The following is a 57,671-nucleotide window of genomic DNA, read 5'->3' as shown; positions in this document are numbered from 1 at the left end:
TCTGCTAAGTTCAGTACGATGACCACTGTATTTTCGTTATAAGTCACGTTTTCTTGCGAAAATTTAATCCGTAAGTCGATGATAGGAACGATGACGCCGCGTAAGTTGGTGACCCCTTTAATAAACCTCGGTGTATTAGCGATTCGGGTAACTTGGTCATAGCCTCTGATTTCTTGAACCTTTAATATATCAATCCCGTACTCCTCTTTTCCTAAGGTAAAAATAAGGTACTCTTGACTCTTATTTTCTTCATTAATACTTTCCATAACAGTCCCTGTCGATTAACTTTCGCTCTTAGAAGAAATCTTTTCGCGATGGATGGCTTGTAACACTGGAATATCAACAATAAAAGCAACGCTACCATCACCCATAATTGTTGCGGCAGAAATACCCGGTACACGGCGGTAATTACTCTCAAGATTTTTCACTACCACTTGATGTTGCCCCATTAAGTAATCGACCAATAATGCAAAGCGTTTACCGGCATTTTGTAAAATAATTACAATACCTGCGGTAGGATTTTCACGAGCATCATTAATATCAAATATCTTAGCTAACGAAATCAGTGGAAGATATTCTCCTCTCACCTCTAATACCCGTTCGCCTCCCGCTAAATATTTTAATTCTGCCGATCGAGGTTGTAGTGATTCCATTACCGCATTGACGGGTACGATAAAGACTTCGTTCCCGCTTTTCACTGACATCCCGTCCAATATCGCGAGGGTGAGCGGGAGTAAAATACGAATGGTCGTACCTTTTCCAGGCTGGGTAGCAATTTCAACATGTCCACCCATATCCTGAATATTCCGTTTCACCACATCCATACCGACGCCTCGTCCCGACACATCGGTGACTTGCTCGGCAGTCGAAAAACCGGGGGCAAAAATAAGCTGGGCGATCTCCTCGTGGCTCATTGATTCCTGCACGGGAATACCTGAACTTAACGCCTTCTGGTAGATCTTATCAAGGTTCAACCCTGCACCATCATCGGTCACGTCGATACAGATACTGCCACCACGATGCTCTGCACAGAGGACTAAATTCCCCTCTAGTGATTTGCCCGCACTGCGTCGCTGTTCGGTAGATTCGATCCCATGATCCAGGCTATTACGGACTAAATGTGTAAGGGGATCGATAATTCTCTCGATCAAACTTTTGTCTAACTCCGTCGATCCTCCCTGCAACGTTAATTCGACTTTTTTATCCAGTTTTGCTGCCAAGTCGCGTACTAAACGCGGAAAGCGACTAAAGACGTATTCCATCGGCATCATACGTATCGACATGACCGATTCTTGCAAATCGCGCGCATTACGCTCGAGCTGGTTCACGGTATTAAATAGCGCGCCATGTACCGTCGGTTCTAATTCCGAGACATGCTGTAACAACATGGATTGGGTGATGACTAATTCACCCACCAAGTTAATCAATTGATCCACCTTCTCGACGGCCACACGAATACTGCCACTATCAGGAGCCTTGGGGGTTGTGCTGGGGGGAGCCGCGGGACTTGGTCTGTGCGGTGTTAACGCTAGCCCGTTCTCGAGTTGACTTTCCTGAGTCGGCGCTGCAGCGTCCGGTTCTAGAAACGTAATCTGATCTTCATTAATGATAAAACAGAGTACCGCAACCAACGCCTCACGACTGACTCCCTCAATTATCGCCTCGATACAATCTTTGTCCTGCCTAAGTAGCGTAACCTTCCCGAGATGGTGGATTTCTTGCAGCAATAACTTGACCTCCTCCCCTTTTAACCGCGACAGCCTGATACGCGTAGTCATTTCCATTGTCGTGGCTGGGGCGGTCTCTTTTTTCTCACTGGTAGCCGTGGACGGCTCGAGCGCTATATTACGTAGCATCTCGCAGATAGAGTTGAAGGTTTCTTCATCAGGCAGTGAGGCGTTCTTATAGGCATTCAGTTGATCTTGCATGATGTCTTTAGTTTCCAGAAAAAGATCGATAATTTGCCGAGTTAATCGCAATTCACCCCGGCGCGCATTATCGAGAATATTTTCCAAAATATGCGTGGTTTCTTGAAGAAGGGTGAAACCGAAGGTCCCGGCTCCCCCCTTAATCGAGTGTGCCGCCCGGAAGATAGCGTTCAGCTGTTCTGCATCGGGATCCGCGGGATCGAGCGCCAAGAGGTGCTGCTCCATATCGGCCAATAATTCATCCGCCTCATCAAAAAACGTCTGGTAAAAATCCGAGATATCCATTATCTATTCCTTACCCTCGGTCGGTTTATGATGTGCTTTATCTGGCGCTAACGTTGGCGCGACGATCACCTTCTCAAGTTCACCGGCGGCCGTAATGGTGACCGCTTGCGCCTCATTATTTTCCTTTTCGATATCACTTTGCGCTTCATGTGTAAGAATTAATAAACTAATGCGTCGATTCTCCGGTGCATCCGCCGGCGCGTCTTTTATATTCATCGTGTCTGACATCCCGATAATGCGTACTATTTTACCTTCCGCTAACCCTGCTTGAACGAGCTCGCGTCGCGACGAATTCGCACGTTGGGTAGAGAGTTCCCAATTACTAAATCCTCGGTCGCCTAGCAGGTAAGGTGAATCGTCGGTATGGCCTGCAATACTCATTTTATTAGGCACATCATTAAGGATCGGCGCCAAGGCCTGTAAAATTTCCGCCATATAGGGCTCAATCTTCGCACTACCTCTAAGAAACATCGGACGCTGCCGGCTATCGACAATTTGTATGCGTAATCCGCGGGGGATCATGGTAATAAACAGGTGGAGACGTAATGCCTGTAGCCGAGGATCGGAGATCAGCAGCTGATCTATTTTTGTTTTAAGCCGCTGCAACGTCCGGCGGTCACGATCTTTTTCCTTGTCATATATCGCCGACTTCCCTATGCGCTGCGCAGAGGAAACAGTGTGCCCAGCTTCACCACCGGGGATCACCGTCGTCGCATCACTCTGATGTTTACCCGGCGAAAGCGCCTCGCGCAATGGCATCCGAAAGTAGTCGGCTAAAGACTCTAATTGCTGCGGATCGGCAATCGAGATCAGCCACATCACCATAAAAAAGGCCATCATTGCGGTCATAAAATCGGCATATGCAATCTTCCAGGCACCGTGATTCCCATGCCGTACATGCTTTCTCTTCTTTTTGATCACGATGATGGGTGGCTTAGAGTCCTTCATTCTTCATTTGTCTCCGCTGCACGCGTCCCGGGCTTATTATTGCGGACAAAATCCTCCAGCTCGGCGAACGCTGGCCGTTCTGTGGTGTAAAGCACCTTACGTCCAAATTCGACGGCGACTTGTGGCGCATAACCGTGCATATTTGCAAGCAGCGTGACCTTGATACACTGGAGCATTTTGATTCTTTCGGCTGATTTCTGGCGCATGACCGTGGCGAGGGGCGATACAAACCCATAAGACAGCAATATTCCCAAGAAGGTACCCACCATCGCCTGTGCAATGAGTTCACCCAGTTCTGCAGGCGGTCTATCCGCGGAGGCTAGCGCATGCACAACGCCCATCACGGCGGCAACAATCCCAAAGGCAGGTAAAGCATCGCCCACTGCGGCAATACTTTGCGCGGGAACGTCGCTTTCATCCTCGCAGGTCTCAATCTCCTCATCCATTAAAGACTCTATCTCTAGAGCGCTCATATTCCCGCCAATCATTAGCCGTAGGTAATCGGTGAGAAAATGCAACAGAAGTGGGTCTGTAGTCAGCTTCGGGTATTGGCTGAACAACTCACTTTCGGTAGGGTCTTCAATATCTTTCTCTATCGATAACAGCCCCTGCTGTCTCGATTTAGACATAATATTGAATAATAAACTCATTAAGGAAAGGTAATGCTGTTTGGTGTAATGAGAACCACGAAATAACGTGGGCAAGGAGGAAAATGTCTTTTTTAAGGCCTTAGCATTATTTCCAACGAATAAAGACCCTATCCCTGCACCAGCAATAATAATTAATTCCGACGGCTGATATAATGCTCCCATATGGCCACCCACCATGGCGTAGCCACCGAGAATCGATGCGGTTACTATAATATAGCCAATAATTATAAACACAGTCACTCCTAACAAGGTGCATCCCTGACATACCGAACAAAGGAGTTACTGGGAATTATATTATGTAAATATAAAATTAATTATTCATAATATTCCATAGCGCAATCCTTCACTCTCTTCTCCTTCTTTATCGGCATTTAAATAAAAAGGTTTACGTTTTTTTATCGCCCGGGAAGGAGGCTGGCATAAGCTACACACAAAGCTACCTTTTGGCTGATGCGCATGATTAATAAATTTAGCCTGACAAAGTCGGCAGGGAGATAATTCGATCATTCCACTCTCAGCAAAGCGAATTAGCGTCCAGGCACGGGTAAGTCCCAATAAAGGTTCATTGGCCCCTTCCGCTACCGGACATTGCTCTAAATACAAGCGATAAGCGAGAATAAGACAATCGACATCTGTTTTATCGGTCGTTTTCCTCAGGAACTGCCAGGCGTGATAGAAGACTGTCGCATGGATATTATGTTCCCAAGTCATAAACCAATCTGTTGAAAATGGCAGCATTCCTTTCGGTGGAGGGCATCCTTTTATCTCCTTATACAAGCGGATTAATCGCCCTCTACTTAAAACCGTTTCGTTTTCCAGTAGTTGTAAGCGAGCACCTAGCCGGATAAGATCCATCGCGACACGGATATCATAGCCTTCTCTTAACACACTTTTTTCTTTCATTGTACCCCCCCCCTATTGTCTTAGGCGTTTACCACTGGTACGAACATTAAGTAAGTCACTGGCGAGTATTATTCCTGTGTGGATTTGCTGCAGATCATCCACCCTTGATTCTTGTGTCAATTTTTCAATGATATCGGTGTGTTTAAAACGTAACTTACAGATAAACTGGTTGGTTTCGGCGAGCTTAACCAGTTCATGTAAACTGAGTTCCATTATTTTTTCAGCTAGAGACTCTTCGATTCCCAAGCGATAAAATGCAGAGTATTTATCCTCTTTTAGCATCCTTTGAGCTAACAAAAGATACGATAAATTAATTCCATAGATTTGCTTTACAATGTCTGAATTATCCATATAGCCCTCAACTTATTTATAATATAAAAATTAAGAATAGTGCAGCGTCTACCTTATTATTTCTCATGGCATTAATAGAAGTTACCTTTTTATTGAAAGATTCACAACACACATTATTAAACATTTAAGTTTCATATTGATTTAGATCATATAGATAATATATGCCGTTAAAGATTTAAAGGTTTGAGGTTTATATAAAAACAACCAAAAAATAAAAACTTAAGTCAAAGATAACTGATCATTTTTTTTAAATAAGATTAAAATAGCTTCAATAAATTAAAATATAGACTTAGAAATTTGAAATTAAAAGAAAGCATATAGTCAAATATAAAGCATTCGATTACCTAAATTAGCCTATTTTTATATTTGTAATTTATCTTTTGCCACAAAGAGATGAATCGCCATCGTCCAATGTCGTAAAGCACAACAATGATCACCTTAAAAACTATACAATAAAAATTATAGTGATTATGAGTTTAATTAAGATTTTTTCATGTGGTAGTCCCCCACCTATCGTTAATCGCAGACAGATAAGGGACTGGGAGATAGCTATTTTATACAGAGATTTTATGGAGATCGTCGAGGAAAGTTTCGCGCCAGCGGGTGATGGTCTGATAATTTAAGATCGCCATCATCTTAGCGTGCCGTTCGACCCGTTCTTCACGTGGCATTATCGTCGCTTTATAAATAGCGCTAGCTACCTCGTCGCGATCATAAGGATTGACTAATAAGGCTTGAGTGAGCTCGCACGCTGCCCCGGCAAATTTGGAAAGTATCAATACCCCCGGGTTAGCCGGGTCTTGCGCGGCAAGATACTCTTTTGCCACCAAGTTCATACCGTCGCGCAAAGGAGTAATCAACGCGATATCGGTGAGTCTGAAGATCTTCATCAGTAAGCGGCGATCGAAGTGCTGATTCAAATAATAGAGTGGCGTCCAGCTCATCGTGCCATATTTACCATTAATGCGCCCGGTTTCTGTCTCCAGCTGGTGACGAATAGCTTGATAAGCTTGTACCTCACCCCGTGAAGTCGGTGCAATTTGCGTATAACGAATATTGCCGCGCTGTTCAGGATATTTTTCTAGAAAACTTTCGTAAGCCAGAAAACGCTCGGGAATACCTTTCGAATAGTCGAGGCGCTCGCACGCGATAATATTTTTTGCATCACCGAGCCCTTGACGGATGGCCTGCATCTTAGGAGGCAGCGGGCCTTCTGCTAATTTACGAATACTTTCTGGATCGATACCAATCGGGTAGTCATGGACGTGGAAGGTGTTGCCGTAAGCTTGATAAGTGCCTTTCTCCACGGTAACGAGTTCTGTTTCGTAGGCGATCGCGGCAAGGAATGCTTTCGCATCTTGTTCAGTCTGAAAGCCTAATAGATCGTAGGCCGTCATCAGACGCAATATTTCTTGGTAATCCGGTAAGGCCATTAATACTTCGGGTGCAGGGAAAGGGATATGCAAGAAGAAGCCTATCGGTTGTTTCACTTGCTGCTCACGTAGCGCCGCCGCAAAAGGGAGCAGATGGTAGTCATGGACCCAGATAACATCGTCATTGTTGAGTAATGGGGTCAACTTTTCGGCTAATAGCTGGTTAACATGTAGATATCCTTCCCACGCTTCGCGTTGGTACTCGACCAGATCGAGACGATAATGGAAGGCGGGCCAAATAACCGTATTGGAGAATTGGCTATAGTAGAGATCATAATCGTTTTGCGTTAATGAGCAGGCTGCATAGGTAATATTTTTCTCCTGCTCGATCTGCAAGGGTTCTTCTTCCCCAGTAATTTTGCTGATCTCGCCATTCCAACCAAACCACAGACCGCCTTGCTCTTGCAGCGCATCCAATAAGCCTACTGCTAACCCACCTGCCCCATTTTTACTCTGGTCAGGGAGTGCAATACGGTTGGAAACCACGACTAATCTTCCCATGCTAAACACTCCTCAAGCTATCTATGTTTATCTTATAATTGATGAGATCGTCGAGCCACTCATAGACCTGTGTAACACCTGCTATACGATGTGTGGCCTCGCTCTCACCTGCACCGATTTTTATCGATACGCCCTGCTGCTGGTTGACATAGCGAAAGCCCGCCTCATCGGTGATATCATCACCAAGAAAGACCGGGATGCGCCCAAAAAAAGGAGCTGACGCCATTAAAAAACGAATGGCTTTTCCTTTATCGCAAGACCGCGGTTTGATTTCCCAGACACATTTTCCGGCCTGTACTTTGAAATCGGGATAGCGATCTACAACTGTGTTCGCGAGCGCCTGTAAGGGCTGTTGGGCATCAGGCGCTTGTCGGTAATGTAAAGCAAAGGCCATACTCTTCTTCTCGATCAGAACTCCCTTGAGAGCTCGCGTCTGCTCAGCGAGCATCTGCTCAATCTGGCTAAGCTGCTGGGTATCGATCGAAGCACGAGTCACCTTTCCATCCAACGTGCGGATTTCAGCACCATGAATGCCCGCAGCTCCCGCCTGTAGCGGACGGGTTAGCGTATCAATTTGCTCAAGAGGCCGCCCAGAAACGAAGGCTAATGCGCCACCGAGACGATCGCGTAATATTCCTAATTGTCCAATAACATGGGAGGGTATCGAAACATCCTGTGGCACCGTCTGGAAAGGGGCTAGCGTCCCATCAATATCAAAGAAGAATGCGTAGTCTGTTAGTTGGCGGGTTTGCCGCGGTTCGTTCATAAAAACTCACTATTATGGGTTACGCATCATGGTAAAAAGCGAACTTATCAGCGAGTGACCACTGTCGTTCGTATCGTTCACGGTTATGTAAATGTAAAGATTAAGAATATTCCATGATTCGTTAATGTTACTAAGTATAGACCTAATCTTTGACATTGCGCCGCGAATCAGAAAGTTACCCCATTCTGTCCCGTACCGATCGTCGAGTGCACGATCTGTACATGGTCACCGTCGAGACATTCCGCTACTCTAGTAGAGAGAAAAAACACAGTTAATGACGAGGTCAACATGGCAACTGAATACGCAATCATTGCGGGCGGCTGCTTCTGGTGTACAGAAGCCGTCTTTCAAAGCTTAATCGGCGTTTCATCGGTCGAAAGCGGTTATCTAGGAGGCAATACGGCACATCCGACTTACGAACAGGTCTGTACGGGAACGACAGGCCATGCGGAAGCCATCCGTATCGGTTTTGACCCACAGTTAATCGGCTATGCTGATCTGTTGGACGTTAGTTTCGCTACCCACGATCCGACGCAACTCAACCGCCAAGGTAATGATATCGGTACCCAATACCGTTCAGCGATCTTTCCGTTAGACGCGTCACAAAAGCTGGCTGCCGAGCAAGCGATTCAACGCGCACAGCAAGACTTTGCTCAGCCGATCGTGACCACTATCGAACCGTTCACTGAGTGGTATCCCGCAGAAGATTATCACCAGAACTATTGGGATCGCGTCGGCGAAAATAATGGATTCTGTATGGCGGTCATCCCACCTAAACTGCAAAAATTACGCAAGAAATTTGCTGAACGGGTTAAGGATTGAGCTGAAAAAGTGCGACATTCGGTCAAGTCGCTCAGGTCTTGAGCGGATAAGTAAAAAGCGCGAAATAGTGCTTGACCGACACGGGGTGACTCCCTATAGTAGCGCCCCGTTAGCGCTGTAAAGCGTAACAAACAATTTGGTGAGGTGTCCGAGTGGCTGAAGGAGCACGCCTGGAAAGTGTGTATACGGCAACGTATCGAGGGTTCGAATCCCTCCCTCACCGCCATATTCTATAGATGAGTAGTTATTCACTTATCTTGCTTAGTACGAGCACTAAGCCATAAACCCAGTGTAAAGCACTGGGTTTTTTTTCGTCTTCATTTCCAGATTTTTTAAGATAACAGATAAATATTCCGATAAAACAGCATATTAAAATAATTTTCCACTTTGCCGCTTGCGCCACTCAGGAAAATACAGATACTGTATATATTTACAGTATTAGTCTGAGGGACTAGTTATGCTCTATTATCAGCCCGTACTTGCTCGTACGATCCTTGAACTCCCCCTATTTATTAGTCGCATTCCTTGTGGCTTCCCGTCCCCTGCCCTCGACTACGTCGAACAGCGCATCGACCTGAATCAACTGCTTATTCGCCATCCGAGTGCCACCTATTTTATCAAAGTCAGTGGCGACTCCATGATCGAGGGCGGTATTGCTGAAGGCGATATGCTGGTCGTAGACAGCTCATTAACGGCTAAACAGGGCGACATCGTCGTGGCGGCCTTGGACGGAGAATTTACGGTGAAACAACTGATGTTACGCCCGACGCTCCAGCTACTCCCGTTAAATGCTGCCTATAGCGCCATTCCTATCGCTGATGCCGATAACTTCGAGATTTTTGGCGTCGTTAAACACGTGGTTAAGACATTCGGTGCCTAATGTTTGCCTTAGTCGATGTCAACGCGTTCTACGCCTCCTGTGAGACTATTTTCCGCCCTGACCTACGCGGTAAACCGGTCGTCGTGCTCAGTAATAACGACGGGTGTGTGATTGCACGGTCGGCAGAAGCCAAGGCCCTCAACGTGCGGATGGGTGAACCTTATTTTAAGTTAAGTCAGCAGTCTTTTGCACAACGCATAAACGTCTTTAGCTCTAACTACACGCTTTACGCCGATATGAGTCATCGTGTGATGACGCTCTTGGAAGAGATGGCTCCGCATGTCGAAATCTACTCGATCGATGAAGCCTTCTTAAACCTGAGTGGTATGGCCGCCTATTGCTCGCTCGAGGACTACGGTCAACGGATCCGCCAGAGAATTAAGCAGGAAGCTCATTTGTTAGTAGGAGTAGGCATTGCCCCGACCAAGACCTTGGCAAAACTGGCTAACTATGCCGCTAAAAAATGGATAAAAACAGCGGGTGTCGTCGATCTCTCTTCACCACTACGCCAACAGAAATTACTCCCCCTGGTCCCGGTTGATGAAGTATGGGGAATTGGGCGACGACTGAGCAAAAAGATGCAACAGCTCGGTATTGATACCGCCGCCGACCTCGCGAAACAGGATACTCGTTTCATCCGTAAGACCTTCTCGGTGATCGTCGAACGTACCGTGCGCGAATTACGCGGCGAACCTTGTCTTGCCTTAGAGGAGTTTGCCCCTATCAAGCAACAGATCCTCTGTTCCCGATCGTTTTCGCAGCGAATCACCGACTACGCACATATGCGCGAAGCCGTCTGTAGTTATGCGGTACGTGCTGCGGAAAAATTGCGGCTCGAGAAACAGTTTTGTCGCCAAGTCGGGGTCTTTATCCGCACCAGCCCTCATGCTGTCGGAGAGATCTTTTACGCCAATCAGCTGACAGGACAGCTATTAACCCCTTCGCAAGATACTCGCGATATCGTCCGGCTCGCCCTTTATTTACTTGAGCAGATCTGGCGCGATGGGCCACGTTATATGAAAGCCGGTATTATCCTTGGCGATTTCTTTCAACAGGGCGTTGCGCAGCTTAATCTCTTCGATCCCCTCGCTCCTCACGCCAATAGCGAGGCACTGATGCATGTCGTCGACGGGATTAACCAAAGTGGTAAGGGCGCGATTTGGTTTGCCGGACAAGGGATCCAAAAGCCTTGGGCGATGAAGCGGGAAAAATTATCACCCGCTTACACCACGCGTTACAGCGATCTGCCTCGGGTTAATTAGCCGATGCGGTTAGCTCGGCGATTAGCTGCGTCATTAACGGTCCCGCATCGAGATGGCGGAGATGTGCAACCCCGCTACCTGCCCAGCACACCTCATACTCAACGTTTCCGTATTGGCTCGCCAACTTCGCCAATTGCTTAGCCAAGGCGTAGCTATAGGGATAGCCTGCATGCTCGGGGCGACGCGGATGGTCGACGTCTTGCTGCCACGGCCCAACGATCCCCCGGGCGGGACGCCCAGAAATAACATCAGTGATCTGCGTTTCCTTCGCAACGCGCAATCGTTGCCTTACCGCTTCGCTCGCCGCGGACTCTCGACAAGGAATAAACGCGGTACCGAGCTGTGCCGCACTTGCGCCTTGTGTCAAACAAGCCTCGATCTGCTGACCATTAACGATCCCCCCTGCACTAATGATCGGTATTTTTAAGTGAGGGATGAGGTGGCCTAATAATTCAGTCGTTCCTAGCCCAGCCTCGCAGAGGGGATCGAAGGTTGCACGATGGCCACCTGCTTCAATACCTTGTGCAATCACCGCCGAACATCCTTGCTCCTCGGCGTAGCGTGCCTCACTCAGTCGTGTCACGCTCACCCAATAAGGAATTTTCGCCTGTCGTAATGCCCGTAGGGTGGCTGTCGAAGGTAGGCCAAAATGAAAACTGACTACCGCAGGGCGCGTCGCGAGGATCACCTCAAGTAAAGCGGGGTCCTCATCAAAAGCGCGATAAGGTGCGGATAGCGTAGTGGGAGTCGGTTGCTGAAAGCGGGCAAAGAAGGGAGCGAGGTACTCTCGCCACGCCTGACCCTTTTGGGGGTCCAACGGTGCCACACGATGGCAGAAGAAGTTGACCTGAAAAGGCTTACTCGTCAGGCGTTGAGTCGCGTTAATCGCGGCCTCAGCGTGACAAGCATCACTAGCTCCCAAGCCTAATGCACCCAGCCCTCCCGCCTCGCAGACAAGGCTCGCCAGTTCAGGTGTTGTGATACCCGCCATCGGTGCGAGAAAAATCGGATAGCGAATACCCAGCTGTGTGAGGAGTGGCGTGCTCATTGTTCAGTCTCCAGGTAACGTCAGCGGGCAATACATCTCGACACAATCGAGATAACAGCCCGCGGTAGCTGAGAAATGACAATCGTGACGTAGAGGGATGAAGCCCTGCTTGAGGTAAAAAGGTTGTGCGTTTAACGTCGAGGATAACGAGATAGCGGATAAGCCTTGCTGTAAGGCTTCTTCTTTCAGCTTTTCCACAATGTGCGACGCGCACCCCTGCCCCATTGCTGAAGGACGCGTAAAAATAGCCTCAAGTCGCTGTGTCTGGCGGTCCAAATAGCCAGTGGCGAGTAACTCACCTTGTACGTCTTCTATCACATAAAAACAGTGTTCGATAATGGCTTGAGGATAGCTTTCTGGCATGACCTGCGGTGTCCAAGCTTCGACGGCGGCTAGAGGGTAGCACGCCGCACACTGTTCTCGAATGGCGCTATTTCTGATATGCCAGCAGACTGGTGCATCTGCGACGCTGGCCCGGCGTAAACGTCCAATCATTACTCTTATGCTCTCCCTAAGGCTCAACCATCACTCTATAAAATAAAAAAACCGCCCTGACGGGCGGTCTACAGACAGTGTTATTGATAGGCGCGGAGTGTGCGCTGACAGAGCTCGGAACGCACGCAGTCTTCGGCACCAAAACGGATTACACTTACGACATCGTCATCGGAGAAACGCTGCATCGCATCGGCCAGCCCGGATTTCACCCCTGAAGGCAGATCACATTGCGTAATATCACCGTTCACGATTACCGTGACGTTTTCACCTAGTCGCGTCAGGAACATCTTCATCTGCGACGCGGTGACGTTCTGCGCTTCATCGAGGATCACAAAGGCATTCTCGAAGGTTCTGCCCCGCATATAAGCAAAGGGTGCAATTTCGACTTTGGCAATTTCCGGACGTAGACAATAATGCATAAAGGAAGAGCCCAACCGTTTGACGAGTACGTCATAGACGGGGCGGAAGTAAGGGGCAAATTTTTCAGAAATGTCGCCAGGGAGGAATCCTAAATCTTCGTCGGCTTGTAATACTGGGCGGGTCACAATAATTCGCTCAATATCTTTATTGATTAAGGCTTCTGCGGCTTTTGCCGCGCTGATCCAGGTTTTTCCGCAACCGGCTTCACCTGTAGCAAAGATTAATGATTTGGCGGTGATCGCCTGTAGATAATCAGCCTGCGATTCATTACGTGCAACGATCGGTTGGCGATCACGAACATCCCGCGCCATGCCTATCGCATCAAGGCCACTCATATGAACCAGAGAAGAGACCGATTCTTCCTCACGTGAGCGATGGCTACGCGCATCACTACGGAGAACCCGTTTTGCTTCACGACGTGCTTTGACCACTGCTTTTTGTCTTCCCATGATGGCACCTTACTGTTGGTTTCAGTTACCGTCTGCCCGTTGGCGACGTATAGTTGAACGCTTTAGAGGTTAGCTTCCTTATAAGCCTTACTGCCTGAGATTAGAAGTCGTTGCTGTACACAGCGCCAGTTGGCTCGCCCGTACAGGGGTATCGTGAAAAAAGTGAGTGATATAAGAGGTCGGCACCTGTGACGCGCTAGCTATCCAGAAGACAGTAAAGTCTCTATCCACTGATTGAGCAAGTCTCATTGTCGAACTCCCACGAGTTGGAACAGTACATCACGATGTTGCCAAGACATAATGTCTAATAACTATAGAACAAATCAACAGTTATTACATTTATCACTCAATAATGACATTTTTGTGACAAAGGACTGACTATTCGTAACTCTTCGCAGGATCGTCACAGAGAAGAGTCACGCGCAAATCCGATCAAAGCGTTGACGAATTCATTAAATAGTGGAATGAAATACATAGTTCTATCGCATTGAGACACCCTGGGCTGCGCAGTGTGCTCCATCCCATTGATCGAGAAAAGTATCCTGAATCTCCCATCGATGGTTTTTCAGAGCTAGGGGTTGATTCTATAGACGATGCTGAAAAAGCCTTATCTTCGCCAGTTGGGCAAGAGACTTACGATGATGTCGCTAATTTTGTAGAGCACGCAGCAGTAACTGACATCACTGAGATTAAGAAACGATAGTCCACCCATCAGGCGAGCAAGGACGCTCGGCCAATACCCTTGATGCTAGTACCCATTGAGCAGATAAAGGTAGCCCTCCTTCGTCGTAAACCTCAACGCCTTATTATAGCTTTAAAATGGGGGAGACCCTTTCTATAGCTCTTAAGTCCTCAACGCTATCTACATCCCATAAACAGCCAGGATCATCAAGTTCAAGAATATGCGGTGAACTGTTATCGAAAAGGGAACGGGCGCCCGTATCGCCTTGTAGTGTAATAAGTGGCTCATAACAGCACTGTTGAAACCCTACGGGATGACCAAAAACACCCTCTACTCGGGTGCGAACAATCGGTGAGTGCTTCAGCTGCTCGGCGACCGCTCGATAACTCTCCGTCGTGAGCAGGGGCATATCGCCAAGCGCAATAAGCCATCCATCATAGTGTGCGGTCGAACGCACGGCGTGTGCAATAGAATCGCCCACCCCCGCGCTTGAGACTGTGGTTAAACGGGCGGGGTCAACTAACGCATGAATAGCATAAGCATCCGGTTGGCAAATAACATAGGTATCTAAACCTGTCGCTATTGCCTGCGATAATGTGTGGGAAAGTAGCGGTGCGTACCGTAGCAAAGTAATATCCAGATACGAAAAATCACTTCGAAGATGCTGTAATACTTTTACAGCCGTGAATAGAAATGATATTACTAACCATTCCTATTTACGTTAATTTACTTAGAGATAGTGACCGTGCTAGCCACCTTGGTCATCGCGTTACGCGAAGGTTTAGAAGCCGTTTTAATCGTCAGTATTATTGCGGCCTTTCTACGAAAAAATAAGCAGCCGTTAGCCCCCATGTGGTGGGGAGTCACGGCCGCCGTGATACTCTCTCTCCTCGTCGGTATCCTCTTGAGTCTCACTGAACGCGCCCTGCCACAAGCACAGCAAGAGGCAATGGAAGCGGTAATCGGTGCCATCGCCGTCGTTTTCGTCAGTACGATGATTATTTGGATGCAACAGCATGCGCCGCAATTACGCCATCAGCTCGAAAATGAGGCATCGCTCGCGCTGAGCCGCTCAAGTCGTTGGGCCTTGCCGATGATGGCCTTTTTAGCGGTGTTGAAAGAGGGGTTTGAAACCAGCGTATTTATGCTAGCCACCTTCTCCGCAGCCCAATCCGCTATCGGCGCAACCGCGGGTGCGGTAATCGGCCTATTGCTAGCCTTATTTATCGGCTGGGGAATCTATCGTGGCGGAGTTCGACTCAATCTCGGCCGTTTCTTCAAGATAACGGGCCTGTTCCTTGTGTTTGTCGCAGCAGGCTTAGTCGTCTCGGCGCTACGCAGCGCTCACGAGGCAGGATGGCTATTAATCGGCCAGCAGCGACTGCTCGATCTGCACGGGCTACTTCCGGCGGGATCCGTACGTGCCGCCTTAATCAGCGGCGTACTCGGCATTCCATCCGACCCACGTTGGGCAGAAGTTATTGGCTGGGTAGGCTATCTCGGGATATTTGCGTTATTATTAGCGTGGCCCGAGCGTTATAAACCGACCCCTCAACTGCAATACCGCTTCTATCAAGCGATCAGCCTCCTCCTACTCGTCGGTGCCATAATCTGTGCTAAGAGCTTAACGCCGCCAAGTTTTACCTTATCCCAGCAGTTACCCTTAGTGACCCAGCAAGACGCGAAACAGCAGGCAGTCGGTGAATTAGTACGTAGCGCTGACGGCCTCGAATTAACGCTCACGGGAAAACCGACACAGTTTATTCCCCTTCCCCCTACTGAAGATTCTGCTCTGGCGGAGGAAACAAGCGTACCGCTTAAGAGCCAATGGCAAGACGCACCGGCAACATTGACGCTTGATCACGTCATGGCGCTCTATCATGGCCGAGTCCCACCGGGGTTACATCCCCAGCAGCATCCTGGGCCGTATCAGAGCCACTGGCAACTGAGCTGTCAACTCGTGGTAACGATGCAGCACGGACAACTCATCGCCGCCCAAGCCATCGCTCACAGTCTAGTGACCTTGAGTGGAAGTGGGCTGCAATCGCCTCGTTTGCTCAGCGTTTCGCTTCCCTCCGCTGCCACCGGCTGTCCATGGCAAACCAACCCCGCGTGGCAGCAGCAGACGGCCCAAGCCCTTGCGGGCTATCAGGATACGCTCACGCTGTATGACTTCTTGCAACATAGATTACCGATTGTATTAATTGTGATAAGCCTTGGCGCTCTGGTGCTAAGCGTTAGAAATAAAAAAAAATGTAGCTCGCTCCCTCAAAAATAATGAGATAACGACCATGATGAAAAAGCACACATTACGCCATCCGGCTCTGAAAATAAGTGCGTTAACAGCGCTTCTGTTATCAGTTAGCGCAGCCCATGCTGCGCCTGCGTCGAACGTTACTCAGGTCACTGTTACGTTGACCGGCGACCAAGGTGGTCAATGCCGCCTCGACACGGATCACGTTAACGCTGGCCCAGTAACCTTTACTATCGTGAATAAGACGGCGACCGCGATTACTGAAGTCGAATTACTTAATAACAACCGCATCCTCGGCGAAAAAGAGAATCTCGCACCGGGACTCCCTGCGGTAAAATTTACGGTTAATCTTGATGGCGGTCAGTACCAACTCTATTGCCCCGGCGCAGCACAGGAGCTGGTGAACTTTACGGTGAGCGGTAAGCAAAACGCGCAGTCTTCCGACACCATTAGCGACCTGCTTAAACAAGGCACAGATGGCTACGGTCGCTATGTCGAGAGTACCGTCGGCGGGATGGTCACCGCAGTAGCAAAACTACAAGCTGCCATTGCTGCTGGGCAATTACAGCAGGCTAAGGTCGCTTACGCGCAAGCTCGCCCGTACTACGAACGTATCGAATCTGATGTCGATGGCTTCCTACTCCCGGGCTTTAAAGCCACCGACAATGCAGGTAATTTGGATTATCTCATCGATATGCGTGCCTCAAACCTCGATCCGGCGGTAGGCTGGCATGGCTTCCATGCTATCGAGCGTGACCTGTTTGAAAAAGGAAAGATCGATAAGCAGACCCAACAACTGGCTAAGGGACTCGTCACCCATGTTGGGGAACTGAATAAACAGGTCAAGGGCTTAACCTATAAGCCGGAAGATTTGGCTAACGGTGCCGCCGATCTACTCGAAGAAGTACAAAACACGAAAATCAACGGCGAGGAGGAAGCTTACAGCCATATTGACTTGGTCGATTTCGCCGGGAATGTCGAGGGAGCGATGCAAGCCTTTGCCTACCTTCAACCGGGACTAGAGAAGATCGATCCTGCCTTGACGCAACAGGTTAGCCAACAGTTTGCGGCAGTGCGCAAATTATTAGATCAGTATCGTGATAGTCAGAGTCTAGGGGGCTATCGTGCCTATACCCCTGCGTTAAAAGCTGAAAATGCGGCGAAACTAAGCCGTGCGATCCAAGCCCTACAAGAGCCACTTTCCCATATTGCTGAGAAAGTGGCGACCCACGGCGGAGCGTAAGTCATGAGCCGTCACGATAAGCCATTACTTTCCCATGGCCGTGTTTCACGTCGTACGATGTTAAAAGGATCGTTAGCCAGCGCGCTAACGCTCCCTGCCCTGGCCCCTACGCTAGCCGGGGCCGCGCAGACCGAGGATAAGGATAATATCGATCTCGCCCGCCAATGGCCTTTTTATGGCGAGCAAGGGCAGGCAGGGATTACGACGCCTCCCCAACGACATATTATGTTTATGACCTTCGATATGACGACGCCCACAGCATCTGCTCTGCAAGTCCTGCTCGCCCGCTGGTCTGCTGCCATTGCTCAGCTGGTGCAAGGTGCCGCGGTCGGCACGGTCGAGCCGTTGAGGACGGGGAGCGTCGGTAGCGATACGGGCGAAGCCGTTGGGCTAGATCCAGCCGCCCTGACGGTCACCATTGGCCTGGGTCCAACTATCTTTACCGATAATTATGGCCTCGCCGAGAAGCGCCCTCCCCACCTACGCCCTCTGGCTACACTACCTAGCGACAATTTACAACCAGAGCTAACCGGGGGAGATTTGTCCCTGCAGGCCTGTGCGGATGATCCGCAAGTTGCCTACCATGCGATCCGTGTATTGGCGCGTATTGCCAAGAGTATTGGCGCAGCGCAGACTCGCTGGACGGTAATGGGCTTTGGGCGAGCATCGGCAGGTAAAGGACAAGAAACCCCGCGTAATTTATTCGGCTTCAAGGACGGTACCCGTAATTTAGTCGATGCCGCCGAGTTCGATAAACACGTCTGGGTCAAGCAAGGCCCCGCATGGCAGCACGATGGCAGCTATCAAGTCGTGCGTAAAATTAAGATGAACATTGAAAATTGGGACACAGACCGCGTGAGCGACCAAAATAATGTCTTTGGTCGACACAAGCTATCTGGCGCGCCGCTTTCGGGAACGCATGAGTTCGATACCCCCGATTTTCATAAAAAAAATGCAGACGGCGAGCTGACCATCCCTGCCACTGCTCATATTCGTCTTGCCGCCCATGAAAATAATCAAGGTGTGAGAATTTTACGGCGCTCGTACAACTATACCGACGGGTTGAACCAGTATGGACAGCTAGATGCAGGATTACTGTTTATTAGCTATCAGAACGATCCAGCCCACTTCGAGCAATTACAACGTAAATTAGGGGCTACTGATGCCCTTAACGAATATATCTCGCACATCGGTAGCGCGCTGTTCTTTGTTCCGCCTGCGGCGAAGGAAGGCAGTTACATCGGGGCTGAGCTGTTTAGCTAGAGGATGAGAAGGAGCGCCAGATTAGCGCTCCTTTTCTGCGGGTTATTCTAAATAGGCTTGATGCGCGCGTGCAAATCGTTCACGCACCTGTTGTGAGGGCCCCTTACCCATGAGGCTTACCGCAACGATCGCCATGGTCGCGAAGACGAAGCCGGGAATGATTTCATAGAGCCCGAGCCATGCAAATTGTTTCCATACAATGACGGTTAATGTCCCCACCACCATACCTGCCAATGCACCGTTGCGGCTCATTCCTGACCAGCACACGCTAAGCAGGATCACCGGTCCAAACGCTGCACCGAAGCCTGCCCACGCATAACTGACGAGTCCAAGGACTCGGTTATCAGGATTGCTGGCCAGTGCGATGGCAACTAACGCAACCACTAATACCATCAGTCGACCAACCCACACCTTTTCGCGTTGACCGGCATCTTTACGAATGAACCCCTTATAGAAGTCTTCGGTCAAGGCACTCGAACAGACTAATAGCTGACAACTTAACGTCGACATGACTGCAGCTAAGATCGCAGAGAGTAAGATACCTGCTATCCAAGGGTTGAAGAGGAGTTGCGTCAGTTCAATAAAGATCCGTTCGCTGTTCGCATTCACGCCCGCCGCCTGCGTGGGGTTATCCGCGAAATAGGCGATACCAAAGAACCCGACTGCGACCGCACCCGCTAGGCAGAGGATCATCCAAGTCATGCCGATACGCCGTGCGCTGCGCATGGAATGGTGGGAGTCTGCCGCCATAAAACGAGCCAAAATATGCGGCTGCCCAAAGTACCCCAAACCCCATCCTAATAATGAGATGATCGCGACGACACCCATATTATTAAAGATATTCAGTCGCTGCGGATCGACATGGCGGATGACCTCTACAGAGTTACCCACTCCCCCCACGGCCATAATCACCATTACTGGCGTTAAGATCAGCGCGAATATCATCAAACTGGCTTGTACGGTATCCGTCCAGCTTACCGCGAGAAAACCGCCCAAGAAAGTATACGCAATAGTTGCTGCGGCTCCGGCCCATAATGCGGTGGTGTAATCCATGCCAAATGTACTTTCGAACAGACGTGCACCCGCGACAGTCCCTGATGCACAGTAGATAGTAAAGAAGACTAAAATGATGAGTGCTGAGATGACGCGTAAGATTTTACTGCGATCATCGAAACGGTGCGTAAAATAATCGGGGAGCGTTAAAGCATTGCCATGAAATTCGGTCTGTACGCGCAGTCTCCCGGCAATAATCTTCCAGTTAACCCATGCGCCCAGAATTAAACCAATCGCAATCCAACTTTCGGAGATCCCGGAAAGAAAGATCGCACCGGGTAGGCCCATGAGTAGCCAACCACTCATATCAGAGGCGCCAGCGGAAAGTGCCGTCACGACACTCCCTAAGCTGCGCCCGCCTAAAATAAAATCATCAAAATTCTTCGTTGAGCGCCATGCCATAAAACCGATTAGTAACATTCCTGCAATATAGACACAGAAGGTCACTAATAAGGGAGTACTTACCATAATTAATCCTCGCTTTTATTAGTATTATCAATGTGTTTTACTAATTTATAAATCCTTTTTTTGTTCGGTACTCAGTGACCGATGAGGCCGGAAAGTTGCACCGCCGGTTGCAACGGATACAAACTTTTAACATAAATAAATTTCTTCCCAGCGAAGACATAGAGAAATGGAGATCTCGATCAAACTTTTTTCGTCTAAATACGGGCTTTTTTGAACTAAATCTCACTTTGAAACGCTTTTGTTTTGAATATATCCACTAATAATTATCATTTATTTAAATTTGTTCACTTTTTTTATACAAACGGGTTGCACTAAAGGTGCAACTCAAGCGATAGTCAGGGTGCAACCTTTTATCACTTTTTATGACGAGGAATTGGCATGGCACACACCACGATGGGCGTGAAACTCGACGAAGAAACCCGCGAACGACTCAAGCGTGCGGCGGTAAAAATAGACCGCACCCCCCACTGGCTGATCAAGCAAGCTATTTTTAACTTGTTAACACAGGTCGAAGCGGGTGAGACGATTACGCCGACAGCCCCTCATGTCTTGATTGAGTCTGCAACGGCGGAAACCTCCGACGTTGCCACACCCTATCAACCTTTCTTAGAGTTTGCAGAGCATGTTCACCCACAAAGTATCAAGCGCTCGGCGGTGACGGCTGCATGGCGTCGCCCTGAAGTGGACATGGTGCCAATGATCCTCGAACAAGCAAAAGTGACGCCAGAAGTTGCCGAGAAGGTACATGCCCTTGCCCTGCATCTCAGCGAAAAACTGCGTAACCAAAAAAACCAAGGTGGGCGTTCTGGCCTAGTACAGAGCCTATTACAAGAGTTCTCTCTCTCCTCACAGGAAGGTGTGGCACTCATGTGCCTAGCCGAGGCGCTGCTGCGGATCCCCGATAAACCGACGCGTGATGCGCTGATCCGCGACAAGATCAGTCATGGCGACTGGTATTCTCATGTCGGGCAAAGTAACTCTGTATTCGTCAATGCCGCCACCTGGGGCCTGCTGGTCACGGGTAAACTGGTTTCGACGCATAATGCGGTGAATATGTCGCGCTCCCTTAACCGTATTATCGGTAAGAGTGGCGAGCCGTTAATCCGTAAAGGCATCGATATGGCGATGCGTTTGATGGGCGAGCAATTTGTGACCGGTGAATCCATCGCCGAAGCCCTCGCCAACGCACGCAAACTCGAAGATAAGGGCTTTCGCTACTCCTATGATATGTTAGGCGAAGCCGCACTCACGGCCGAAGATGCCAAGGCCTATTTACATTCCTATCAACAGGCGATCCATGCCATTGGTAAGGCGTCCAACGGTCGAGGCATCTATGAAGGGCCTGGGATCTCCATTAAGCTCTCCGCCTTACATCCCCGCTATCAGCGCGCGCAATACGATAGGGTGATGGAAGAACTCTACCCTATTCTCAAATCGCTCACCTTACTGGCGCGAGAATACGATATCGGTATCAATATTGATGCCGAAGAGGCCGACCGCTTAGAGTTATCGCTCGACCTATTAGAAAAGCTCTGTTTTGAACCCGCACTTGCAGGGTGGAATGGCATTGGATTCGTCATCCAAGCCTACCAGAAACGCTGTCCTTTTGTGATCGATGAGTTGATAGACCTTGCCTCACGTAGTCAGCGCCGCCTGATGATCCGCTTAGTGAAAGGCGCATACTGGGACAGCGAGATCAAACGTGCGCAAGTTGAAGGTTTGGAAGATTATCCGGTTTACACCCGCAAGGTGTATACCGACGCGGCCTATATCGCCTGTGCAAGAAAATTACTGGCCGCACCCAATCTGATCTATCCGCAATTTGCGACACATAACGCCCATAGTTTAGCGACGATTTATCAGCTGGCGGGTAATAACTATTATCCGGGTCAATACGAGTTCCAATGTTTACATGGGATGGGTGAGCCGCTTTATGATCAGGTTGTCGGTAAGACGGCAGACGGTAAACTCAATCGTCCTTGCCGTATCTATGCTCCGGTTGGCACCCATGAAACCCTACTCGCTTACCTCGTCCGTCGTCTTTTAGAAAATGGGGCGAACACCTCCTTTGTCAATCGCGTCGCCGACAAGACATTAAGTGTTGAGGATCTGATCGTCGATCCTGTCGCGACTATCAATAGTTTTACACGAGAAGAAGGACAGGTTGGCCTTCCTCATCCGCGCATCCCTCTTCCTCGTGATATTTATGGCGATCGCGCTAATTCATCCGGCTTAGATATGGCGAATGAGCATCGTTTAGCCTCACTCTCCAGTGCCTTATTAACCAGCGCCTCTCAAGATTGGATAGCGAAACCGCTGCTTGGCGTCGAGAGCGAAAACGAAGCCGGACAACCCGTTCGTAACCCCGCCTATCTGCAAGATATCGTCGGCGAAGTGGTAAACGCCAGTGAAGCACAAGTTGATCTGGCATTAGATGCCAGCCACGAGGCGAGTGCGATCTGGTTTGCGACGCCGCCGAAAGAGCGTGCGGCGATTTTACAGCGTGCCGCCATGTTAATGGAGGGGCAATTACAGACCCTAATGGGGCTGCTGGTGAGAGAAGCTGGCAAGACCTATGCGAATGCCATCGCAGAAGTGCGTGAAGCCGTCGACTTCCTTACCTACTATGCCGATCAAGTCGCGCAAGACTTCGATAACGAAACACACCGTCCACTCGGCCCAATTGTCTGTATTAGCCCATGGAACTTCCCTCTCGCCATCTTTACTGGTCAAGTTGCGGCTGCACTCGCAGCAGGTAATACTGTTCTCGCGAAGCCTGCAGAGCAGACTCCACTCATCGCTTACCAAGCGGTTTCCCTTCTCCTTGAGGCGGGGATCCCTAAAGGTGTCCTGCAATTCTTACCGGGAGATGGTGAGCGCGTCGGGGCTCGTTTGGTCGCAGATAAGCGGACTCGTGGTGTGATGTTTACCGGCTCGACGGCGGTCGCGACGCTTCTGCAACGTCAGCTCGCTAAACGCCTCGACCCACAAGGACGCCCTATCCCGCTGATCGCCGAAACGGGCGGAATCAATGCGATGGTGGTCGACTCTTCAGCGTTGACCGAGCAAGTCGTCGTCGATGTCGTCGCCTCCGCGTTCGATAGCGCAGGACAACGCTGTTCGGCATTACGTCTGCTCTGCTTACAAGAGGATATCGCCGACCATACGCTAAAAATGTTACGCGGTGCCATGGCAGAATATCGTGTCGGTAACCCAGAGCTACTAACGACAGATATTGGTCCGGTCATTGACGAAGAAGCTCGAGATAATATTCTTAACCATATCAATGATATGAAACAACGTGGCTTTAAGGTTACGCAATTTAGCTGGCATGGCGAAAGGGATACGCAACGCCTTGAGCAAGGGACATTCGTTCGTCCAACATTAATTGAACTCGACACTGCCGCTGATCTGACACGTGAAATCTTCGGTCCCGTCCTACACGTGGTGCGTTACAGCAGTAAAAATCTAGGTAAATTACTCAGTGAGATTAAGGGATCGGGTTATGGATTAACCTTCGGGGTACATAGTCGTATCGATGAGACCATCACTCTTGCTACAGAACAGATGCATGCGGGTAATCTCTATGTTAACCGTAACATGGTGGGCGCAGTGGTTGGCGTACAACCGTTCGGTGGTGAAGGCTTGTCCGGTACAGGTCCGAAAGCCGGTGGGCCCCTGTACCTTACTCGTTTGTTATCCAGCGTCCCGGGTAACGCTTCGAAAGTGACACTGTCACGGTTACCCCTGCATTCTACCGCAGACCAGCCGTCAGATGTGGCTCCTGTTAGCGCACTACAGTTATGGGCAGAGCAAGATCAGAATCATGAACTTGCCCAAGCCTGCAAAACCTATCGCGATACTACGGTGTCAAACCGTATCGCCCTATTACCTGGGCCGACCGGCGAGCGTAACACCTATCAACTATTCCCTCGCTCCCGGGTATTATGTATCGCCGAACGGCCAAGCGATCGCCTACTGCAATTAGCTGCGGTGACCGCCTGTGGCAGTCGGGCGTTATGGCCTGAGGATGATGAGCATCGTCAGCTATTAGCCTCTTTACCCGATGCGGTACGCAACTGTATCGACCTCTCGATGCAAGCGCTGGCTGAACGCTATGATGCCGTCATTTATCACGGGGATACAGATAGACTCTCTGCGCTATGTCAGCAGGTCGCCGAACGACAAGGCCCTATCGCGATTGTTCAAGGTTATGACCCCGGTGACACGAATATCGCATTAGAACGCTTCTTGTTTGAGCGTTCAGTGAGCGTGAATACGGCCGCTGCCGGAGGGAACGCCAGTCTAATGACTATCGGTTAATCGTTAAGACGCAGCAAGGCATGGAAACATGCCTTGCTTATTCACGTAAACGACTACTCAATCGCTTGATGGCTTGGCTATGAATCTGACTCACTCTCGACTCTCCCACCCCTAATACCGCACCTATCTCTTTCAGGTTCAATTCCTCCTGATAGTACAGACTCAATACTTGTTGCTCTCTCTCCGGTAGGTGGGCGATCGCACTAACGATTTGTTGTCGTAAATTCTGTTCGATCAGCGTATCAAGCGGACCGTCTAACGCCGTGCCAGCGAATAATTGCTCAGTAGCATCGTTATGCTCATCGTAGAGGCTATCCAAAGAGAATAATTGAGTGTTATTGGTTTCCATAAGAATCGTACGATACTCTTCGCGACTTATGTCTAGTCTCGCGACGATCTGTTCTTCAGTGGCGGTGCATCCGGTATGCTGCTCGATATGCGCGATCGCCGCCGCGACATTTCGCGCCTCGCGCCTCACACGTCGAGGTGCCCAATCGCGATGACGTAATTCATCTAACATCGCACCACGAATACGCTGCGCCGCATAGGTCGTAAAAGCCGTTCCTTGCTGTGCATCGAATCGTGATAACGCGTCCATCAGGCCAATCGCCCCCGCTTGAATGAGGTCATCGAGCTCGACGCTTGCGGGCAAACGGACTTGTAAACGTAATGCCTCCTGTCTGACTAACTTTAAATATCGCGGCCAATCGATTTCATCATGCGCTAGCCCTTCATGGTTATAGAGACATTGCACTGTATGTTTCCTATCTATCAGTAATCCATGCAGACGATTATCTAACCGACACACCTATTCCTATCGGAGGAAAAAAACATGCTTTAACGGTGATATTGCCGCGAAGATTCTGTGCACCCGCCTAACAAAAAACGACCCGCATCCATTTAGGGATGAGGGTCGTGAGACGCTAAGGGGTTAACGTGATAAGGAGTCGGTTAGCCTTGGAGTAGAGACAACACCGTTTGTGGAACTTGGTTAGCTTTCGCTAGTACTGAGGTACCTGCTTGTTGCAGGATTTGTGCACGCGACATACTTGACACTTCTGTCGCATAGTCTGCATCTTGAATCCGTGATTGCGAGGCACTTAGGTTATTAACTGTGGTGTTGAGGTTATTAATCGTCGATTCAAAACGGTTCTGGATAGCACCTAAGCTACTACGTGCGGAGTCGACAGCCGCAATACGCTTATCGATTTCGGCTAATGAGGCATCAGTGCCGCCGGAACCATCGGGATCGTTCCCTCCTGCCACGCTAAAGGCTGCTCCCAGACTTTTAGACTTGAAACCATCATCAGTCAGAGAAATAGTAATCACGTTAGCTGATGCATCATCGTTTGCGCCAACTTGGATATTAATACTCTGTGCACTATCAAATAATTTAATATTGTTAAATGTGGTGGCGGTCCCAATACGCGTAATTTCCGCTAATCGCGCATCGACTTCTGATTGAATCGATTTTACATCCTCATCACTGTTAGTACCGTTTTTCGCTTGTACAGTCAGCTCACGAATACGTTGTAAGTTGGAGTTCATTTCGTTGAGGGCGCCCTCAGCAGTCTGTGCTAGAGAGATACCATCTGTCGCATTACGCGACGCTTGAGTAAGCCCGCGAATATTTGAAGACATACGGTTGGCAATCGCCGAACCTGCCGCATCATCTTTCGCGCTGTTGATACGCAGTCCAGATGACAGACGTTCGATTGCGGTCCCTAACGCCGATTGAGATTTATTAAGATTATTTTGGGTAGTTAGAGACATGATGTTGGTGTTAATAACAGCCATATTCAATTCCTTTGCGCTAAGTTAATGGTACGTACTGCCCTTCAGTACGCGGTCAAAGGAATTATCGGCGGGGGGTGAATGAACTTTATCGACTCAGCCAATTAATTTATTGCGTCTAACTGTTTTCTCTTTTCTGCCGATAAAGACCTAACACTCTGCAGGAGATAAGGGAAATTATGACGGCGATCAGTAACTTAAATATTGGCAGTAGCACTTACGATCTCGACTCGCTCTACAACAAACTTGAGGCGGTCGAAAACCAAAGCTTAACGCCTATTACACAACAAGCGACCACGGTAAAAAGCCAAATATCTGCCTTTGGCCAACTACGCAGTGCGTTAGAGTCCTTACAACAAGCTACGACAAAACTGAGTTCGGTATCATCATTGAATGCCACAAGTATTGTCAGCCACAACACCTCGTTCACCGCAAAAAGTAGCAGTGACGCGAGTGTCGGCTCTTATCAAATTGAGGTTAAGCAACTCGCGATGGCACAAAGCTTACTCTCCGACAAGATAAGCAGTAACCAGCAGCCGTTGGGAACGAGCGGTAGCCAAGACAGAACAATGACGATCTCTACAGGTAGTGGCGAGCCGATCACCTTTTCGCTGGCAGATAGTGATACCAGCTTGAATGGATTGGTTAACGCGATTAACCGTAGTGGCGCGGATGTCGTTGCGACGAGTATCAAGTCCAACGACGGTGAATATTATCTATCACTATCTGCAAAAAATACCGGTGCAAATAATACCATCACGCTCTCCGTCGCGGGCGACGACAAGCTACAAGCATTGGTGGGCTACGATGGGTCTTCTTCCACAACGGGGATGAAGCAGTCGCAGGCAGGCCAAGATGCATTACTTGACGTCAATGGTATCGCGGTACAGAGCGCATCCAACACGGTTACCGATGCACCCTATGGCGTGACATTAACGTTGAATTCTGTTTCTTCGACAGAAGAACGCCTGGAAATCGCTAACAACACCACGGATGCAGTCAAAAATATCAAAGCCTGGGTGACGGCCTACAACAATGTTCAGTCAGTCATTGCCAGCACCACTAACTTTGCCGGAAGCAGTAGCTTATCGACCGATACCACGAGTAATGGTCCGTTGATGGGGAATGGCACCGTACGGGATATTCAAAATCAGCTCCGTTCCGTATTAAACACCACCCAAGCGGGGGCGTTGACCATCATGGCTGAGCTGGGGATCACACAAAGTACCACCAAAGGGGCTGATGGTAGCATCGGGACTTTAAATGTTGATGAAGATAAACTCACCGAAGCCTTAACCTCAACACCGCAAGCGGTCTATCAATTCTTTTTGGGTGATGGGAAGACGACCGGCTTTAGTACGCTGACCAACCAGGCTCTCACGTCGATCCTCAGCGACAATTATTCAACCAAGGGGACGCTGACCGCAGCGGTCAATGCCTTAAACGACTCTTACGATAAGTTGGAAGTCCGTTATGACCAACAACAATCACGTATTGATGCCACGATGGCGCGTTATAAAACGCAATTTACCCAGTTGAATAAAGTCCTTTCCCAAATGAATCAGACTAAGGACTATTTAACGTCACAATTTTCAAACTCTGACGATTAAGGTCATCCGATGAATAAACATCTCCTCGCGAAGGTTTATGCCCGAGTGGAACTCGAGAGCGCGGTATTGAGTGCGAGCCAAGCGCAATTAACCACCCTACTTTTCGACGGTGTACTGAATGCGCTGGCTCGGGCCTCACTATCGATGCAGAGTAACGATATCGAGGCAAAGGGGGCGATGATTGCTAAAGCAGTCTCCGTCATCGATTCGGGATTAATACAATCCTTGGAGCCTTTCGCCGATGAGCCACTTGCCAAACAGCTGGTCTCACTCTTTCACTATATTATTCAGCAGTTGTTATTAGCTAATCTGCACAATAATCTTGAGAAAATCGAGCACTGCCGTGGGCTACTACAGACGATTGCGGAAGCATGGCAACTTTCACAGGTTAAGAAATGAAAGAAAACGTAGTGTTATCACCGATTCTGCAACAATGCCTCAACCTCCTTGACCGGATGCAGCAAACGTTAAAGCAGAAGGATATCCCGGCGTTACTCCCCCTAGCGGAGTCGTACGCGGCGTTTGTTAAACAGTTAGAAGATAGCGATGATCGAGGCTCGATAGCAGAATTACTGAACGCACATGAAGGCGTTGAAGCATCGCTTGCGCAATCACTCAAAGAGAACGATGCGATGCTCCACCAAATAGTCCAAGATAAAATTAGCCACGCTTATCAGACAGCCTAAACGTACACAATTCGATTATTGGCTGCTGATTTCGATGTTTTGAATCGTTTCGACATTAGGTTGTGCCTTCGCTTCGGCGAGGGCTTTTTGGCATGCCTCGCTGGCGGAAGAGACTTTGATTAAGGTCAGACGATCGTAGTGCAGCTGCTCGTTATCCCTAATCAACGGCATGATCCTTACCTGATGGTTAACATTGACCCATTGATCGTCAATACGACTTAATTTTCCAGGCTTCGCGATCACTCTTTGCCACTGACGGCAATCCAGCGTATTACCTGCGTGGTCGATAATTAAATAACCGACCGCGTCCTTGCTAACTAAACCCGATTGTGGGCCAGCGGTGCGCCACACACCTTCCAATGATTGCGGGGCCGGCGTTTTGACAAGCGTTTGATAATTAGTAATTGGACTACACCCGGCAAGCACGAAAAGTGATAGCAGTAATCGAGTTTTCATATGGCATCCCTACAGATTTTTTCTGGCGCTAAGGTATAATGTTTTCATAGCATAATGCAAGCTGGTGAGTGCCTTCCGCTGACATCTTTGACTGAAACAGGTACACTTGGACCAGATTTTTACAAAATTAGAGCACTCATGAAAACCCCAGAACAGTACTATGCCGAAGCCCGCGATATTTTTTTCGCTGCACACCCTGATTTCCAAGTTGCGTTAGATGAAGTGACCGAAAAAGACGCGCGCGATAACGGGATGACCGTCGATCAGCTGCGTAACCTTCACGCAGAGCGCATCTATGCCGCCTTTATTCGTCAGAAACAACTCGATGGTATCATTTTCTCTATTCAGTTGGTCGAAACGGACAATTCGGTCGCGGCGCAAGCAATCGAGACTTACCTGCGCAGCCACGCCGAAGCGCTAGGGATGACCTGGGAAGAATTCTGCGAGAAAAACCATCTCTAGTCTAAAAGCTCACTGTGTGAGCTTTTTTTATGACTATTGCAGTGTCGCCAGACGTGCGGCGAAACCTAGGAACAGTAATCCAATCATTGAATTCCCTACTTTCGCAAGACGCTGACGCGTGCCAATAACTCGAGTCAGTGAAGCGCCGCCGAAGATTAGCATGCTTAAATAGCAGAAACTCGCGACTTCGAGGACTGCCGCTAGGATGAAGAAGGCCACCCCAGGATGCGCACTGTTAATATCGATAAACTGTACGAAAAAAGACACGTAAAACAGGATTGCTTTTGGATTCGTCAAGCTTAAGACTAGTGCGCGCTTAAAAACCGCCCCGCGGTCTTTTTTACGCGGCGCCACAATCGCCTGCTCACGATGACTGAAAGTGGTATAGAGCATTCTTATCCCTAGCCACAATAGATAGCCCGCCCCAAGGTAGCGTACTACGTTAAACAGCACAGGGGTGGTGTTAATTAAGGTCGCCACGCCGGCATAGGCGAGGAACATTAACACAGCATCACCAATAAACACCGCACAAGCCGCCTGATAACCGGTTTTTACCCCGCCACCCACACTATTCTTTAGGACAAAGAGCGTGTTGGGTCCAGGGATCAGGACTAAAAAGATAGCTCCTGCGACATAAGTCCAAAAATTTAGCACACCATACTCTGCAAACACGATAAACCTCGCTCAATACACTCTCAGCGCGTTAAAAACTAGCGGATCAATAAGGTGCCTATGATAGAGATTGCGCGTCCACAACTCCAGCGTGAGGGCGGATATTTTGTGTGCTATCACAAATATTATTTTTACTTATGATATATCATTGAATTGCTGGAGTTTTTCTTCAAGCGCGTTATGGTAGAAGGAAATAACTCAACCGGTAAGGTTTTATGCTACGGAAATATGCCCTCCCTACACTCGCATTATTAAGCGTACTCCCCGCGCCTTTAGTTTATGCCGCTTCAGCTCCTGCTGTAGAGGCTAAAAACGGAATGGTCGTCACCTCCCAGGATCTCGCGACCCAAGTCGGCGTCTCGATCCTTAAACAAGGAGGAAATGCCATCGATGCTGCCGTCGCCGTGGGTTATGCGCAAGCGGTCGTCAATCCATGCTGCGGAAATATTGGCGGGGGTGGGTTTATGACTATTCATTTGGCGAACGGCAAAGATACCTTTATCAACTTTCGCGAGATGGCCCCCGCCGCCGCCTCAGCCGCCATGTATCAAGATGCCCACGGCGTACTAGTGAAAGGCAGCAGCCTCTATGGCTGGAAAGCAACAGGCGTGCCGGGTACGGTGATGGGCATGGAACTCGCACGGCGCCAATACGGTAAATTAAGCCGCCAAGCCGTAATGGCCCCGGCCATCAAGCTCGCGCAACAAGGGTTTATCCTGACCCGAGCCGATACCGATATTCTTGATACCACCGTTGCACACTTCAAAGATGATCCTGGCGTAGCGAAAATCTTTCTTCGTCCAGATGGAAATCCCTTACAACCCGGTGACCGCTTACGACAAACCGATCTCGCGCGGACTCTCTCTCGTATCGCGCAACAAGGTCCCGATGCCTTCTATCGCGGCCAATTTCCTCAAGCGGTCGAGCGGGCTTCTGCAGCGGGCGGCGGTATCATTACCGCGCAAGATTTCGCTCATTACCGTGCTACTGAGTTAGCCCCTCTAACCTGTACTTATCGTGGATATACCTTCGTCTCTGCCCCGCCACCTAGCTCTGGCGGCGTAACGCTGTGCGAGACTTTAAACATCTTAGAAGGCTATGACCTCAAAGCTATGGGCTTTAACTCAGCAGCGGCGATCCATACCCTGACTGAAGCCTTACGTTTTAGCTACGCGGATAGAAACACCTATCTTGGCGACCCTGCATTCGTCCAGAATCCAGTGGCTAAACTGATGGATAAAAGTTATGCCGCCTCACTGCGAGCGAAGATTCACGCGGATAAAGCGACCCCCTCCGCCGAAATTAAACCTTTGGTCAGTAATGGAGAAAAACCAGAAACCACGCACTACTCTATCGTCGATCACTATGGTAACGCAGTCTCAACGACCTACACTGTAAATGGCCGTTTCGGGGCCGTCGTGATGGCACCAGGAACTGGCGTGCTAATGAATGATGAGATGGATGACTTCACTACGAAGATCGGTGAAAAAAATCTCTATGGGCTAGTTCAAGGTTCTGCAAATAGTATTGCCCCCGGCAAACGTCCGCTTTCTTCCATGAGTCCTACGCTTGTAACGAAAGAAGGCAAAATTTTCTTAGTCTTAGGTTCACCGGGGGGATCACGTATTATTACTATCACTCTCGAGACAGCGATAAACATCATCGATTTCGGCATGAAGCCACAAGAAGCCGTCGATGCCCCGCGAATACATCACCAGTGGTATCCAGATGAAGTCTATTACGAAAAAAATGGCTTGTCCGCTGACACCTTGCCTATCTTGGCGAAGATGGGTTACCACATGGTCGAACAGACCCCTTGGGGCGCCGCTGAACTCATCATGGTCGGCTTACCGGGTGCAGTCGGTGTCGGCGCACCCAGCTCAGGTAATGATAGCGCTGTTTCGGGTAATGTCAGACCAGGCTATCTCTATGGCGCCAATGATGTAAGGCGGCCTGCTGGCTCAGCCCGCGGATATTAAGTTGCCGTGTGTTTGGCGATTACTGTCTTAAGGGATTGTCTATGCGCAATAACTTGGGATAATGGCCATTGTGTTCACTAAGGAATTGCTAACGATGAAATTAGGCTATCTGTTTCCTGTTGCCATTATTATTGCTGGAGTAACATTACTCATTTGGTTTATTGCCAGTGGTGCTTACCTACCCGGCTCATAATTTTTTTGAAAATAGGTGAACTAACTTTCTAATCGCCGGTCTGATTAGTTATAGCACCTCAATGCTGTTACATCCTGAAAACTGCAATAAATTTTTACCCGCCACCTGGCGGGTTTTTTTTATCTAAAAATAAAGAGTCGTTGTAATAGGCGTTTAGTTATAGCACTAATCATCACACTCATTAGTCAGACGCGACTAAGCTTAGTTTCTGAAGACATACTCTTTCCATCTGGAGAAGAGCAGCTACTCCCCGTAGGCTGTCAGTATGTGATTCAAAATCCTGTTATGTTCCTATTTCCCGCCTAGTGCGGGTTTTTTTTATCTTGAACCTGAGGGATGAGCTGATCCCTAAACCCAGTGCAAAAAAAAACCTCGCAGAGGCGAGGTGGTCATGGGGTGACGGGAGGGTTGAAGTAGACTGGGCTATTCTGCGACGTCACTCTTTAAAACTAGCTTATTATTGCGATAGGTCAATCTTTAATTCACTTACTTTTGATTAATCGAGAAGAGAGTAGCGAGAGGTTAACTTCTCATTTAATTTACCTAGGGTAATCTATACTTTTAATTTATCGGCTCTCACAATAAGTTGGCTATAACTCGATACTCGCGTAAGTTAGTGTGAGGTAGCAACGATGTTAATGGAATTAAAGGGGATAGTTAATGATAAAAAATGCATTAGTAAGCTCTTTTTTCGAGATAGATATCGTCGACGTGCAGATTATCGAACTTTATTCCTATCGAATCTATGACGAACAATCTGAAGATCGCCTGCAGGCGCTCGCGGCTATCATCGTCAGCGATGCGTTGATTAGACTAACCACCCCTGAAAAGTAGTTGATTTAAAAAAGTATTTGTCGTTGTGCGTGCAAATTCAAACCCTATCACTGCTATTCAACACTTAGACTATCAGCGCTTAGTCAATCCCTTTTATTTTCAGTAGGTCGCCTCGGCGAAATTGTTCACTCTTTTCGTCCTCGTTTAGATACATTAATACTACTCTTACCTTCCTTAAAGAAAGACGTTTCTTTTTGTCTCCAATCAAGCATCTTGACAAATAGCTGCTACCTTTAAATAACACACTATTTTCAGGGTATTAAGGATGACTAAGCACAGCGGTAACCCACCTCAAGATGTGGATAGTGAAGAAAAACAACAAGGCGGTGAGATTGAGCTTGATGAGGAGAATCTTCCGTCGCAGGCGATGGCCACTCACGAACTCATCCGCCATGAAGGAGAAAAAGAGCTGGAGCGAGATGTCTGGGCATTACTTTGGTCGGCGATAGCCGCTGGCCTCTCCATGAGCGCATCATTACTGGCAAAGGGTATCTTTCACGCAGAACTCGGACACTTCTCAGGAAGTTTGTTAATTGAGAGTATTGGCTACACTTTTGGCTTCGTGATCGTGATCATGGCACACCAACAGCTTTTTACAGAGAACACCATCACACCCGTTCTATCAGTGATGCAAAAACCGACGATAAATAACCTGCTACTGCTATTAAGGCTATGGGTCGTCGTATTACTCGGTAACTTGATTGGTACAGCCATTGCGGCGTGGACATTTGGCTATATGCCGATTTTCGACCCTGCCATTACGCAAGCTTTCCACGATATCGGTATGAAGGTGATGGAAAATAGCCCTATTCAGATGTTTGCAAAAGCTATTGTTTCAGGCTGGATCGTTGCCACCATGGTGTGGATGTTACCCTCCGCAGGTAATGCAAAATTTTTCGTTATCCTCTTTATGACCTGGTTGATTGCTGTGGCCGATACCACCCATATCGTCGTCGGTACTATCGAGATCCTCTATCTCGTATTTACAGGTGCACTGCCATGGCAGGAGTTTATCTGGCCCTTTGCTGTGCCAACTCTCTTAGGCAATATTTGCGGCGGGACTTTTATTTTCGCTCTACTCAGCCACGCGCAAATCCGTATGGATAGGCAGAAAGACGATTCGGTTAGCGTTGAACATCAAGCTAAACGATAGTCTCTTAAGACTTAGGCCAGATTTATGGCCTGAGTCTTTTCCCATGACTTACATCATGCCGAGCACTGGGTGGGTAACGTAGGGGGCTTCAAGCAGGGTGATCTCTTCTTCGGTAAGCGTAATCGCTAACGCGGCGACCGCCTCAACAATGTGGTGTTCTGCCGTTGTCCCGATAATAGGGGCAGTGATACCAGGTTTACTCAACATCCAAGCAAGTGAAAGTTGCGCCATGGAAATCCCTCGCTCAGCTGCCATTGCCTCAACATTATTAATTACGACCTGATCAAGGTCATTCGTACTGTCCCATACCCATTTGGACACCTCATCGCAGCGTACACGATCAGTGATTGTATTCCAAGGATGAGCCAAACGACCCCCAGCAAGTGGGCTCCAAGGCGTAATTGCGACTTGACGATCCACACAAAGAGGGATCATTTCTCGCTCTTCTTCACGGTAAATTAAATTATAGTGGTTTTGCATCGCAACGAATTTTGTCCATCCCTCCCTGTCCGCAAGGTTCTGCATACGCTCAAATTGCCAGGCAAACATACTCGATGCACCCAGATATCGTACCTTTCCGCTTTTCACCACATCGTGGAGGGCCTCCATGATCTCCTCCATCGGCGTCAAGGGGTCTAAACGATGAATGGTATAGAGATCGACGTAATCAAGCTGCAAACGCTTAAGGGACTTATCAATCTCACTGATGATCGCCTTTCTTGATAATCCCCCACCGTTGGGTCGTCCTGGACGCATATCCATTTTTACTTTAGTGGCAACAACGATATCGTCACGGTCAAGTCCAAAATGATGGATAAGCTTGCCAGTAACCTCTTCACTCGTACCTAACTGGTAAATATTTGCAGTATCGAAATAATTAATCCCCAGCTCAATAGCCTGTTTAAAAATAGGCTTAGCTTCCTCGAAATCCTTAGCCCAGGGAAATAATCCGTTCTCACTACCCGGTTTACCAAAACTCATCATGCCTAGACCTATTCTAGATATATCTAAACCTGTATTGCCTAATTTTATATAGTTCATTCAATTCTCCGATAATCGACTCAAGACATTGAGTACTGAATAATGTTGCTAATTTTTAATAGCAGTAAGGATGACAACGATGGCCAATCCCGCTAAAACCGTACCGCCCATAAAAGCCCAATGATTCTGTGCGACCAATAACTCAATACCGGTTAAGGAGGTTTCACGTGCCGTCGACGCAACCCTAACGCTAATTCCAACGTAATAATGGAAGAAAGAAGCCCCCAAAGGTCAACGTATAAGCACTGGCAACCCGTGACAGTCCAATATCACTGAACCCCAACTCACGCTTAATACTGGGCAATCCAGTAATAACGACGGAGTTATCAATTACAACCATGGCGTAACTATCAACAACAACGTGAGGTTAAGTGTCGGGCGTACTTTATTGTTAGTAAAAACGTCGGACATGGTGAGAGCCTATTGAATAAAAAGATAAAGCCTGAAGCTTAAAACTGCTTTATCACGAGAGTGATGGTGAATGGGAATCCCCAAGACGATAACGGGTGGTCCGATAATGTCGTCTACTATAGGCGAATTGTGGTAGCTGATTAAGCCGGTTAAAATCATTAAGCTCATGAATCATTTTCATCTTAAATCTATACAATTCATGAATTGAGATTTATTATCTCACCTAAGGTTGTTTGGGGAGAAAAATCAATTGTGAAACGTGAAGAAATGAGCGATTTGATGACATTCATGGTCGTGGCTCAAGAGCAAAGCTTTACGCGGGCGGCGGCGAAGTTAAATCTCTCGCAGAGCGCCATTAGTCATACCTTACGCAAATTAGAACGCAATCTCGGCGTCAGGCTCCTTAACCGTACAACACGAAGCGTGACCTGTACTGAGGCAGGTCAGCGTATTCTCGATACGTTACTACCCTCTATCCAAGAAATTGAAGGCTTACTTAACTCTCTTGATGATTATCGCGAACTCCCCAAGGGGAATATTCGCATTACCGCAACAGACTTCGCTGCAAATTATTTTTTACTCCCAAAGTTACAACGCTTCATCAGCCAGTATCCCGATATAAATATCGAAGTCGATGCAACATCGCGTATGGTTAATATCGTCGCGGAAGGCTTCGATGCAGGGATCCGGTTAGGCGAACAAGTCGAAAAAGATATGATTGCCGTCAAGATTGGGAAAGAGACACAGATGGTCGTCATCGCTTCACCACACTATCTCAGCGCAAAAGGTATTCCCACTCATCCTCAAGATTTACTCGCGCATAATTGTATAAATTTACGCATGATCACTTCAGGCGCTATCTATCAGTGGGAATTTAAAGATGGCGAGAAAGCTTTAAGGATTAAAGTTCCTGGCTCTATCATCTGTAATAATGGAATGTTTGCTATCGGAAGCGCAATAAAGGGGTTAGGCATAGCTTGTGTATTGAAAGAGGCGGTGGAACCGTACTTAGAGAGTGGCGAGTTAGTCCAACTCCTTGGCGATTACACCCCCTTCTTCCCGGGTTTCTATCTCTACTACCCTAGCCGTCGCCAAAACTCGACGGCATTTCGTCTATTGATACAAGCGTTAAGGCTAGAGTAAGCGTAACGACTATAATAAAGAAGTCCTTACCATCTGGCATATAACCCCTTAACTCCAAGCGTGACGCGGGGGATTGACATGATTAAGGTAGTAATTACCAACGTGAAAATATTTCCAACGCACTGGGTCGTGTAGCGTATGAGTCCGAGCATTTCGCCAGTGCCTGTCTAGATTGTATTCGCTTAGGGTCGACCGGGTTCCGGCTAGCTCAAACAACTTATTCCCGCTATTGATCGCGATCTCAGTCGTCAAAACTTTCGCTTCTGCGGTCGCTACCGTCGCGGCGGCCACAGTTTCTTCACTCGGTGTGGCAATCGCCTGGTCAATCAGCTCTCCCGCCTGCCACAGTAACGCCTCTGCGGCGTGTAAGCGGATAGAGAGATCGCCGATCGCACTAATAATAAAGGGATCTTCTGCGGCGGTTTCTTTACCGCTATCAATCCAAGGCCGGGACTTTTCTTTGATAAATGTCAGCGTGTCGTTAAGCGTACCTCGTGCTATTCCTGCGTCCACAGCCGCTTGAATAATTTGTGAGATAGGTCCGGCTGCGGTTGGCTGTTCGAAGGATTTCCATGCGGGAACTATCTGCTCTTTCTCCACCACAACATTATCGAGAATAACCGTGCCAGAGGCTGTGGTCCGCTGACCAAAACTCGACCAATTATTGATGACCGTAAGCCCCGGAGCATCACGCTCAATAAGGACTAATTGCGCCTTCCCCTCTTCATCGACGGCGACGGCGTGTACGAGGTGAGCAAGCAGCGCGCCAGTTGCATAGAATTTCTCCCCCTGTACCACGTAACGACCGTTTAACGGCCGTAATGTGGTTTGAAAGTCAGCGACTGTTTTCGAGTTTTTTTCAGAGAACGCATTCCCCCAGCGGGTACCCGCTAAGACATCAGGTAAAAAGCGTTGTCGTTGTGCCTCGCTCCCATCCGCGATTAGGTGTGCGACACCCGCTAGATGGTTTTGCGGGATCTGTCCTAACGCCGAGTCGGCCGCCGAAATCGTGGCGATAACCTTAGCTACGGTTTTGTAAGAAACCTCTGCACCGCCATAGGCTTTAGGAACGGTCATTGCCCACAGTCCACTTTGAGAAAAACGCTCTAATTCGTTAACCGGTAATAGCCCCTCTCGATCACGGCGAGCGGCATCGACGGCAAACTGGAGCGCAAGCTGCTCGGCTATCGCGAGGGCTTCTTCGTCGTTATGAATAACATGCGCAGGATGTAGAGAGCGTGGGAGTGGCGCGAATTCCTGGGTGGAATTAACCTTCACATCCGGATGGTCGAGGCCCTTTTCTAATGTCGTCATACGTATCCCTTTATATCAGCAATAGGAGATGTGAAAGGCATGATGACATAGCTTTTTAGCCGCTGATAATATCAATAGTAGAATTAGTAAGCAGTAAAATGGTAATGGTCTAGATGTCACTATTGCTAGGACAGTTTACGGGGAGCAATGCGAAGTCGTTACATACGAGCATTGGCCGCTTTAATGACGTCATGGCTTTTCTTAGAAAAGCCTATGCCGGATAGTAAGAAAAAACCTTGAACACTCTTTTATCCATAAAAATATTCAATCAATAATTTTAATCCCAAAGATTAATAACTCTGTATAATGTAAACACTAATAATAAAACTGTTTTTTTATCCTGTTTGTCCCGCTTCGGCGGGATTTTTTTGTATTGAGTTCCTAGTAGAATTTTTATTTTCCAGAAACAAACCGTTAGTTTTTTGATTTTTATAGGTTTTTTGTGGGTATGGTCGATAACGTGAGTACGCGAAGATATTTTTTACTGAAATACTGGAACCTTTCGTAATCCTTACACTCTGATAAGTAATACCCTCGTATTGACAACATCCATTCCTGATACTTCGCCGCACTCTGTTGCGGCTTTTTTTTACCTCTCTCGAAAGGCAGGAGCACTCATCACGTGAGTCGCGACTGAAATGTTATTCCTTAATTTTAGCGTAACACTTGGATTGCAGGCGCTACATCCTCAATGGCGCATACCGTAGCGATGGCACTGTACTCGCGGAAATGATGTCTCACCCACAGAGAAGCGTGCAGGATTTTGTTCTGCTTCCACTTACCAGCACTTTCTTTGGTCGTACTGGGAGTAAGCCATACCCCGTCAATATAACGAGGAAGAGCTCACTGGTTGATAATGTTCATTGTGTTATCTATGAAAGAAAAAATCGAAGAGGATCATCACCTTGTGATGAAATTAAGAGTTTCGAGTGAGTTTGATTTCAGCGGTGTAGTTTTCGCCTGTTCTGGATCGCAGGAGTCTTTCGCGGCCTGTATCACAGGCTGGTAAGAATACCCCGCGCAGAAGTTTCATCAGGTGAAATTGCAGTTTTGTTCCTCCCCTATAATGCGGTATAACGTCAGTGCTTATTAAATCAGAGTACTAAGTGGAGTTTTTGGTGAAATTTAAATGTCTCTTTGCCTTGGTCATTGCTTCTTCTTTGATATCCGGATGTGCACCCACTTCAGTAGTTGGTAAGAATGCTAGGCATTTATCGTTGCAATTAGCAGCAGATAATCATGATGTTAATACCCGGAGTTTAATTACTGATACTCAATATTCATTAGAGAAATTTTTACAGCAATTTTACGACTTAGGTAAAAAAGATCGCCAAAAAGGTATGGATACGAATCACGCTTATCAGCGGGTTTCCTCATTTGTAAAGGATGATGTGTTTAACCCAAAAACACAAAAGAGTAATTATATTAATCGTAGCTATGATGCTAACAATCCAGATTCTCAGGCGAAACGGCTACTTGATTCAGCGATTAAAACTTACTGGGATGGTTATAATGGTGTGATTTGAATATTGGCCTATTCAGACATTACCGATATATCAGAAATTAAGGATACGAAAATCAAAAGTTGGGTGGAGGATTCTATGTCGGCAACTTTTCAACGGGTTGATGCTGAATACAGAATTTAATTATTCACAACTCTACCAGCACGGGAGGTTGAATTCTCTGGCTATCATGACCAATCGCTAGACAGGAAGCTAGACGTTGTCAGAGACCTCGCGTGGTATGCTCGTATTGAAGAAGTTAAGCACCTAAACTGATGGGTGACTAACGACAGACTTGCCGAAATAGCAGATGAAAAGATTATCTTCAGATTATTACGGAAGCAGCAGTCAATTACTCAGGATCAGAAGAAGTTTTGCGATGTGTATTGCATACTAAATGATTAAGCGAGAAGTCGAAGTAGTTAACTTCGTGTGCAACCCGCAAGTCAACTCCAACAAAAAAGATAGCCACACCCCATAAAATGGTCCGTCGCTATCTCAAACGAGGAAGGCGGCTTTGAAGGTTGCGGCAATTACGGACAGATAAGCCTATCAATCTCGTCACAACTCTATCTGCTGGAGCGAACCCGAATTTCCATCGCTAGCCAAATGGACACATCAAGGTATAGAGGGTCCACAATGTTTACGGGCCTTGGATACCTGAAAACGATGCAAGCCAGAGGGCCATGCTGAACAATAAATTAACGATTTTTCCCCATCAGTGCCCCATGGGCTAAAGGCGATCAATACATAATTATATCATTCATAAACTTAACTACCCTACACCGACATATTCATCACATCGTTATACGCCGCAATCATCTTATTACGCACTTGAACCCCGAGTTGCAGTGATACGGTAGCCTTCTGTACTGAAATCATTAAATCATTCACCCCTACCTCACTTTGCCCAAGCTCAATGCCTTTAACTTGTTGAGCAGCCTGATCTTGATACTGACTGATTGAATTAAGCATTGAAGAAAATACCGTCGAGAACCCCGGCTGCGTAGACTCGCCGTCAGCACGTGCTGCCGTGGCCAATGCTGAAACTGGTGCGCTAAGCGCGGATAGACTCTCCATCGTAACATCCCTAAGACTGATTATAGTTCAGCGACTCTAACACGATGGATGGGGGTTAAATCTGGAAAGTAGCCATGAAAAACCCACCTCATTCGACCATTACTTCCTCATAGAACTTAAATAATAAGCATGATTAATAGCGGTTATAAATCTGTCTCAACGAGGAGAAACATGTGCTGTCACATTATACCCACCACAAGGTTATGCTAGGAGAGCCTGCATGAGCGTCACTACTGCTACCCTACCCACGACGTTATGGCGTAGAGTCCAGCGCGCGATTACAGCCTTACGTGACCAACAAAAGGTGGTCTTCATCGTGGCAACCGCTTTCTCGGTTGCGCTGGTCACTGCCTTGGCTCTCTGGGCACGTAGTCCAGACTACGGGACACTGTATGGTGCCCTCTCCGACGCAGAAGGCGGTAACATTATCAGCGTCTTATCAAAGATGAATGTCCCTTACCAACTCGATCCCCAGACTGGCGCGATCCGCGTTCCTCGCGATCAATTGCGTGAACTCCGTTTACGCTTAGCCAGCCAAGGTTTGCCTAAGAGCACGACAACGGGCTACGAGTTACTAGATGAAGAGAAATTTGGGCTAAGCCAATTCAACGAACAGGTTAATTTCCAGCGGGCGTTAGCGGGTGAACTCTCGCGTACTATCGAAACGCTAGACCCGGTGATGACAGCGCGCGTACATCTGGCACTGCCGCGTCCTAGTGTGTTTGTCCGCGATAAACAGCCCCCTACCGCGGCAGTGACCTTAACACTGCAACCGGGCCGAGCCCTTGACGCCTCACAAATCAATGCCATCGTTCACCTCGTGGCGAGTAGTGTGGCGGGGATGAACGCGGATCAGGTGACCGTCGTCGACCAGACTGGAGAGCTACTCTCTGGCAGCGGTCTTGCGGCACAAACCCAGAACACGACGCAATTACATTACACGCAGCGTATCGAGAAATCGATTCAACATCGTATCGAACAGCTATTGCGCCCGATGCTCGGCCAACAAAATATACGCGCGCAAGTCACGGCCGATATCAACTTCGATCGACAAGAACAAACAGACGAGCGTTATCAACCCAACCACGATACTACACAGCAAGCTATCCGTTCTGCGCAACGTAGTCGAAGCGAACTCACTCAGCAACAGGCCGAAGGCGTGCCCGGCGCGCTGTCGAATCAGCCTACCCCCGTCGCACAAGCAGGGATAGACGGTAATAAAACGGCCACCGCAGACAATAAAACGCCGCCATCATCGGCTAAAAAAAATATCCCCCTACAGGCCAGTAACGAAAGTACCGTTAACTACGAACTCGATAAAACCATTCGTCATACTCAACTTAGCACTGGTGGGATCAAGCGCTTATCGGTGGCTGTCGTCGTTAATTATCGACGCGATGATCAGGGAAAAGAAACCCCTTTATCCTCTCAGCAAATGGCGCAAATTAATGCATTAGTAAAACAAGCGATGGGCTACTCCGCTCCGCGAGGCGACAGTGTCAATGTGGTCAATACCCCCTTCAGCCCACATGAATTCGCCGAAGAGGCGTTACCTTGGTGGCAACAATCGCAATGGGTTCCATTGGCGATGACAGGTTTACGCTGGCTTATCGTTCTGGTGATTGCGGGTGTGCTGTATCGTAAGGTGATTGCCCCCGCATTTCGACAATTCCAGCAACGGCTGGATCCCACCGTCAATGAACCACCGGTCGAGACCACGGCGACTGACCCGCACCTCAACGAGGCGGCGCGCAAAGCCCAGCTACGTATTAATGCCGAACAGATGAGTCAGCGTATTCGCACAATATCGGAAAATGAACCACAGGTGGTCGCTTTAGTGATCCGCGATTGGATGGGGGGAGAGCTATGAAGATGACAGGAACCGAACGGAGTGCCATTTTAATGATGACACTGGGCGAGGAGCGTGCGGCCGAGGTGTTTAGACACCTAAACCAGCGTGAAGTCCAACACTTAGTCAGTGCCATGGCGGCGATGCGCCAAGTCTCTCAACAACAACTCACTCACGTGCTGCAGCAATTTGAACACGATGCCGAGCAATATGCCGCGTTGTCGATCAACTCGAACGACTATCTTCGTAGCGTGCTGATCAAGGCCTTGGGAGAAGAGCGTGCCAGCAGCCTGTTGGAAGATTTACTCGAAACGCGGGATACCACCTCGGGCATGGATACCTTAAACCTGATGGATCCCCTGTCTGCCGCCGATCTTATCCGCGAAGAGCACCCGCAGATCATTGCCACAATTCTCGTCCACCTCAAGCGCTCACAAGCCGCTGATATTCTGGCGCACTTTGACGAACGGTTACGCCAAGACGTGATGTTGCGTATCGCTACCTTCGGTGGTGTGCAGCCAGCCGCTTTAGCCGAGCTAACCGAAGTGCTTAACAACCTGTTGGACGGCCAAAATATTAAACGTGCAAAAATGGGCGGTATCCGTACCGCCGCCGAGATCCTTAACCTGATGAAATCTCAGCAAGAAGAGACCATTATCGATGCGGTCCGTGCCTTTGATGGCGATCTCGCTCAGAAAATTATCGATGAGATGTTCTTGTTCGAAAATCTGGTCGATGTCGACAATCGCAGCCTACAGCGACTACTTCAAGAGATCGATGCAGAACAACTACTCATCGCGCTGAAAGGCGCCGATAACGCACTGCGTGATAAATTCTTAAATAATATGTCGACACGTGCGGCCGATATCTTACGTGATGACCTTATTAATCGTGGACCTGTCCGCCTTTCGGATGTCGAGACAGCACAGAAAGCAATACTACTGGTGGTTAGACGGCTCGCCGAGAGCGGCGATATGATGATTGGAGGTGCCGATGAAGCCTATGTCTAAACACAATGCCGCCAGCGCATGGCAAAAATGGCAGCCACAACGTTTTACTTCATCGGAGCCCGAGGCGGAAACGCTCCCCCTTGAACAGCCTCTCCCTGAACAGCCGCTTACGCCGACGATCGATGCCCAGCAAGAGATCGAGGCGTTTCGTGCCAAGGTTCAGCAACAAGCTTGGGAGGAGGGTTACGCCGCCGGTAAAGCCGAAGGTGAGCGTGACGGTCAAGCGCTAGGTACGGAACAGGGTGCAGAACACGCCCGCCAGCAACAAGCGCACGTTCTCGCCCAAATTGAACAACGTGTAGCGCAATTGACGCTCTCTTTCGATCTACTTGAAGAGGCAGTCAGTCATCGCCTAGTGCAAGTTGCCTTAGAAGTGGCCCATAAACTAATAGGTGAAGAAGTGAGTCATGATGCGCGAATGGTCGTCACTCAAGTGAAACAACTGTTGGCAAACGAATCATTACTCAGCGGCACATTGACCTTGCATATCAACCCGCAGGATCAGCAGTTACTACAAGGACAGCTAACGAGCCTAGCGGAGCATCCACGCTGGGAGGTGGTGGTTGATAGCACCCTACCACCCGGCGATTGCCGGTTAACGAGTGAAGAGGGGGAGCTTGAAAGCGCCCTTTCTCACCGCTGGCAGGCACTCTGTGAATTCGCCCAGCAGGGGAGTGACTAATGTTACCTCTTCAACGCTGGATAACGCGCCTAACGTGCTTTGAACAAACTATCAGTACCACTTTGGCACCGCGCCACTCTGGATATCTGACGCGGGCGACCGGCCTTGTCCTCGAGGTCAGTGGTCTACAACTCCCCTTGGGAAGTCATTGCTGGATTGAACGTGGTATTGGCAACACCGAAAAAAAATGTGAAGCGCAGGTCGTCGGGTTCAAAGGTAAGCGCCTCTTCTTAATGCCACTTGGGGCAATGGATGGCCTTTGCCCGGGGTGCCGTGTCTACTCATCACAAGGAACGACAGCGATGACAGGATGTTTTCCTTTAGGGCCACAGCTACTGGGTCGAGTCGTCGATAGCAGAGGACGCCCATTGGATGGGCGTCCTCTGGTTACGCCTGACATGGGTAAACTCACCACCCCCCTGCTCAACCCCTTGCAACGTCAACCTATCGATCAGGTGCTCGATACCGGGGTGCGAGCAATCAACGGCTTACTCTCCGTAGGGCGTGGGCAGCGGATGGGTCTGTTTGCCGGCTCCGGGGTGGGGAAAAGTGTGCTCCTTGGAATGATGGCGCACTATACCAGTGCCGATGTCATCGTCGTCGGGCTGATTGGCGAACGGGGACGAGAGGTTAAAGAGTTTATCCAACAGATCCTCGGCGAAGAGGGACTTTCTAGGGCCGTTGTGGTGGCTGCGCCCGCTGATGTCTCCCCTCTATTACGCCTGCAAGGTGCGGACTATGCCACGCGTATCGCCGAGGATTTTCGTGATCGCGGCAATAACGTATTGTTAATTATGGACTCGTTGACGCGTTATGCGATGGCACAGCGTGAAATTGCCCTCGCCATCGGTGAACCCCCCGCAACCAAAGGCTATCCGCCTTCGGTATTTGCCAAACTCCCAGCCTTGGTGGAGCGTGCGGGCAATAGCGACAGTCAGCACGGGTCGATCACCGCCTTCTACACCGTGTTAACCGAAGGCGATGATCAACAGGACCCGATCGCCGATGCGGCACGGGCGATTCTAGATGGACACATCGTCCTCTCTCGCGAACTCGCCGAATCCGGACACTATCCGGCTATCGATATTGAGGCCTCAATCAGCCGAGTCATGCATGACATCGTGACGCCTCAGCAGCTGCAAGAGGCTCGTGAATGTAAGCGCCTCTTGGCGCTCTATCAGCGTAATAAAGACTTGATCAGCGTGGGGGCCTATACCGCGGGGACGGATCCGCAGCTCGATCGAGCCATCGAATGCTACCCGGCTATATGCCGATATTTACAACAAGAAATCGCCCAGCGCTGTGACTATATCCAGGCTTGTACTGCGCTGACCGCACTAGTGTCAGGGGATGAGGAGAAATGATGGGCCGTAAAACTATCTTAGACGTGCTGCAGCAAAGAGAGAACGATAAACTCGATATCGCCGCCCAACAATTGGCAACGTTAAATGCTGAGCGCCATCAGGCATCGCGACAACACCAGCAATTGCAGCACTATCACCTTGACTACCAACAGCTCCTGCACCACGAATCCGCCGGAGGTATCTATCGTTATAGGCGCGATAATTACCTGGCGTTTTTGCACACGGTCGACCATGCGCTCGACGCACAGGCCCAGACGCTTGCCACACTCGACCAACAGCAACAGCAATGCCTCGACGAATGGCAATCCTCGCGAAAAAAAGTGCAGGCGTTGCAGGTGTTACTCAACCGTCGCGAGCAACGCATACAACGTCATCAAGCCCGCGCGCAACAAAAAGCTAACGATGAATTCGCTCAACGCCGTTTTCAAGGAACCGATCAATGACGATTAACCTTCTCTCGCTATTAGCCGTGCCCAAACAGCTCTCGACACATTCCGCGACGCCCTCGCTAAGGCCAGGCGATGTCTTGAGCGAGGCCCCGCGCGTGCTATCTTTCGCCGACTTACTCGCCCCCACCTTGGCAATAAAATCATCTATCACGCCAAAGCCTACTAAAGAGAGTGCTGACCACTCGCCCCATCCCCCTCTAGAACGCAACGAGCAAGCCTCACCACGCGTGGAGCCGCTACCCTTACCCACAAATCTTATACTCGCCGTCGGTCAAATGGTACCACCGCCAGCCGCGGGGAGTATCGTCAACACCCTAGAGTCGCGCGCTCAGCCTTACGAGCGTGAAAAGACACCGAACGCGCAGTCATCACTCAAGAAAATACCGCCCGTGACTCTACCCGCTGAGCCGGTGCTCGAACAACGCGCTACCTTACTCAACGTCTCACCACCTCCAGACACGATGCAAAATGCCTCACCGCCGACTTTAGTACTCACACGCACGCCGCTACGTGAACTGCATGCCTGCGCCGCGCAGTCATCCTCTGTCCTCATGCCCTCTCCTCCGGCGTTACCCGACCTGCCGGTGAAACAAGCCTCCGCCCAAGAATTACATGCCCCGTTAGGTTCGCCGCAATGGCAGAGGGATCTCTCTCAACAAATCATTTTTCATCGACACGGGACGCAGACGCTCCATTTGAAGCTGCACCCTGAAGAGTTAGGCGATTTGAAAATCTCAATGACGGTGAACAAAGACCATGCAGAGCTGATGATGGTATCGAATCACGGTCAGGTGAGAGCCGCGCTAGAGGCCGCCCTCCCCCAGCTTCGTCAAGCATTAGCAGATAATGGTATTCAGCTAGGAAATAGCCAAGTTGGGCAAGAGACCACAGGCCACTCTTTTCACGGCTCATCTCACCCGTCAACGAGTTCGCATCCACAACCCTCAAACTTGCGAACAATGGGCCATCCTGAGCCTGCCTCGAATTCACCCCAGCCTTCGGTGCGCCCTCGCGATGGTAGCCAGATATCGCTCCTCGTTTAGTTCTACGCTCAGTCGGTCAAAGGCTGAGCGAACCGCTTAATATTCTAGAAATAGTACCTTTAATCTGCGCATCAGCCCCTATTCAACCTTGGATAATACGTCGCATACCCTTTTAAATGCTATTGCAAGGATATTGATAGGCCATGCCGACCTCGACTCACACCCCGAAGAAGTCCTCTCGAAAATGGATAGTCCTGTTGCTCGTTATCGTAGTGATTGCCTGTGGCGCAGCAGGCTATGCGTTCTGGAAACTACGCGCGCTCAGTGCCTCGGCCGCTACGCAAACCTCTCTGCCCTCTGCGGTCAGCGCCGAGGTGCCGCAGCCGCTCTTTTATCCCCTAGAGCCGTTCACGGTTAACTTGGTCGACTCGCCGACGCAAGAAGAGCGGGTCCTCTATGTTGGGTTCACTTTACGGCTCAACGATCGTCAGACTGAGGAGCGTATTGTACGCTACCTGCCGGCAGCGAGAAGTCGTCTCTTGTTGCTATTAAGTCATCAACACCAAGCGCAACTACAGACCGAACAGGGGAAAATAGCCTTAACCGCTGAGCTTAAAGCGGCCTTAAAGCCTCCTTTTGCGCCGGGTTTACCCGAGCAAGAGGTTGCTGACATCCTCTACACCACCTTTATCTTGAGGTAGCAGTCATGGCGGATACCAGCTTATCTCAAGCAGAGATCGACCAATTACTTAATGGCGATTCAGGTAATCAGGAACCTTCGACTCAAAGCCCTGAGGCTGATGCGATTCGCGATTACGACCCAACGACTCAGCGTCGAGTAGTGCGTGAGCGGCTACAGGCCCTAGAGATCATCAATGAGCGCTTTGCTCGCCAATTTCGTATGGCGGTCTTCAATTTATTGCGTCGTAGCCCCGACATTACGGTGGAATCGATTGATATTCAGCCATATCAAGAGTTTGCCCGTAACATGCCAGTGCCGACCAATCTCAACCTCATTCATATGAAGCCTCTACGCGGCACTGCCTTGCTCGTCTTCTCACCGAGCTTGGTCTTTATCGTCGTGGACAATTTATTTGGTGGAGATGGCCGGTTTCCCACCAAAGTAGAGGGTCGCGAATTTACCTATACAGAACAGCGAGTGATCCGCCGTTTATTAGGCTTAGCGTTGGATAATTATCAAGAAGCTTGGCAAGCCATTTACCCCTTAACCATGGAGTACGTCCGGTCCGAGATGCAGGTTAAGTTTACCAACATTACCACCTCGCCCAACGACATAGTGATTAACACCACGTTTCAAGTCGAGATCAGCAACTTAGTCGGACATTTTAATATCTGCATTCCCTTCTCGATGATTGAACCGCTTCGCGAGTTGCTGGTGAATCCGCCATTAGAAAATAGTCAGCAAGAGGATTCGCTCTGGCGTGAAAATCTAGTGAACGAGGTGCAACAGTCTCCACTACCGGTAACGGCTAGGCTCACGGAACTCTCGGTCACCCTGCGCCAAATTATGCAGCTACAGGTCGGTGATGTGCTCGCGATAGAGTCTCCCGAACACATCATCGCCACGGTCGATAATGTCCCGGTATTTACCGCCTTACACGGTATTCATCGCGATCGATATGCCCTGCGCGTCACTCAATTAATTACGCCGCTAGTCTCCACCTTACAAGAAGGAACGTCTCATGAATGATACCGTCGATACCCCTGACAATCACGACCCAGTCACTGATCCTTGGGCCGAGGCACTCGCCGAGCAGCAGGTCAATGAAGAGGCAACACTTCCCACGCCTGCGACGCCAGAAGATAGCGATCCACTCCACGATATTAATCTGATTATGGATATCCCGATCCAACTTACTGTCGAGTTAGGGAGAACCCGAATGACGATCAAGGAGTTGCTCCGCCTTACCCAAGGCTCGATTGTGCCGCTCGAAGGGCTAGCCGGGGAGCCTCTGGATATTCTCATTAACCACTACCTTATCGCGCAAGGCGAAGTTGTGGTCGTGAATGATAAATATGGGGTGCGGATCACCGATATTATTACCCCCTCCGAGCGCATGCGCCGCCTTAGCCGATAGTGAGTAGATAATGACTACCTCTACCATTGCGCCGTTAGCCGAGGTATCGGTTAGCCAGATGGTGCTCCAATCTGGCGGGGCATTACTCGTTGTGCTGCTCGTCCTGTTAGCGATCAAGAAACTCCTCAAGCATCTTCCCCATGCCCGTGCACTCAAGGGATCGCGCAACCTGATCATTACTGAAACGGTGATGATCGGCCCCCGTGAGCGTCTAATGGTCGTAAGGGTTGGCGAAAAACAAATAGTCCTCGGGGTCACTGCGCAAACTATCCAATTTCTTTGCCCATTAGATAGCCCGGTACAGAAAGAGCCGGATCGGCCAGCCCCTTCGTCTTCGCGATTCGCGCAGACCCTGGCCAAGCACTGTGTAAGGAACCTAAAATGAGTTATTTAACGCGCGTTTATCCCGCCCTCGCGTTCATCGCGACGCTAAGCTTACCGATATGCGCCTGGGGTGCCTCGCCCCAAACACTCTTGACTAACGGTCAAGAGTGGGCATTACCCGTGCAGACTATGCTGGTCGTAGGGGCGCTAAGTTTTATTCCTGCCGCCCTATTACTTACCACCAGCTTTACGCGTCTGATCATCGTCTTCGGGCTATTACGCAATGCCCTAGGCACCACCGCCGCACCGCCGAATCAGGTCATCATTGGTTTATCCCTTTTTCTCACCTGGTTCATCATGGGGCCGACTTTCGATCGAATTTGGCAAGACGCCTATGTACCCTATCAACAGCAAAAGGTGACGCTGGTGGAGGCCGTCGATAGAGGGAAACGTCCGTTGATGGACTTTATGCTGCATCAGACCCGCGAGGCAGATCTCGCCTTGTTCACGCGTTTAGCCCATGCGCCCTCCCCGCAAACCCCTGCTGCGGTCTCGTTTCGCGTGTTAGTCCCGGCCTATGTCACCAGCGAATTAAAGACCGCGTTCCAAATCGGCTTTACCCTGTTCATTCCATTCTTAATTATCGACTTAGTGGTCGCCAGCGTCTTAATGGCATTAGGCATGATGATGGTTCCCCCTGCGACCTTAGCGCTCCCCTTTAAGTTGATGCTATTCGTGATGGCAGATGGTTGGCAGTTATTAATTGGCTCGCTGGCGCAGAGCTTTATCAGCTAATCCATGAGGTCAGCATAATGACACCGGAAATGATCACCACTTTAGGGCAAGCCGCGATGAAGGTCGCATTACTCCTTGCCGCGCCGCCGCTGCTGGCCGCGTTACTTACCGGATTAATAATTAGTTTGCTGCAAGCGGCAACCCAAGTGAATGAACAAACGCTCTCATTCATTCCTAAAATCATCGCGGTGGTGGTGACGCTGCTGATCGCGGGGCCGTGGATGCTCACGTTGCTTATCGATTACGTAAAGACCATTCTGACTAGCTTTCCGCATTGGGTAGGCTAGCGCATGGAGTTAAGTCATCTAAGTAGTCTTATCGATCATTTACCTGCTATTTTTCTGCCCTTTTGCCGAATTATTGCACTATTTTCCTTCGCACCTCTCTTCTCGGAGAAAGCAGTTTCCGTCAGAATTAGAGTCGCCTTAGCCCTAGTACTCAGCCTAGTGATTGCTTTACCTTCACCGACTGACCCGCAACTCTCGCTCTTTTCGGCCTCTGGCGGACTGCTGATCATTGAGCAGTGCGCGATCGGGGCAGCCCTCGGGCTGAGTATGCAGTGTGTCTTTGCGGCAATACGCTTGGCAGGAGAGGTGATCGCCTTACAAATGGGGCTTTCATTCGCTTCGTTTTTCGATGCAGGGAGTCACAGTTCGCTTTCCGTCGTTGCACGCCTACTGACTTATCTCAGCCTGCTATTATTCGTCAACGTCGATGGCATATTATGGATGGTCGAGCACTTAGCAGAAACGTTCGAGTCACTCCCCTATGATCAACTCCCGTCACTGACGGAGCCATTTCTACAAATTGCACGACTCGGTGGAATGATTTTTACGCAGGCTTTGCAGCTGTCGCTACCGTTAATCTTTATGTTGCTGTCGGTCAACTTAGCGCTCGGACTATTGAACCGTATGACACCTCAGTTTTCAGCTTTCGTCATCGGCTTCCCCTTGACGTTGCTGATCGGTATTTTCGCCTTATACCAAAGTATGCCGCTACTGGTCGGTATGCTTGAGCAGATGATGGTGACAATAAGCCAACCACTCTTACATCTTCTCAGTGCGGCATAATACAGGTTGAGGGGTTATTTAGGCTGTTCGCTCTCTTTCTTAGTGCCAAATAGCGCACTGACGGCTTTGACCACAATAAGGACCAGTCCACCGAGAATCGCACCGACTAACAGGCTCGCGACATTACTGATCACGATCTCCCCGATATGGCTCATTGCGTCAGGTAACGCCTGAGTAAGGGTTTGCGTTAGACGCTCGACCCAATGGTGCAACCAAGGCCAACCGTGGATAACGATCCCTCCTCCGACCAAAAACATCGCCAGCGTGCCAACGACAGAGAGGAATTTCATTAGCTTCGGGGCTAACAAGAGTAAAAACTTCCCAAAGCCTTGGGCGACGCGATTAGAACGCTCTTCGAGCCAGTAACCGGCGTCGTCGATCTTCACAATCACGCCGACAAGACCGTAAACACCAACCGTGACCAGTAATGCAACACCTGCCATGATGATAATTTGGTTGAGAAGCGGCGCTTCGGAAACAATCCCCAGTGTTAGGGTTACGATCTCTGCAGATAAGATAAAGTCAGTACGCACCGCCCCTTTAATCTTATCTTTCTCATAGCTCGTCGCATCTTCTTGGCTAAGTTTAGCAAGGCGTGCCTGCCGGGCTTCAGGGCTTTTCTTGTCTTTTTCAGGGAAGATCCATTCGAGCACCTTTTCAATCCCTTCGAAACACAGGTAAGAGCCTCCCAATATCAATAAGGGCGTGATTAACCACGGCGCAAACGCCGAGATAAGTAGCGCCAGCGGGACTAAAATGACCTTATTCAGTAATGACCCCTTCGCTACCCCCCAGACGACCGGTAGCTCCCGGTTGGCTTTGACACCACTGACTTGTTGCGCATTGAGAGAAAGATCGTCGCCAAGTACGCCAGCGGTTTTTTTAGCCGCGACCTTACCCATTACCGAAACATCATCAAGTAACGTTGAAATATCGTCTAACAGTGCAAATAAACTTGTTCCAGCCAAAATAGGTATCCTTATCAGTAGCGTTAGAGAATATCGCTGTCTTCACAGCATGGGCAGCTATTTTCTTCAACCGCGGTCATATCAGCGAATCCCGGGGTATCCCACTCCACACGGATCGGCCTTCCCGCCGGAAAAGCGTGGTGGATATATTTAAAGACGGGCGTTTCTGTTAATCCAGAAATCTCCTCTGTCGCGATACAATCGTCACCGACAAAGATTTTTGCCGTCGCTTTACTTGCTACCATACGCTCGTCGTTTAAGGCGTAAAGGCGTGTGACGGTGAGACGTATTCTCGGCATAACTTTCCTCGTTAATGTCGCGATAATGATTTATAAACTTTACACAATCCATCGGATCCTGCCACTAACACTGCGAAAATACGGCGTAAAGCCGGTACTTCGCGATTGTTTTTCAATGAGAACTCAGTATTATTTGTCCGCCAATAAAAAACGCCTCGTCGTGGATAATAGATATAATTATGCAAGCTAACACCAACCTTTCAACGCCTCCCCACTCACCTTCATCTTCTCAAGCCAAACGGGCGGCTTGGGGGAGCTTCGCTGGAGCTGTCGTTGATTGGTATGATTTCTTATTATATGGCATAACCGCCGCCTTAGTCTTTAATCATCAATTTTTCCCTGCTATCAGTCCCGCGATGGGTACGTTAGTCGCCTTCGCAACATTTGGCGTCGGGTTCCTATTTCGCCCTTTAGGCGGCATCGTTTTTGGACACTTTGGCGATCGTTTAGGCCATAAGAAAATGTTAATTATCACTGTGTGGATGATGGGTGTTGCCACCGCAGGGATTGGCCTTCTCCCCTCTTTTGCGACGCTGGGCTGGTGGGCACCGGTACTATTAGTCATCCTTCGTGCGATACAAGGGTTTGCTGTGGGCGGTGAATGGGGCGGAGCGGCCCTACTCGCGGTCGAACATGCCCCCAAGCATCGTAAAGCCTTTTATAGTAGCGGCGTGCAGATGGGCTACGGCGTTGGATTATTGTTGGCAACCGGATTAGTCAGCATAATTAGCGCGCTGACCAGTGAAAGCCAGTTTGCCAGCTGGGGCTGGCGTATTCCATTCCTGCTAAGCGTTTTCCTAGTTGCTATCACGCTATGGCTGCGCAACGGAATCGACGATACGCCGATTGTCGCCTCGACGGAGAAAAAACCACGCTTACCGGTTATCGAAGCCTTACTTCGACACCCCTCGGCGTTTTTCTTGATTATCGGTTTACGCTTATGTGAGCTGCTAACGATGTATATCGTCACCACTTTCGCGCTGAATTACTCCACGCAGAATCTAGGCTTACCCCGCGAGTTATTCCTATCGATCGGCCTGATGGTCGGTGCAATCAGTTGCTTGACCATCCCTTGTTTCGCCTGGCTGGCAGACCGATTTGGGCGCCGACGCATCTACATTACCGGTGCCGCGATTGGCGCGATCAGCGCTTGGCCGTTCTTCTTCGCTTTAGAACAGGGAGCAACCTTACCGATTATCCTGTGTTCTCTGCTATTAGCGAACCTTGCTCATGACATGGTAGTCTGCGTGCAACAGCCGATGTTTACCGAGATGTTTGGAGCAAGTTATCGTTATAGCGGTGCGGGGGTCGGCTACCAGGTCGCCAGCGTAGTCGGTGGCGGTTTTACCCCGTTTATCGCCGCAGGGCTGGTCAGCGTGACTCAGGGCAGTTGGCATGGGGTGGCGTTCTATCTCATGCTAGGCTGCTTGCTCTCGCTATTCACCGTCTGCTTCGTGAAAAAGTCACATTCTGCTCGCGCGTAATAACGCCTAGCCGTCGTGATGCGTACCCTCCAATCCATCGCATCACGACACGTTTCTCGTGAGCTGTGTTGTCGTCAATATTACAAAACAGCGCTCACCTTACTCTTACGACAGGTATCTTCTAGAATGAATCACAACGACTCTGCTCCGTTACCCGACCTTGAAACACTCGCCGCTACGCCGCAACCCGCCGATCATCTCGTCGCCCTACTCGCGACCGCTCGTCAGCAGATGCGTCATGATGAAACTATGGCCGATAAACGTACGCGCGGTTTCATGGTGCTCTTCATGTTTATGTATTTGATGCTCGGCGCATCATTGACGTTGCCAACATTCCCGCAGGATATCGCCCGCACTGCCCTACACTATGCCATCGAGTCTATCCCAGTATTGATCTCATTCTCCGGGTTCTTTATCTCTGTATTATTTTTCTTTTCAACGCGTCGTGCGTATCGGCGTAACCTTAGCTGGCACTCGACGATCAGCGATCTGGAAGCCCGCGCCGGTCAACCCCTGACCCACTATATCGAGACTGTAAATTGTGGCCCTCAAAATTACTCCAACACAGGAATTCACAGCGCATTGGCATTATTTGTGTGTGTGACTTGGGTCGTGCTCTATAACTTCTTCACGTTCACCACCAGCGGCGTGATTGGTAGCGTTATCTCTCTATTTATTAGCACCATGGTCTATGTGATGTTGGACATTCAGCTGCTTAAAGCATCACAACCCGCGGTACAAGAAGAGACGACTGAAACCCCCTGAGTAAGAATAGTTTTTCTGGTTCCAACCGTCCGAGTCAATGTTATTAAGGTGAATTATTGTGTGGTACATGTTAGTTGTAACCCTGCTATGGGGGTCGTCATTTAGTCTGACCGGGCATATTCTCGCCGGTCATGTCGATGGCTTTTTTTCCGTATTTATCCGCACGTTGATTGCTGCGATTGTTTTCGTGCCGATGATGACGTGGCGTGGCCTGCCAGCCAGGCTGATTGCCGGCCTGTGGCTATGTGGTGCATTACAGTTTGGGATCACTTATGCCTTGGCGTACCAAAGCTTTCGCCTGCTTACCGTTCCCGAGATGTTATTGTTTACGACGCTGACACCGCTCTATATAGGCCTGATTAACAATGCCTTAGATCGTCGTTTTAATCCTTGGACCCTGCTTGCTGCCGCCTTCGCGGTCTCGGGGGGGATGGTTATCCACTACCATGGCCTGACCGGTGATTTTTGGCGTGGGTTCTGGATCTTGCAACTCGCTAACGCGACATTCGCGGCGGGTCAGGTGATCTGTCGTCGCCTATTATTAGCGCGCCGCCCTGACCTCAGCATGCCGAAGCTGTTCGGCCATTTTTTCCTCGGTGCGGTACTCATCTCTGCCCTACTTTATCTATTCTTCGGCCACTCAGATCAACTGCCACAGACACCATTACAATGGGGCCTATTGGTCTATCTCGGACTGGTCGCGACCGCGTTGGGGAGCCTCTGGTTAGCCAAGGGCAGTACGCTAGTCAGCGTTACGGCGTTAGCCATTTTTAACGAGTTGCACGTCCCCATCGGGCTTATCATCAACCTATTATTCTGGGGCAGTGACGTGTCCGTATTGCGTTTATTGGCTGGATGCGCACTGATTGCCGTGGCTGTAGGCATTAATTATCTCGGCGCCACACGCCGCGCCGCGCAACACGCGTAGCCTCACTGCGCAGCGAAACCGTCAACACTCAAGATTGCTTCTTTTATCGGCAATCGAATCGATCAAGGTAAAAACTGCTTTGACAAGCCTGAACCGGGGCGCTATTATCTGCCCCGTCTTCACGACAATTCCTCTGTAGTTCAGTCGGTAGAACGGCGGACTGTTAATCCGTATGTCACTGGTTCGAGTCCAGTCAGAGGAGCCATATTCGAGAAACCCGCTTAGCGCAAGTTAAGCGGGTTTTTTTATTGCTCGGTAAATATGCTTAGCCTGAAGCAGCTTCGCCAGCGTCGAGTGAAGGTCGCAGTTCCCCTCCACGTATTATTTCAAATCTAATACCGAGCCACTCTCAACGTTATCAAGACAGCCCACGTCTACAGTAGTAAATATCCATATTGTCTGACCATATCGTATTATCTCCCCACACTACGACGCTATAGTTAAGTCGCGACTTAGTGGTATTTTTATCATGGGGTGTCATCGATGTCCCACGGTTAAGCCTAGGTTTGATGGTAGTTTAACTCGCCTGACGGTAAGATGAGTAAGAATGACCAACCACTAATGCCAGCGTGCGCTCTAGGGACACAACACGAGAGTATTGTCCGAATTTGATGCACGGGTATAAAACGCCGCATTGTCTTAATCCTCATCCTCCACTACCTACAAAGTAACCAAACGAACCCTAAGTTGTGGTTCATCCCCCCGTCTTAAGCAAAACTTTGCTAACATCACATAGAAAAGTGATCTAATTCATGTTTTTAATAAAAATCGTCTACGCTTAAACGATAGATATCGTTAAGCCATGAGCGAGTGGAGCCAAAGTGATACAGAACCCAATACTTTATCCCCAGCGTTCAACGGATGAACCTGCTGCAGAACAGATCTTTAACTGGGCGCGTAATGCGCAGTTGGGGACGAAGCAGCAACTGCATACCCCGAAAGATGAACAAGCGTTACAAGCTCTACTTGCCGAAAGCACGGGCCCCATCCGTATCGTCGGCAGTCGGCTTTCTCCCGGGCGTATGGTATCCCCGGCTTGCGAAGGTATTTTGCTCGATCTAAAACATTTTCGTGGCATTTTAGCGATGGATGAGCAGAGCGTTCGCGTTGCGGCAGGTACCCCTTTGCAGGAACTCTTTAAGACCCTACAACAAAATGGGCGCATGCTGAAATGCTCGCCAGGGGTTATCGCCGTGCAGACCGTCGGCGGAGCCTTAGCTACTGGGACCCATGGCCAGGGCTTGCAGCAGAGCGCTATCACCGATGAGGTATTGAGTTTTACACTTATCCTCGCCTCCGGTGAAAAACGAACATTCCAGCGCGGCGATGCTGAATTCTCAGCGGTTATGGTCAACCTTGGTTGCTTAGGGATAATCACCGAAGTGACGCTGGCTACCGTTCCAGAGCGCTACTTTACCTGTCATAAGACCGCCGTCAGTGCCGACACCCTAGAAAGCGATATTATTGAATGGAACCAGCAGCATCTCTTTAGTAAAGCATGGTGGTTTGTCGACGACGATTTATTACATGTCTGGAATATCGATCAGGCCTCATCTGAGGATCTGGAGAGTTACCAGCAAAACGATCAGCAAGTCGTGCGCCATTCTACTGAGCACGATGAGAGTCTTAATGCTACCATCGACCAGACTCTTGCACTGATGCATGCCGATACGCAAGTACATGGCCATGGCGGTAAACAGTTCCGCACCGTCGCCCGCTTTAAGGATTTTACGGATGTGACGGGGGATATTTATCAACTCCTGTGCCGTGGGATAGCCGTACCACAGATTAACGTTGAAATCGGTGTGCCGCTGGCCGAGACGCCAGCCATCATTCGACATATTA

57 protein-coding genes, 2 tRNA genes and 1 pseudogene (2 of these 60 only partly in view) are annotated in these 57,671 nt (G+C 49.3%); 37 read left to right on the top strand and 23 right to left on the bottom strand.

Going from position 1 to position 57,671, the window contains the following annotated elements:
* The 8 genes from cheW to otsB form a co-directional block, all read right to left on the bottom strand.
* A protein-coding gene (gene cheW, locus HGT70_RS05645) for a chemotaxis protein CheW (RefSeq protein ID WP_071429800.1) crosses the window boundary here: on the bottom strand, positions 1-266 show its 5' portion. It extends 214 nt beyond the left edge of the window; only the first 266 of its 480 coding nucleotides appear in the window; it begins with the start codon at positions 264-266; the stop codon falls past the left edge of the window.
* A 15-nt stretch (positions 267-281) separates the two neighbouring features.
* Positions 282-2,213, bottom strand: a complete 1,932-nt coding sequence (cheA, locus tag HGT70_RS05640) for a chemotaxis protein CheA (RefSeq protein ID WP_214195185.1) — start codon at positions 2,211-2,213, stop codon at positions 282-284.
* A 3-nt stretch (positions 2,214-2,216) separates the two neighbouring features.
* Positions 2,217-3,161: a flagellar motor protein MotB gene (gene motB, locus HGT70_RS05635; protein ID WP_214195184.1), complete on the bottom strand. Its 945-nt coding sequence runs from the start codon at positions 3,159-3,161 to the stop codon at positions 2,217-2,219.
* Positions 3,158-4,045 (bottom strand): flagellar motor stator protein MotA, encoded by an 888-nt coding sequence (gene motA, locus HGT70_RS05630; protein ID WP_214195183.1) that lies wholly within the window; start codon positions 4,043-4,045, stop codon positions 3,158-3,160. The genes motB and motA overlap by 4 nt, the downstream gene beginning before the upstream one ends.
* A gap of 84 nt (positions 4,046-4,129) precedes the next feature.
* On the bottom strand, positions 4,130-4,714 hold the full coding sequence (flhC, locus tag HGT70_RS05625; protein ID WP_071429791.1) for a flagellar transcriptional regulator FlhC: 585 nt from the start codon (positions 4,712-4,714) through the stop codon (positions 4,130-4,132).
* A 12-nt stretch (positions 4,715-4,726) separates the two neighbouring features.
* Complete coding sequence (gene flhD / locus HGT70_RS05620; RefSeq protein ID WP_071429789.1) at positions 4,727-5,065, bottom strand: flagellar transcriptional regulator FlhD; 339 nt, start codon at positions 5,063-5,065, stop codon at positions 4,727-4,729.
* A 554-nt stretch (positions 5,066-5,619) separates the two neighbouring features.
* Positions 5,620-6,999, bottom strand: coding sequence for an alpha,alpha-trehalose-phosphate synthase (gene otsA, locus HGT70_RS05615; protein WP_214195181.1), 1,380 nt, complete (start codon positions 6,997-6,999; stop codon positions 5,620-5,622).
* Position 7,000: 1 nt separating this feature from the next.
* Complete coding sequence (gene otsB, locus HGT70_RS05610) at positions 7,001-7,765, bottom strand: trehalose-phosphatase (RefSeq protein ID WP_071429785.1); 765 nt, start codon at positions 7,763-7,765, stop codon at positions 7,001-7,003.
* A 288-nt stretch (positions 7,766-8,053) separates the two neighbouring features.
* Here otsB and msrA point away from each other — a divergent pair, with 288 nt between their 5' ends.
* From msrA to umuC, 4 genes are all read left to right on the top strand, one after another.
* Positions 8,054-8,587: a peptide-methionine (S)-S-oxide reductase MsrA gene (msrA, locus tag HGT70_RS05605; protein ID WP_214195179.1), complete on the top strand. Its 534-nt coding sequence runs from the start codon at positions 8,054-8,056 to the stop codon at positions 8,585-8,587.
* 138 nt (positions 8,588-8,725) lie between these two features.
* Positions 8,726-8,813 (top strand) — tRNA-Ser (locus HGT70_RS05600).
* A gap of 231 nt (positions 8,814-9,044) precedes the next feature.
* Positions 9,045-9,467: a translesion error-prone DNA polymerase V autoproteolytic subunit gene (gene umuD, locus HGT70_RS05595; protein ID WP_071429781.1), complete on the top strand. Its 423-nt coding sequence runs from the start codon at positions 9,045-9,047 to the stop codon at positions 9,465-9,467.
* Positions 9,467-10,729 carry a translesion error-prone DNA polymerase V subunit UmuC gene (gene umuC, locus HGT70_RS05590; protein WP_071429779.1) on the top strand — a complete coding sequence of 421 codons (1,263 nt, stop codon included), beginning with the start codon at positions 9,467-9,469 and terminating at the stop codon, positions 10,727-10,729. Before umuD ends, umuC begins: the two co-directional genes overlap by 1 nt.
* On the opposite strand, the gene HGT70_RS05585 is transcribed toward umuC, so the two are convergent.
* From HGT70_RS05585 to phoH, 3 genes are all read right to left on the bottom strand, one after another.
* Positions 10,722-11,777 carry an NAD(P)H-dependent flavin oxidoreductase gene (locus HGT70_RS05585; RefSeq protein ID WP_214195178.1) on the bottom strand — a complete coding sequence of 352 codons (1,056 nt, stop codon included), beginning with the start codon at positions 11,775-11,777 and terminating at the stop codon, positions 10,722-10,724. The two genes, umuC and HGT70_RS05585, sit on opposite strands and share 8 nt — an antisense overlap.
* Before the next feature lie 3 nt (positions 11,778-11,780).
* A complete protein-coding gene (locus HGT70_RS05580) occupies positions 11,781-12,272 on the bottom strand; it encodes a GNAT family N-acetyltransferase (protein WP_214195176.1) in 492 nt (163 codons plus the stop codon).
* 80 nt (positions 12,273-12,352) lie between these two features.
* Positions 12,353-13,141 (bottom strand): phosphate starvation-inducible protein PhoH, encoded by a 789-nt coding sequence (gene phoH, locus HGT70_RS05575; RefSeq protein ID WP_214195175.1) that lies wholly within the window; start codon positions 13,139-13,141, stop codon positions 12,353-12,355.
* Between the two features lie 415 nt (positions 13,142-13,556).
* On the opposite strand from phoH, the pseudogene HGT70_RS05570 reads away from it, so the two are divergent.
* A pseudogene (locus HGT70_RS05570) lies at positions 13,557-13,844 on the top strand (EthD family reductase); the annotation flags it as partial.
* Positions 13,845-13,947: 103 nt separating this feature from the next.
* Here the strand turns inward: HGT70_RS05570 and HGT70_RS05565 are convergent.
* Positions 13,948-14,451, bottom strand: a complete 504-nt coding sequence (locus tag HGT70_RS05565) for a nucleotidyltransferase family protein (RefSeq protein WP_214195174.1) — start codon at positions 14,449-14,451, stop codon at positions 13,948-13,950.
* A gap of 117 nt (positions 14,452-14,568) precedes the next feature.
* On the opposite strand from HGT70_RS05565, the gene efeU reads away from it, so the two are divergent.
* The 3 genes from efeU to efeB are packed head-to-tail and all read left to right on the top strand — an operon-like array spanning position 14,569 to position 18,583.
* Positions 14,569-16,101, top strand: a complete 1,533-nt coding sequence (gene efeU, locus HGT70_RS05560) for an iron uptake transporter permease EfeU (protein WP_214195172.1) — start codon at positions 14,569-14,571, stop codon at positions 16,099-16,101.
* A gap of 13 nt (positions 16,102-16,114) precedes the next feature.
* Positions 16,115-17,320 (top strand): iron uptake system protein EfeO, encoded by a 1,206-nt coding sequence (gene efeO, locus HGT70_RS05555; protein WP_214195171.1) that lies wholly within the window; start codon positions 16,115-16,117, stop codon positions 17,318-17,320.
* Positions 17,321-17,323: 3 nt separating this feature from the next.
* Positions 17,324-18,583, top strand: coding sequence for an iron uptake transporter deferrochelatase/peroxidase subunit (gene efeB, locus HGT70_RS05550; RefSeq protein WP_214195169.1), 1,260 nt, complete (start codon positions 17,324-17,326; stop codon positions 18,581-18,583).
* Positions 18,584-18,625: 42 nt separating this feature from the next.
* Here efeB and putP read toward each other — a convergent pair whose 3' ends face one another.
* The gene (gene putP / locus HGT70_RS05545) at positions 18,626-20,107 is read right to left on the bottom strand and encodes a sodium/proline symporter PutP (RefSeq protein ID WP_214195213.1); all 1,482 of its coding nucleotides are present in this window, start codon (positions 20,105-20,107) and stop codon (positions 18,626-18,628) included.
* Between the two features lie 375 nt (positions 20,108-20,482).
* Between putP and putA the strand changes: the two genes are divergently transcribed.
* A complete protein-coding gene (gene putA, locus HGT70_RS05540) occupies positions 20,483-24,427 on the top strand; it encodes a trifunctional transcriptional regulator/proline dehydrogenase/L-glutamate gamma-semialdehyde dehydrogenase (RefSeq protein ID WP_214195168.1) in 3,945 nt (1,314 codons plus the stop codon).
* 37 nt (positions 24,428-24,464) lie between these two features.
* Here putA and HGT70_RS05535 read toward each other — a convergent pair whose 3' ends face one another.
* The gene (locus tag HGT70_RS05535) at positions 24,465-25,181 is read right to left on the bottom strand and encodes an RNA polymerase sigma factor FliA (RefSeq protein ID WP_071429759.1); all 717 of its coding nucleotides are present in this window, start codon (positions 25,179-25,181) and stop codon (positions 24,465-24,467) included.
* A gap of 197 nt (positions 25,182-25,378) precedes the next feature.
* Positions 25,379-26,224, bottom strand: a complete 846-nt coding sequence (locus tag HGT70_RS05530; RefSeq protein ID WP_214195167.1) for a flagellin N-terminal helical domain-containing protein — start codon at positions 26,222-26,224, stop codon at positions 25,379-25,381.
* Between the two features lie 176 nt (positions 26,225-26,400).
* Between HGT70_RS05530 and fliD the strand changes: the two genes are divergently transcribed.
* Genes fliD through HGT70_RS05515 form a run of 3 tightly spaced genes read left to right on the top strand, consistent with a single transcriptional unit; the run spans position 26,401 to position 28,517 of the window.
* Entirely contained in the window at positions 26,401-27,831 is a 1,431-nt protein-coding gene (gene fliD, locus HGT70_RS05525) for a flagellar filament capping protein FliD (RefSeq protein ID WP_071429756.1), read from the top strand.
* Between the two features lie 9 nt (positions 27,832-27,840).
* Positions 27,841-28,230: a flagellar export chaperone FliS gene (fliS, locus tag HGT70_RS05520; protein WP_214195165.1), complete on the top strand. Its 390-nt coding sequence runs from the start codon at positions 27,841-27,843 to the stop codon at positions 28,228-28,230.
* Positions 28,227-28,517: a hypothetical protein gene (locus HGT70_RS05515; protein WP_214195164.1), complete on the top strand. Its 291-nt coding sequence runs from the start codon at positions 28,227-28,229 to the stop codon at positions 28,515-28,517. Before fliS ends, HGT70_RS05515 begins: the two co-directional genes overlap by 4 nt.
* A gap of 15 nt (positions 28,518-28,532) precedes the next feature.
* Here the strand turns inward: HGT70_RS05515 and yedD are convergent, their stop codons facing one another.
* Entirely contained in the window at positions 28,533-28,973 is a 441-nt protein-coding gene (yedD, locus tag HGT70_RS05510; RefSeq protein ID WP_071429751.1) for a lipoprotein YedD, read from the bottom strand.
* 138 nt (positions 28,974-29,111) lie between these two features.
* Between yedD and HGT70_RS05505 the strand changes: the two genes are divergently transcribed.
* A complete protein-coding gene (locus HGT70_RS05505) occupies positions 29,112-29,435 on the top strand; it encodes a DUF6388 family protein (protein ID WP_071429749.1) in 324 nt (107 codons plus the stop codon).
* A 33-nt stretch (positions 29,436-29,468) separates the two neighbouring features.
* Here the strand turns inward: HGT70_RS05505 and leuE are convergent, their stop codons facing one another.
* The gene (gene leuE, locus HGT70_RS05500) at positions 29,469-30,107 is read right to left on the bottom strand and encodes a leucine efflux protein LeuE (protein WP_214195163.1); all 639 of its coding nucleotides are present in this window, start codon (positions 30,105-30,107) and stop codon (positions 29,469-29,471) included.
* A gap of 215 nt (positions 30,108-30,322) precedes the next feature.
* On the opposite strand from leuE, the gene ggt reads away from it, so the two are divergent.
* The 4 genes from ggt to HGT70_RS05480 all read left to right on the top strand — a co-directional run bounded on the left by ggt (position 30,323) and on the right by HGT70_RS05480 (position 34,266).
* Positions 30,323-32,086, top strand: coding sequence for a gamma-glutamyltransferase (ggt, locus tag HGT70_RS05495; protein WP_214195162.1), 1,764 nt, complete (start codon positions 30,323-30,325; stop codon positions 32,084-32,086).
* A gap of 94 nt (positions 32,087-32,180) precedes the next feature.
* Positions 32,181-32,279: a YoaK family small membrane protein gene (locus HGT70_RS05490; protein WP_157725274.1), complete on the top strand. Its 99-nt coding sequence runs from the start codon at positions 32,181-32,183 to the stop codon at positions 32,277-32,279.
* Between the two features lie 660 nt (positions 32,280-32,939).
* Positions 32,940-33,113, top strand: a complete 174-nt coding sequence (locus tag HGT70_RS05485) for a hypothetical protein (protein WP_157725273.1) — start codon at positions 32,940-32,942, stop codon at positions 33,111-33,113.
* A gap of 265 nt (positions 33,114-33,378) precedes the next feature.
* Complete coding sequence (locus HGT70_RS05480; protein ID WP_071429745.1) at positions 33,379-34,266, top strand: formate/nitrite transporter family protein; 888 nt, start codon at positions 33,379-33,381, stop codon at positions 34,264-34,266.
* Between the two features lie 48 nt (positions 34,267-34,314).
* Here HGT70_RS05480 and HGT70_RS05475 read toward each other — a convergent pair whose 3' ends face one another.
* Positions 34,315-35,307: an aldo/keto reductase gene (locus HGT70_RS05475; RefSeq protein WP_214195161.1), complete on the bottom strand. Its 993-nt coding sequence runs from the start codon at positions 35,305-35,307 to the stop codon at positions 34,315-34,317.
* Between the two features lie 190 nt (positions 35,308-35,497).
* Positions 35,498-35,647 carry a hypothetical protein gene (locus HGT70_RS05470; RefSeq protein ID WP_214195160.1) on the bottom strand — a complete coding sequence of 50 codons (150 nt, stop codon included), beginning with the start codon at positions 35,645-35,647 and terminating at the stop codon, positions 35,498-35,500.
* A 323-nt stretch (positions 35,648-35,970) separates the two neighbouring features.
* Here HGT70_RS05470 and HGT70_RS05465 point away from each other — a divergent pair, with 323 nt between their 5' ends.
* On the top strand, positions 35,971-36,861 hold the full coding sequence (locus HGT70_RS05465) for a LysR family transcriptional regulator (RefSeq protein WP_071429741.1): 891 nt from the start codon (positions 35,971-35,973) through the stop codon (positions 36,859-36,861).
* Positions 36,862-36,909: 48 nt separating this feature from the next.
* On the opposite strand, the gene HGT70_RS05460 is transcribed toward HGT70_RS05465, so the two are convergent.
* On the bottom strand, positions 36,910-38,175 hold the full coding sequence (locus tag HGT70_RS05460) for an SfnB family sulfur acquisition oxidoreductase (protein ID WP_214195159.1): 1,266 nt from the start codon (positions 38,173-38,175) through the stop codon (positions 36,910-36,912).
* A gap of 1,118 nt (positions 38,176-39,293) precedes the next feature.
* Here HGT70_RS05460 and HGT70_RS05455 point away from each other — a divergent pair.
* Complete coding sequence (locus HGT70_RS05455) at positions 39,294-39,701, top strand: Exc2 family lipoprotein (RefSeq protein ID WP_157725272.1); 408 nt, start codon at positions 39,294-39,296, stop codon at positions 39,699-39,701.
* Positions 39,702-40,457: 756 nt separating this feature from the next.
* Here HGT70_RS05455 and fliE read toward each other — a convergent pair.
* Entirely contained in the window at positions 40,458-40,757 is a 300-nt protein-coding gene (gene fliE / locus HGT70_RS05450; protein ID WP_214195158.1) for a flagellar hook-basal body complex protein FliE, read from the bottom strand.
* A 220-nt stretch (positions 40,758-40,977) separates the two neighbouring features.
* Between fliE and fliF the strand changes: the two genes are divergently transcribed.
* From fliF to fliR, 13 genes are all read left to right on the top strand, one after another.
* Complete coding sequence (fliF, locus tag HGT70_RS05445; protein ID WP_214195156.1) at positions 40,978-42,627, top strand: flagellar basal-body MS-ring/collar protein FliF; 1,650 nt, start codon at positions 40,978-40,980, stop codon at positions 42,625-42,627.
* Positions 42,624-43,616 carry a flagellar motor switch protein FliG gene (gene fliG, locus HGT70_RS05440; protein WP_071430528.1) on the top strand — a complete coding sequence of 331 codons (993 nt, stop codon included), beginning with the start codon at positions 42,624-42,626 and terminating at the stop codon, positions 43,614-43,616. The genes fliF and fliG overlap by 4 nt, the downstream gene beginning before the upstream one ends.
* The gene (locus HGT70_RS05435) at positions 43,609-44,298 is read left to right on the top strand and encodes a FliH/SctL family protein (RefSeq protein WP_157725318.1); all 690 of its coding nucleotides are present in this window, start codon (positions 43,609-43,611) and stop codon (positions 44,296-44,298) included. Before fliG ends, HGT70_RS05435 begins: the two co-directional genes overlap by 8 nt.
* The gene (gene fliI, locus HGT70_RS05430; RefSeq protein WP_214195155.1) at positions 44,298-45,662 is read left to right on the top strand and encodes a flagellar protein export ATPase FliI; all 1,365 of its coding nucleotides are present in this window, start codon (positions 44,298-44,300) and stop codon (positions 45,660-45,662) included. Before HGT70_RS05435 ends, fliI begins: the two co-directional genes overlap by 1 nt.
* Complete coding sequence (gene fliJ, locus HGT70_RS05425) at positions 45,659-46,105, top strand: flagellar export protein FliJ (protein ID WP_214195153.1); 447 nt, start codon at positions 45,659-45,661, stop codon at positions 46,103-46,105. The genes fliI and fliJ overlap by 4 nt, the downstream gene beginning before the upstream one ends.
* Positions 46,102-47,154: a flagellar hook-length control protein FliK gene (locus HGT70_RS05420; RefSeq protein WP_214195151.1), complete on the top strand. Its 1,053-nt coding sequence runs from the start codon at positions 46,102-46,104 to the stop codon at positions 47,152-47,154. Before fliJ ends, HGT70_RS05420 begins: the two co-directional genes overlap by 4 nt.
* A gap of 143 nt (positions 47,155-47,297) precedes the next feature.
* A complete protein-coding gene (gene fliL / locus HGT70_RS05415) occupies positions 47,298-47,795 on the top strand; it encodes a flagellar basal body-associated protein FliL (RefSeq protein ID WP_214195150.1) in 498 nt (165 codons plus the stop codon).
* 5 nt (positions 47,796-47,800) lie between these two features.
* Positions 47,801-48,805, top strand: coding sequence for a flagellar motor switch protein FliM (gene fliM, locus HGT70_RS05410; RefSeq protein WP_214195148.1), 1,005 nt, complete (start codon positions 47,801-47,803; stop codon positions 48,803-48,805).
* Positions 48,798-49,193: a flagellar motor switch protein FliN gene (gene fliN, locus HGT70_RS05405; RefSeq protein WP_214195146.1), complete on the top strand. Its 396-nt coding sequence runs from the start codon at positions 48,798-48,800 to the stop codon at positions 49,191-49,193. The genes fliM and fliN overlap by 8 nt, the downstream gene beginning before the upstream one ends.
* 10 nt (positions 49,194-49,203) lie before the next feature.
* Positions 49,204-49,578: a flagellar biosynthetic protein FliO gene (fliO, locus tag HGT70_RS05400; RefSeq protein WP_071430544.1), complete on the top strand. Its 375-nt coding sequence runs from the start codon at positions 49,204-49,206 to the stop codon at positions 49,576-49,578.
* Positions 49,575-50,312, top strand: coding sequence for a flagellar type III secretion system pore protein FliP (gene fliP, locus HGT70_RS05395; protein ID WP_157725320.1), 738 nt, complete (start codon positions 49,575-49,577; stop codon positions 50,310-50,312). Before fliO ends, fliP begins: the two co-directional genes overlap by 4 nt.
* 17 nt (positions 50,313-50,329) lie before the next feature.
* The gene (fliQ, locus tag HGT70_RS05390) at positions 50,330-50,599 is read left to right on the top strand and encodes a flagellar biosynthesis protein FliQ (protein WP_214195145.1); all 270 of its coding nucleotides are present in this window, start codon (positions 50,330-50,332) and stop codon (positions 50,597-50,599) included.
* A gap of 3 nt (positions 50,600-50,602) precedes the next feature.
* Positions 50,603-51,382: a flagellar biosynthetic protein FliR gene (fliR, locus tag HGT70_RS05385; RefSeq protein WP_214195144.1), complete on the top strand. Its 780-nt coding sequence runs from the start codon at positions 50,603-50,605 to the stop codon at positions 51,380-51,382.
* A 14-nt stretch (positions 51,383-51,396) separates the two neighbouring features.
* Here the strand turns inward: fliR and HGT70_RS05380 are convergent, their stop codons facing one another.
* Positions 51,397-52,350 carry a DUF808 family protein gene (locus HGT70_RS05380; RefSeq protein ID WP_214195143.1) on the bottom strand — a complete coding sequence of 318 codons (954 nt, stop codon included), beginning with the start codon at positions 52,348-52,350 and terminating at the stop codon, positions 51,397-51,399.
* Between the two features lie 23 nt (positions 52,351-52,373).
* Complete coding sequence (locus tag HGT70_RS05375) at positions 52,374-52,649, bottom strand: hypothetical protein (RefSeq protein ID WP_071430552.1); 276 nt, start codon at positions 52,647-52,649, stop codon at positions 52,374-52,376.
* A gap of 179 nt (positions 52,650-52,828) precedes the next feature.
* On the opposite strand from HGT70_RS05375, the gene shiA reads away from it, so the two are divergent.
* The 5 genes from shiA to HGT70_RS05350 all read left to right on the top strand — a co-directional run.
* Positions 52,829-54,133, top strand: coding sequence for a shikimate transporter (gene shiA / locus HGT70_RS05370; RefSeq protein WP_071430553.1), 1,305 nt, complete (start codon positions 52,829-52,831; stop codon positions 54,131-54,133).
* 126 nt (positions 54,134-54,259) lie between these two features.
* Positions 54,260-54,898, top strand: a complete 639-nt coding sequence (locus tag HGT70_RS05365) for a RipA family octameric membrane protein (protein ID WP_214195142.1) — start codon at positions 54,260-54,262, stop codon at positions 54,896-54,898.
* Between the two features lie 67 nt (positions 54,899-54,965).
* Positions 54,966-55,826, top strand: a complete 861-nt coding sequence (locus HGT70_RS05360; RefSeq protein WP_198363406.1) for an EamA family transporter — start codon at positions 54,966-54,968, stop codon at positions 55,824-55,826.
* A 129-nt stretch (positions 55,827-55,955) separates the two neighbouring features.
* Positions 55,956-56,031: transfer RNA gene (locus tag HGT70_RS05355), tRNA-Asn, on the top strand.
* 616 nt (positions 56,032-56,647) lie between these two features.
* Positions 56,648-57,671, top strand: partial view of a D-arabinono-1,4-lactone oxidase gene (locus HGT70_RS05350; protein WP_214195141.1) — the 5' portion only. It continues 377 nt past the right edge of the window; only the first 1,024 of its 1,401 coding nucleotides appear in the window; its start codon is at positions 56,648-56,650; the stop codon falls past the right edge of the window.

This window comes from Rosenbergiella collisarenosi (assembly GCF_018494085.1).
Lineage (GTDB): Bacteria > Pseudomonadota > Gammaproteobacteria > Enterobacterales > Enterobacteriaceae > Rosenbergiella > Rosenbergiella collisarenosi.
This window is presented reverse-complemented; position numbering and strand designations above follow the sequence as displayed.

What these genes read in the sequence shown, in the direction of transcription:
- HGT70_RS05585 (WP_214195178.1), bottom strand. Translation starts at nt 11,777, where the DNA reads ATGAGCACGCCACTCCTCACACAGCTGGGTATTCGCTATCCGATTTTT.
- HGT70_RS05460 (WP_214195159.1), bottom strand. Translation starts at nt 38,175, where the DNA reads ATGACGACATTAGAAAAGGGCCTCGACCATCCGGATGTGAAGGTTAAT.
- HGT70_RS05515 (WP_214195164.1), top strand. Translation starts at nt 28,227, where the DNA reads ATGAAAGAAAACGTAGTGTTATCACCGATTCTGCAACAATGCCTCAAC.
- HGT70_RS05470 (WP_214195160.1), bottom strand. Translation starts at nt 35,647, where the DNA reads ATGGTTGTAATTGATAACTCCGTCGTTATTACTGGATTGCCCAGTATT.
- HGT70_RS05530 (WP_214195167.1), bottom strand. Translation starts at nt 26,224, where the DNA reads ATGGCTGTTATTAACACCAACATCATGTCTCTAACTACCCAAAATAAT.
- HGT70_RS05580 (WP_214195176.1), bottom strand. Translation starts at nt 12,272, where the DNA reads ATGATTGGACGTTTACGCCGGGCCAGCGTCGCAGATGCACCAGTCTGC.
- efeO (WP_214195171.1), top strand. Translation starts at nt 16,115, where the DNA reads ATGATGAAAAAGCACACATTACGCCATCCGGCTCTGAAAATAAGTGCG.
- shiA (WP_071430553.1), top strand. Translation starts at nt 52,829, where the DNA reads ATGCAAGCTAACACCAACCTTTCAACGCCTCCCCACTCACCTTCATCT.
- fliI (WP_214195155.1), top strand. Translation starts at nt 44,298, where the DNA reads ATGTTACCTCTTCAACGCTGGATAACGCGCCTAACGTGCTTTGAACAA.
- fliD (WP_071429756.1), top strand. Translation starts at nt 26,401, where the DNA reads ATGACGGCGATCAGTAACTTAAATATTGGCAGTAGCACTTACGATCTC.
- msrA (WP_214195179.1), top strand. Translation starts at nt 8,054, where the DNA reads ATGGCAACTGAATACGCAATCATTGCGGGCGGCTGCTTCTGGTGTACA.
- cheA (WP_214195185.1), bottom strand. Translation starts at nt 2,213, where the DNA reads ATGGATATCTCGGATTTTTACCAGACGTTTTTTGATGAGGCGGATGAA.
- fliP (WP_157725320.1), top strand. Translation starts at nt 49,575, where the DNA reads ATGAGTTATTTAACGCGCGTTTATCCCGCCCTCGCGTTCATCGCGACG.
- HGT70_RS05375 (WP_071430552.1), bottom strand. Translation starts at nt 52,649, where the DNA reads ATGCCGAGAATACGTCTCACCGTCACACGCCTTTACGCCTTAAACGAC.
- fliM (WP_214195148.1), top strand. Translation starts at nt 47,801, where the DNA reads ATGGCGGATACCAGCTTATCTCAAGCAGAGATCGACCAATTACTTAAT.
- motB (WP_214195184.1), bottom strand. Translation starts at nt 3,161, where the DNA reads ATGAAGGACTCTAAGCCACCCATCATCGTGATCAAAAAGAAGAGAAAG.
- HGT70_RS05420 (WP_214195151.1), top strand. Translation starts at nt 46,102, where the DNA reads ATGACGATTAACCTTCTCTCGCTATTAGCCGTGCCCAAACAGCTCTCG.
- HGT70_RS05360 (WP_198363406.1), top strand. Translation starts at nt 54,966, where the DNA reads ATGTTAGTTGTAACCCTGCTATGGGGGTCGTCATTTAGTCTGACCGGG.
- flhC (WP_071429791.1), bottom strand. Translation starts at nt 4,714, where the DNA reads ATGAAAGAAAAAAGTGTGTTAAGAGAAGGCTATGATATCCGTGTCGCG.
- HGT70_RS05435 (WP_157725318.1), top strand. Translation starts at nt 43,609, where the DNA reads ATGTCTAAACACAATGCCGCCAGCGCATGGCAAAAATGGCAGCCACAA.
- HGT70_RS05365 (WP_214195142.1), top strand. Translation starts at nt 54,260, where the DNA reads ATGAATCACAACGACTCTGCTCCGTTACCCGACCTTGAAACACTCGCC.
- HGT70_RS05490 (WP_157725274.1), top strand. Translation starts at nt 32,181, where the DNA reads ATGAAATTAGGCTATCTGTTTCCTGTTGCCATTATTATTGCTGGAGTA.
- flhD (WP_071429789.1), bottom strand. Translation starts at nt 5,065, where the DNA reads ATGGATAATTCAGACATTGTAAAGCAAATCTATGGAATTAATTTATCG.
- yedD (WP_071429751.1), bottom strand. Translation starts at nt 28,973, where the DNA reads ATGAAAACTCGATTACTGCTATCACTTTTCGTGCTTGCCGGGTGTAGT.
- umuD (WP_071429781.1), top strand. Translation starts at nt 9,045, where the DNA reads ATGCTCTATTATCAGCCCGTACTTGCTCGTACGATCCTTGAACTCCCC.
- fliS (WP_214195165.1), top strand. Translation starts at nt 27,841, where the DNA reads ATGAATAAACATCTCCTCGCGAAGGTTTATGCCCGAGTGGAACTCGAG.
- otsB (WP_071429785.1), bottom strand. Translation starts at nt 7,765, where the DNA reads ATGAACGAACCGCGGCAAACCCGCCAACTAACAGACTACGCATTCTTC.
- fliG (WP_071430528.1), top strand. Translation starts at nt 42,624, where the DNA reads ATGAAGATGACAGGAACCGAACGGAGTGCCATTTTAATGATGACACTG.
- fliR (WP_214195144.1), top strand. Translation starts at nt 50,603, where the DNA reads ATGGAGTTAAGTCATCTAAGTAGTCTTATCGATCATTTACCTGCTATT.
- HGT70_RS05485 (WP_157725273.1), top strand. Translation starts at nt 32,940, where the DNA reads ATGATAAAAAATGCATTAGTAAGCTCTTTTTTCGAGATAGATATCGTC.
- HGT70_RS05505 (WP_071429749.1), top strand. Translation starts at nt 29,112, where the DNA reads ATGAAAACCCCAGAACAGTACTATGCCGAAGCCCGCGATATTTTTTTC.
- fliF (WP_214195156.1), top strand. Translation starts at nt 40,978, where the DNA reads ATGAGCGTCACTACTGCTACCCTACCCACGACGTTATGGCGTAGAGTC.
- fliQ (WP_214195145.1), top strand. Translation starts at nt 50,330, where the DNA reads ATGACACCGGAAATGATCACCACTTTAGGGCAAGCCGCGATGAAGGTC.
- fliL (WP_214195150.1), top strand. Translation starts at nt 47,298, where the DNA reads ATGCCGACCTCGACTCACACCCCGAAGAAGTCCTCTCGAAAATGGATA.
- fliO (WP_071430544.1), top strand. Translation starts at nt 49,204, where the DNA reads ATGACTACCTCTACCATTGCGCCGTTAGCCGAGGTATCGGTTAGCCAG.
- putA (WP_214195168.1), top strand. Translation starts at nt 20,483, where the DNA reads ATGGCACACACCACGATGGGCGTGAAACTCGACGAAGAAACCCGCGAA.
- HGT70_RS05480 (WP_071429745.1), top strand. Translation starts at nt 33,379, where the DNA reads ATGACTAAGCACAGCGGTAACCCACCTCAAGATGTGGATAGTGAAGAA.
- phoH (WP_214195175.1), bottom strand. Translation starts at nt 13,141, where the DNA reads ATGGGAAGACAAAAAGCAGTGGTCAAAGCACGTCGTGAAGCAAAACGG.
- HGT70_RS05475 (WP_214195161.1), bottom strand. Translation starts at nt 35,307, where the DNA reads ATGAACTATATAAAATTAGGCAATACAGGTTTAGATATATCTAGAATA.
- fliE (WP_214195158.1), bottom strand. Translation starts at nt 40,757, where the DNA reads ATGGAGAGTCTATCCGCGCTTAGCGCACCAGTTTCAGCATTGGCCACG.
- fliJ (WP_214195153.1), top strand. Translation starts at nt 45,659, where the DNA reads ATGATGGGCCGTAAAACTATCTTAGACGTGCTGCAGCAAAGAGAGAAC.
- fliN (WP_214195146.1), top strand. Translation starts at nt 48,798, where the DNA reads ATGAATGATACCGTCGATACCCCTGACAATCACGACCCAGTCACTGAT.
- umuC (WP_071429779.1), top strand. Translation starts at nt 9,467, where the DNA reads ATGTTTGCCTTAGTCGATGTCAACGCGTTCTACGCCTCCTGTGAGACT.
- otsA (WP_214195181.1), bottom strand. Translation starts at nt 6,999, where the DNA reads ATGGGAAGATTAGTCGTGGTTTCCAACCGTATTGCACTCCCTGACCAG.
- efeB (WP_214195169.1), top strand. Translation starts at nt 17,324, where the DNA reads ATGAGCCGTCACGATAAGCCATTACTTTCCCATGGCCGTGTTTCACGT.
- ggt (WP_214195162.1), top strand. Translation starts at nt 30,323, where the DNA reads ATGCTACGGAAATATGCCCTCCCTACACTCGCATTATTAAGCGTACTC.